47 protein-coding genes, 1 rRNA gene, 1 pseudogene and 1 riboswitch (1 of these 50 running past the window's edge) are annotated in these 56,432 nt (G+C 73.0%); of the genes and pseudogenes, 27 read left to right on the forward strand and 22 right to left on the reverse strand.

Features of this window, described 5'->3' with window-relative positions; translation table 11 throughout:
- The first annotated feature begins 64 nt into the window (after nt 1-64).
- Nucleotides 65-181 (forward strand): 5S ribosomal RNA (gene rrf, locus HS045_RS11025).
- Nucleotides 182-369: 188 nt separating this feature from the next.
- On the opposite strand, the gene HS045_RS11030 is transcribed toward rrf, so the two are convergent.
- On the reverse strand, nt 370-1,158 hold the full coding sequence (locus tag HS045_RS11030) for a PhzF family phenazine biosynthesis protein (protein ID WP_196451173.1): 789 nt from the start codon (nt 1,156-1,158) through the stop codon (nt 370-372).
- A gap of 210 nt (nt 1,159-1,368) precedes the next feature.
- Here HS045_RS11030 and HS045_RS11035 point away from each other — a divergent pair, with 210 nt between their 5' ends.
- On the forward strand, nt 1,369-1,749 hold the full coding sequence (locus HS045_RS11035) for a cell division protein SepF (RefSeq protein WP_307827466.1): 381 nt from the start codon (nt 1,369-1,371) through the stop codon (nt 1,747-1,749).
- 172 nt (nt 1,750-1,921) lie between these two features.
- On the opposite strand, the gene HS045_RS11040 is transcribed toward HS045_RS11035, so the two are convergent.
- The 3 genes from HS045_RS11040 to plsX all read right to left on the reverse strand — a co-directional run bounded on the left by HS045_RS11040 (nt 1,922) and on the right by plsX (nt 6,461).
- On the reverse strand, nt 1,922-3,247 hold the full coding sequence (locus HS045_RS11040) for a hypothetical protein (protein ID WP_230883992.1): 1,326 nt from the start codon (nt 3,245-3,247) through the stop codon (nt 1,922-1,924).
- A gap of 146 nt (nt 3,248-3,393) precedes the next feature.
- On the reverse strand, nt 3,394-5,130 hold the full coding sequence (argS, locus tag HS045_RS11045; protein ID WP_196451175.1) for an arginine--tRNA ligase: 1,737 nt from the start codon (nt 5,128-5,130) through the stop codon (nt 3,394-3,396).
- Nucleotides 5,131-5,426: 296 nt separating this feature from the next.
- Complete coding sequence (plsX, locus tag HS045_RS11050) at nt 5,427-6,461, reverse strand: phosphate acyltransferase PlsX (RefSeq protein WP_255531800.1); 1,035 nt, start codon at nt 6,459-6,461, stop codon at nt 5,427-5,429.
- A gap of 527 nt (nt 6,462-6,988) precedes the next feature.
- Here plsX and HS045_RS11055 point away from each other — a divergent pair.
- Together HS045_RS11055 and HS045_RS11060 are read left to right on the forward strand one after the other, a co-directional pair.
- Entirely contained in the window at nt 6,989-8,311 is a 1,323-nt protein-coding gene (locus HS045_RS11055; protein ID WP_196451176.1) for a KamA family radical SAM protein, read from the forward strand.
- A gap of 442 nt (nt 8,312-8,753) precedes the next feature.
- Entirely contained in the window at nt 8,754-9,533 is a 780-nt protein-coding gene (locus tag HS045_RS11060) for a hypothetical protein (protein ID WP_196451177.1), read from the forward strand.
- Between the two features lie 104 nt (nt 9,534-9,637).
- On the opposite strand, the gene HS045_RS11065 is transcribed toward HS045_RS11060, so the two are convergent.
- The 4 genes from HS045_RS11065 to HS045_RS11080 form a co-directional block, all read right to left on the reverse strand.
- Nucleotides 9,638-9,799, reverse strand: coding sequence for a hypothetical protein (locus HS045_RS11065; RefSeq protein WP_230883993.1), 162 nt, complete (start codon nt 9,797-9,799; stop codon nt 9,638-9,640).
- 130 nt (nt 9,800-9,929) lie between these two features.
- Nucleotides 9,930-10,454 (reverse strand): YbhB/YbcL family Raf kinase inhibitor-like protein, encoded by a 525-nt coding sequence (locus HS045_RS11070; protein WP_196451179.1) that lies wholly within the window; start codon nt 10,452-10,454, stop codon nt 9,930-9,932.
- Nucleotides 10,455-10,508: 54 nt separating this feature from the next.
- Nucleotides 10,509-11,357 (reverse strand): ABC transporter ATP-binding protein, encoded by an 849-nt coding sequence (locus HS045_RS11075; protein ID WP_307827467.1) that lies wholly within the window; start codon nt 11,355-11,357, stop codon nt 10,509-10,511.
- On the reverse strand, nt 11,350-12,285 hold the full coding sequence (locus tag HS045_RS11080; RefSeq protein ID WP_196451180.1) for an ABC transporter permease: 936 nt from the start codon (nt 12,283-12,285) through the stop codon (nt 11,350-11,352). The genes HS045_RS11075 and HS045_RS11080 overlap by 8 nt, the downstream gene beginning before the upstream one ends.
- A gap of 519 nt (nt 12,286-12,804) precedes the next feature.
- Between HS045_RS11080 and HS045_RS11085 the strand changes: the two genes are divergently transcribed.
- The 5 genes from HS045_RS11085 to HS045_RS11105 all read left to right on the forward strand — a co-directional run bounded on the left by HS045_RS11085 (nt 12,805) and on the right by HS045_RS11105 (nt 18,542).
- Nucleotides 12,805-14,430 carry an ABC transporter substrate-binding protein gene (locus tag HS045_RS11085; protein ID WP_196451181.1) on the forward strand — a complete coding sequence of 542 codons (1,626 nt, stop codon included), beginning with the start codon at nt 12,805-12,807 and terminating at the stop codon, nt 14,428-14,430.
- 159 nt (nt 14,431-14,589) lie between these two features.
- A complete protein-coding gene (locus tag HS045_RS11090) occupies nt 14,590-15,531 on the forward strand; it encodes an ABC transporter permease (RefSeq protein WP_196451182.1) in 942 nt (313 codons plus the stop codon).
- Complete coding sequence (locus HS045_RS11095) at nt 15,524-16,477, forward strand: ABC transporter permease (protein WP_196451183.1); 954 nt, start codon at nt 15,524-15,526, stop codon at nt 16,475-16,477. Before HS045_RS11090 ends, HS045_RS11095 begins: the two co-directional genes overlap by 8 nt.
- A 9-nt stretch (nt 16,478-16,486) precedes the next feature.
- Nucleotides 16,487-17,542: an ABC transporter ATP-binding protein gene (locus HS045_RS11100; protein WP_196451184.1), complete on the forward strand. Its 1,056-nt coding sequence runs from the start codon at nt 16,487-16,489 to the stop codon at nt 17,540-17,542.
- Nucleotides 17,526-18,542 (forward strand): ABC transporter ATP-binding protein, encoded by a 1,017-nt coding sequence (locus HS045_RS11105; RefSeq protein WP_196451185.1) that lies wholly within the window; start codon nt 17,526-17,528, stop codon nt 18,540-18,542. Before HS045_RS11100 ends, HS045_RS11105 begins: the two co-directional genes overlap by 17 nt.
- Nucleotides 18,543-18,656: 114 nt before the next feature.
- Here HS045_RS11105 and HS045_RS11110 read toward each other — a convergent pair whose 3' ends face one another.
- Complete coding sequence (locus tag HS045_RS11110; protein ID WP_196451186.1) at nt 18,657-19,820, reverse strand: S8 family serine peptidase; 1,164 nt, start codon at nt 19,818-19,820, stop codon at nt 18,657-18,659.
- Nucleotides 19,821-20,129: 309 nt separating this feature from the next.
- On the reverse strand, nt 20,130-20,936 hold the full coding sequence (locus tag HS045_RS11115) for an S-adenosyl-l-methionine hydroxide adenosyltransferase family protein (RefSeq protein WP_196451187.1): 807 nt from the start codon (nt 20,934-20,936) through the stop codon (nt 20,130-20,132).
- 350 nt (nt 20,937-21,286) lie between these two features.
- Here HS045_RS11115 and HS045_RS11120 point away from each other — a divergent pair.
- From HS045_RS11120 to HS045_RS11130, 3 genes and pseudogenes are all read left to right on the forward strand, one after another.
- A pseudogene (locus HS045_RS11120) lies at nt 21,287-21,535 on the forward strand (DUF3263 domain-containing protein); the annotation flags it as partial.
- 107 nt (nt 21,536-21,642) lie between these two features.
- Nucleotides 21,643-22,413 carry a trehalose-phosphatase gene (otsB, locus tag HS045_RS11125; protein WP_196451188.1) on the forward strand — a complete coding sequence of 257 codons (771 nt, stop codon included), beginning with the start codon at nt 21,643-21,645 and terminating at the stop codon, nt 22,411-22,413.
- A gap of 61 nt (nt 22,414-22,474) precedes the next feature.
- A complete protein-coding gene (locus tag HS045_RS11130) occupies nt 22,475-23,131 on the forward strand; it encodes a hypothetical protein (protein WP_196451189.1) in 657 nt (218 codons plus the stop codon).
- 57 nt (nt 23,132-23,188) lie between these two features.
- On the opposite strand, the gene HS045_RS11135 is transcribed toward HS045_RS11130, so the two are convergent.
- Nucleotides 23,189-24,346, reverse strand: a complete 1,158-nt coding sequence (locus HS045_RS11135; protein ID WP_196451190.1) for a sugar MFS transporter — start codon at nt 24,344-24,346, stop codon at nt 23,189-23,191.
- A gap of 42 nt (nt 24,347-24,388) precedes the next feature.
- Nucleotides 24,389-25,834, reverse strand: coding sequence for a trehalose-6-phosphate synthase (locus HS045_RS11140; protein ID WP_196451191.1), 1,446 nt, complete (start codon nt 25,832-25,834; stop codon nt 24,389-24,391).
- Nucleotides 25,835-25,991: 157 nt separating this feature from the next.
- On the opposite strand from HS045_RS11140, the gene HS045_RS11145 reads away from it, so the two are divergent.
- From HS045_RS11145 to groL, 5 genes are all read left to right on the forward strand, one after another.
- Nucleotides 25,992-26,549 carry an RNA polymerase sigma factor gene (locus HS045_RS11145; protein WP_196451192.1) on the forward strand — a complete coding sequence of 186 codons (558 nt, stop codon included), beginning with the start codon at nt 25,992-25,994 and terminating at the stop codon, nt 26,547-26,549.
- A 247-nt stretch (nt 26,550-26,796) separates the two neighbouring features.
- Nucleotides 26,797-26,937, forward strand: a riboswitch (SAM riboswitch).
- A gap of 14 nt (nt 26,938-26,951) precedes the next feature.
- A complete protein-coding gene (gene thrC, locus HS045_RS11150; RefSeq protein WP_196451193.1) occupies nt 26,952-28,241 on the forward strand; it encodes a threonine synthase in 1,290 nt (429 codons plus the stop codon).
- Nucleotides 28,242-28,264: 23 nt separating this feature from the next.
- The gene (locus tag HS045_RS11155) at nt 28,265-28,540 is read left to right on the forward strand and encodes a MoaD/ThiS family protein (protein WP_196451194.1); all 276 of its coding nucleotides are present in this window, start codon (nt 28,265-28,267) and stop codon (nt 28,538-28,540) included.
- Between the two features lie 436 nt (nt 28,541-28,976).
- Complete coding sequence (locus HS045_RS11160; protein ID WP_012895270.1) at nt 28,977-29,177, forward strand: cold-shock protein; 201 nt, start codon at nt 28,977-28,979, stop codon at nt 29,175-29,177.
- Between the two features lie 526 nt (nt 29,178-29,703).
- A complete protein-coding gene (gene groL, locus HS045_RS11165; protein WP_196451195.1) occupies nt 29,704-31,332 on the forward strand; it encodes a chaperonin GroEL in 1,629 nt (542 codons plus the stop codon).
- 122 nt (nt 31,333-31,454) lie between these two features.
- Here groL and HS045_RS11170 read toward each other — a convergent pair whose 3' ends face one another.
- The 6 genes from HS045_RS11170 to HS045_RS11195 form a co-directional block, all read right to left on the reverse strand.
- Complete coding sequence (locus HS045_RS11170) at nt 31,455-31,889, reverse strand: GNAT family N-acetyltransferase (protein WP_196451196.1); 435 nt, start codon at nt 31,887-31,889, stop codon at nt 31,455-31,457.
- Between the two features lie 35 nt (nt 31,890-31,924).
- The gene (locus HS045_RS11175) at nt 31,925-34,225 is read right to left on the reverse strand and encodes an AAA family ATPase (protein ID WP_230883994.1); all 2,301 of its coding nucleotides are present in this window, start codon (nt 34,223-34,225) and stop codon (nt 31,925-31,927) included.
- Nucleotides 34,226-34,697: 472 nt separating this feature from the next.
- The gene (locus HS045_RS11180; protein ID WP_196451197.1) at nt 34,698-36,353 is read right to left on the reverse strand and encodes a DNA repair helicase XPB; all 1,656 of its coding nucleotides are present in this window, start codon (nt 36,351-36,353) and stop codon (nt 34,698-34,700) included.
- Between the two features lie 95 nt (nt 36,354-36,448).
- Nucleotides 36,449-37,108, reverse strand: a complete 660-nt coding sequence (locus tag HS045_RS35830; protein WP_196451198.1) for a hypothetical protein — start codon at nt 37,106-37,108, stop codon at nt 36,449-36,451.
- A gap of 144 nt (nt 37,109-37,252) precedes the next feature.
- Entirely contained in the window at nt 37,253-39,700 is a 2,448-nt protein-coding gene (locus HS045_RS11190) for a helicase-associated domain-containing protein (protein ID WP_196451199.1), read from the reverse strand.
- An 84-nt stretch (nt 39,701-39,784) separates the two neighbouring features.
- Nucleotides 39,785-40,408, reverse strand: coding sequence for a TetR/AcrR family transcriptional regulator (locus tag HS045_RS11195; RefSeq protein WP_196451200.1), 624 nt, complete (start codon nt 40,406-40,408; stop codon nt 39,785-39,787).
- Between the two features lie 425 nt (nt 40,409-40,833).
- On the opposite strand from HS045_RS11195, the gene HS045_RS11200 reads away from it, so the two are divergent.
- On the forward strand, nt 40,834-41,232 hold the full coding sequence (locus tag HS045_RS11200) for a cold-shock protein (protein WP_196451201.1): 399 nt from the start codon (nt 40,834-40,836) through the stop codon (nt 41,230-41,232).
- A 49-nt stretch (nt 41,233-41,281) separates the two neighbouring features.
- Here HS045_RS11200 and HS045_RS11205 read toward each other — a convergent pair whose 3' ends face one another.
- Entirely contained in the window at nt 41,282-42,979 is a 1,698-nt protein-coding gene (locus HS045_RS11205) for an MFS transporter (RefSeq protein ID WP_307827468.1), read from the reverse strand.
- 185 nt (nt 42,980-43,164) lie between these two features.
- On the opposite strand from HS045_RS11205, the gene HS045_RS11210 reads away from it, so the two are divergent.
- Together HS045_RS11210 and HS045_RS11215 are read left to right on the forward strand one after the other, a co-directional pair.
- Nucleotides 43,165-43,995: a DUF3027 domain-containing protein gene (locus HS045_RS11210; protein ID WP_307827469.1), complete on the forward strand. Its 831-nt coding sequence runs from the start codon at nt 43,165-43,167 to the stop codon at nt 43,993-43,995.
- Between the two features lie 228 nt (nt 43,996-44,223).
- Nucleotides 44,224-47,439, forward strand: a complete 3,216-nt coding sequence (locus HS045_RS11215; protein WP_196451204.1) for a sacsin N-terminal ATP-binding-like domain-containing protein — start codon at nt 44,224-44,226, stop codon at nt 47,437-47,439.
- A 25-nt stretch (nt 47,440-47,464) separates the two neighbouring features.
- Here HS045_RS11215 and HS045_RS11220 read toward each other — a convergent pair whose 3' ends face one another.
- Complete coding sequence (locus HS045_RS11220; protein WP_307827470.1) at nt 47,465-47,902, reverse strand: DUF2530 domain-containing protein; 438 nt, start codon at nt 47,900-47,902, stop codon at nt 47,465-47,467.
- A 157-nt stretch (nt 47,903-48,059) separates the two neighbouring features.
- Here HS045_RS11220 and HS045_RS11225 point away from each other — a divergent pair, with 157 nt between their 5' ends.
- The 6 genes from HS045_RS11225 to thpR all read left to right on the forward strand — a co-directional run bounded on the left by HS045_RS11225 (nt 48,060) and on the right by thpR (nt 53,586).
- The gene (locus HS045_RS11225; RefSeq protein ID WP_196451205.1) at nt 48,060-49,493 is read left to right on the forward strand and encodes an NCS2 family permease; all 1,434 of its coding nucleotides are present in this window, start codon (nt 48,060-48,062) and stop codon (nt 49,491-49,493) included.
- Nucleotides 49,494-49,950: 457 nt separating this feature from the next.
- Nucleotides 49,951-50,388, forward strand: coding sequence for an SSI family serine proteinase inhibitor (locus HS045_RS11230; protein WP_196451206.1), 438 nt, complete (start codon nt 49,951-49,953; stop codon nt 50,386-50,388).
- A gap of 323 nt (nt 50,389-50,711) precedes the next feature.
- A complete protein-coding gene (locus tag HS045_RS11235) occupies nt 50,712-50,909 on the forward strand; it encodes a hypothetical protein (protein ID WP_196451207.1) in 198 nt (65 codons plus the stop codon).
- A 136-nt stretch (nt 50,910-51,045) separates the two neighbouring features.
- A complete protein-coding gene (locus HS045_RS11240; RefSeq protein WP_196451208.1) occupies nt 51,046-51,504 on the forward strand; it encodes a MarR family winged helix-turn-helix transcriptional regulator in 459 nt (152 codons plus the stop codon).
- Nucleotides 51,505-51,629: 125 nt separating this feature from the next.
- Entirely contained in the window at nt 51,630-52,874 is a 1,245-nt protein-coding gene (locus tag HS045_RS11245) for an MFS transporter (protein WP_196451209.1), read from the forward strand.
- Entirely contained in the window at nt 52,828-53,586 is a 759-nt protein-coding gene (gene thpR / locus HS045_RS11250; protein ID WP_230883996.1) for an RNA 2',3'-cyclic phosphodiesterase, read from the forward strand. Before HS045_RS11245 ends, thpR begins: the two co-directional genes overlap by 47 nt.
- A gap of 197 nt (nt 53,587-53,783) precedes the next feature.
- Here the strand turns inward: thpR and HS045_RS11255 are convergent, their stop codons facing one another.
- Nucleotides 53,784-54,752, reverse strand: a complete 969-nt coding sequence (locus HS045_RS11255; RefSeq protein WP_196451210.1) for an aldo/keto reductase — start codon at nt 54,750-54,752, stop codon at nt 53,784-53,786.
- Between the two features lie 122 nt (nt 54,753-54,874).
- Between HS045_RS11255 and HS045_RS11260 the strand changes: the two genes are divergently transcribed.
- The gene (locus HS045_RS11260) at nt 54,875-56,110 is read left to right on the forward strand and encodes a hypothetical protein (RefSeq protein WP_196451211.1); all 1,236 of its coding nucleotides are present in this window, start codon (nt 54,875-54,877) and stop codon (nt 56,108-56,110) included.
- A gap of 38 nt (nt 56,111-56,148) precedes the next feature.
- Here HS045_RS11260 and HS045_RS11265 read toward each other — a convergent pair whose 3' ends face one another.
- Nucleotides 56,149-56,432 carry the 3' portion of a DUF2812 domain-containing protein gene (locus HS045_RS11265; protein ID WP_196451212.1) on the reverse strand. Its footprint extends 460 nt past the window's final position, so only the last 284 of its 744 coding nucleotides appear in the window; the start codon falls outside the window, past its right edge; the stop codon is at nt 56,149-56,151.

The raw sequence follows: 56,432 nt of genomic DNA on the forward strand, positions 1-56,432 counted from the left end.
TTCTTGCTCGCGTCCACTAGGCAATTCTGAGACAACAGGCATCTGCTTGTGTGTTTCATGGGGTTACGGCGGTTATGGCGAAGGGGAAACACCCGGTTACATTCCGAACCCGGAAGTTAAGCTCTTCAGCGCCGATGGTACTGCACTCGGGAGGGTGTGGGAGAGTAGGTCGCCGCCGGACATTTTTTGTGGAGAGGGCCGTCCCTGTGGGGCGGCCCTTTCTGTGTTTTCGGGGGGTTTCCCGGGGGTTCGGGGTGTCATCCGTTTTCCCGGGGTGTGCGGGGTCTGCTGGTCCGGGGTGCCGTGCCGGCCTCCGGACTGCTCTCGGACACCGGCCGGGGGCGGGACCGTTCCGCTGTTCCAGGCGTCTCAGGCGTGGAGCTCGCCGGAGAGCACGGTCACCGCGCGTCCTGTCAGGTCGACCCGGTCGCCGCGCACGGTCGTGTGGATCTCGCCGCCACGCTCGGAGAGCTGTCGGCCGACGAGAGCGTCTCTGCCGAGTCTGGCCGACCAGTAGGGAGCGAGCGCGCAGTGTGCCGAGCCGGTCACCGGGTCCTCGGGAACGCCGACCCTGGGCGCGAAGAAGCGGGACACGTAGTCCGCCTCGTCTCCCGCGGATTCGGCGGTCACGATGACGCCACGGGCGTCCACGGCCGCCAGGGCGGTGAAGTCCGGTGAGGCGGACCGCACGGCTCCCTCGTCCTCGAGCTCGATGAGGTAGTCCCACTCGTTCCTGTGGATTCGGACCGACTCGGCGCCGAGCGCCTCGATCAGACCTTCCGGAGGGGTCGCCTCCGTCACGGTCTTCGCCGGGAAGTCCATGGTGAGCAGACCGTCCGCGTCACGCGTCACGGAGAGGATTCCGCTCTTCGTCGAGAATTCGAGCGTCTGCGGGGCGGTTCCGGTGGAGTAGAGCACGTGTGCGGTGGCGAGCGTGGCATGCCCGCAGAGGGCGACCTCGGTCGCCGGGGTGAACCAGCGCAGGGAATAGGGGCCGTTGCGCTCTCCTGCCCGAACGAAGGCCGTCTCGGAGTGTCTCATCTCGGCGGCGACGGACTGCATCCACGCATCGGGCATCGAACCATCGAGGAGGCAGACGCCCGCCGGGTTGCCACGAAAAACCCGATCGGTAAAGGAGTCGACAGTGTAGATGCGCATGACGAGATACTAGGGGGGTCATCGACGGGGGATTGAAGGCAGGCCTGGGGGGCAGGCAGGCCTTGACGTTGACCGTACGAATTGGAATTACATGCTGGGCGTGTCGCGTGGCGAACTTCTGGGCGTCGGCTAGCGTCAAAGATGTAGGGACACACGCCGGACGAGGCGGAGTCCTGCGGAAAGGAAGTGCCGATGGGGGCAGTGCGCAAGGTGGCGACATACCTTGGCCTGGGCGGGGCAGAGCATTATGACGACTCCTACGACTACGAGTACGAGGAAGAGATCGAGGCCGAGGACGAGAACTGGCGGCCGGCTTCCGAGCGCGCGGCCAAGCGCTGGCGCGCGGTGAGCGAGCCCTCGCGGATCGTGATGCTGACGCCGCGCAAGTACAACGATGCCCCCATCATCGGACGGCACTTCCGCGAGCGGCAGGCCGTGATCATGGATGTCAACGAGATGACCGCTGCAGAGGCGACGCGGATGGTCGACTTCGCGGCGGGACTGGCCTACGGCTGCGAGGGCCGCATCGAGCGGATCGCGGAGAAGGTCTTCCTGCTGGCCCCGGCCGACATGGAGATCACCACTGGTTGAGACGGTGATCCACCGGTCGAGACCCTGATGTGAGACCGTCGCCGTCCCCCGGGGACGGCGGACCCCCCGCTCCGCTCCCGCCGCGGTCTCACGTCTGCGGTCCTTCCGGCCTCCCACGGCGTTCTCAGACCGCCGGTCCTTGTCCGCGCCGGTCGTGTTCTCCCGGCTCCGGTCAGCCGGCCCGGGGACCGCGACGCAGCAGACGGGTCAGTTCGGCCAGGTCCGAGGCGGCGGTCTGCGCGCGTTTCTCGGCCTCCCTGGCGTACTCGTGCAGGGCCCACACGGCTCCGTCGGCGAGTTCGTGCAATTCCCCGAGCCGGGCCGCGACGTGGTCGGCGTCCTCCTGCTCGCGGGCGCGCCGCTGCCAGAGCAGGTAGGCGCCCCCCGCCGACAGCAGGAGCGCGAGTGCCGCCGCCGGGAGCGGCGTCGGGATGAGGAAGGCCGCGGCCAGGAGCACCGCGCCGAGGGCGAACAATGCGTAGGCGGGCCAGGGGAGCCCTCGGGCGGGGACGCTCTCGGCCACCAGGTGCTTCTCGGCTGCGGCGAGCGAGGCGGGATCGGGGCCTTCCGGCCGGAGGGCCACGTCGTGGCCGAGCAGGGAGACGGTGACCGCCGACGGGGGGACGGCCCGGGTGGCCTCGACGAGCTCCTCTGCCGCGCTCCGCACGATCGGTGCGGCCACGTGCAGGGCGATGGCCGCGAGCCGGGAATCGGATCCGGGGCGCAGATCCGCCAAGAGGTAGTCGGTCAGGGAGCGTGCCCGGTCTTCGGTCTCTCCGGAGACGATCAGACGGCGCAGCACCGCCGACGGTTCGTCCTCGGAGACGGAAGAGGGCGGGCGGCGGGTCGTACCGCCGGGGCCGCCGCGGTCTTCGCGGACCGAGGTGATCTCGACGCAGCGGCCGCGGAGCCGGGCCAGCTGGATGGCGGCGTGCACGGGCCGGGCCAGTTCGGGGAGTTGGGCGATCTCCGGGAAGTCGGCCAGGGACGGGGGGACCACGATCGAGGGTTCGTCGGGGGCCAGCGCGCGGAGCCAGCGGGCGGGGTCGGAGTCGGCGGAGAGGGAGACCGCGTCGAGCTTGCGCAGCACGAAGATCTTCCCTGCGGGACCGTACGCGCCCTGGGCGGCGGCGAGCCAGAGGGCCCGCTGACCAGGGGTGACGGGCCGGTCCATGGAGAGGTCGCCGAAGGCGGTGCCGAACCAGGAGGCGTGGATCCGGTCGCCCTGGCCGGCGGCGGCGAGGGCGAGGCAGAGGAAGAGAGCGGTCCTGCGCTCGTCGCACTGGGCGGCGCGGCCGAGCGGGCCCAGCGCGTCGTCGCCTTGGACGAGGGCGGCCAGGGCCTCGACGGCCGGAGGCAGCCAGTGGTCGGGCGCGTCCGTGAGTTCCCGCGGCGGTGGCGCCGGGGGAGCGTCGGTGGAGAGACTCGCCAGGAGTGCGTCGGCGTAGCGGTGCAACTCCGCCCCGGCGTGGGGGGTCGCGGTCAGGTCCGTGCTCAAGGGCGGGGAACTCTTTCGAAGTCGTGACCGTTGACCGCGCCAGCGTAGTCCGCTGCGGAGATCACCGTTGGGAGGCGCGCCGTACCGGTCTTTGCCGGACGATCACCCGGATTTGACGAATCCGGGTGATCGCCCGGCGGGCGGGGTCACATGCGCTCGGGCACCGGGACGCCGAGGAGGTCCAGCCCGGTCTCCAGCACACGCAGGGTCAGAGCGCACAGCGCGAGGCGTGAGGCGCGGGTGGCCTCGTCGACGCCCTCCTTCAGGACCGGGCAGTTCTCGTAGAACGCGGTGAACGCACTGGCGGTGTCGAAGAGATAGGCGCACAGGCGGTGCGGTTCGGCCAGGGCCCCGGCCTGCTCGACCACCGCGCCGAAGCCCAGCAGCTGCAGGGCCAGCCCGCGCTCGGCCGCATGGCCCAGCGTGATCGGACCGGTCGCCGCGGCGGGGTCGGCGCCGCCCCGGCGGAAGATGGAGCGGATGCGGGCCGTGGCGTACTGCATGTAGGGGCCGGTGTTGCCGGTGAACCCGAGCATGCGGTCGAAGTCGAAGATGTACTCGCTGTCGTGGCTGACCGACAGGTCGGCGTACTTGACCGCGCCCATGCCGACGGAGTGGGCGATCTCGTTCTGGGTCGCCTCGTCGTAGCCGCGTTCGGCGATGGCCGCCCTGGCCCGGTCGACGGCCTCGGTGAGCAGCTCCGTCAACTTGACGGTCTCGCCGCTGCGGGTCCGGAACCGGCGGCCGTCGGCGCCCAGCATCATGCCGATCTGGATGTGCTCGGCGGAGACCGCGTCGGGCAGCCAGCCGGCCATCCGGGCCGCGGCGAAGATCATCCGGAAGTGCAGTGCCTGGTCGGCGCCGACGACGTACAGGATCCGGTCGACCTTGAGGTCGTTGACCCGGTAGCGGATGGCGGCCATGTCGGTGGTGGCGTAGCCGTACCCGCCGTCGCTCTTGCGGATCATGAGCGGGAGCGGCCTGTCGTCGCTGCCGGTGAAGCCGGGCGGGAAGACGCAGAGGGCGCCTTCGCTCATCGTCGCCACGCCCGAGGCCTCCAGGTCGGCGCAGGTCGTGGCGAGCATGGGGTTGTACATGCTCTCGCCGGCGATGTCCTCGTCGGTGAGCGTGACGCCGAGCATGGAGTAGATCTTGTCGAAGTAGCGGATGGTGGCGTCCATGAACAGGTGCCAGAGCCGCATGGTCTCCGGATCTCCGGCCTGCAGGGTCGACACGCGCTCCCGCGACCGCTGCTTGAACGCGGCGTCGGAGTCGAACTTGGCGCGGGCCTCCTGGTAGTACTCGCTGCCCTCGCCGGCTTCCAGCCGGGCGATGGCGGCGTCCTCGCCGATGTCCAGCAGGTGCTCGATGAGCATGCCGAACGGGGTGCCCCAGTCGCCGAGGTGGTTCTGCCGCACGACGCGGTTGCCGAGGTGTTCGAGCGTGCGGGCCAGGGAGTCGCCGACGATGGTCGTGCGCAGGTGGCCGACGTGCATCTCCTTGGCCGCGTTCGGCGCGGAGTAGTCGATCACGATGGTCTGCGGCGGAGTGGTGGTCCCGACACCGGTGCGCGGGTCGGCGAGGATCTCGGAGGCCCGGTCGGCGATCCAGGAGTCGTCGAGCGCGATGTTGAGGAAGCCGGGGCCGCTGACCTCGGCGGTTCCGGGGAAGGCGGGGTCCGCGGTGAGCCGGTCGGCGATCTCCTGGGCGACCTCCCGCGGGGCACGTCGCAGGCGCTTGCTCAGGCTCATCGCGACGTTCGCCTGGTAGTCGGCGAACTGCGAGGGGCGGATCAGCGGGTCTGCGTCGGAGTACTCGGCACCGAAGGCGGCGGCCAGCGCCTGCTGGACGCGCTCGGTGAGGACGAGCTGCGGGTCGGTCATGTGTCAAGGATATCGGTAGTGCCGACCCGGCTCCGGGACATCACGCTCATATGTGATCATGGCCCGTCGCGATCGCCCGTGCGTCGCGGTTCCGGGGCCGGATCGAGGCCGGATCGAGGCCGGATCGGGGCCGTCCGGCGCGCTCCGTGTCGCCGTCGCCCCCGGTGCCCGCGGGTACGGTCGACCCGTTCGGGTTCACCTGGCCGGTGGCCGTCGTCGTGGTGCCCGCGGGTACGGTTCGCGCGGTGGTGCGGCCGGTGCGGTGGTCACCAGAGGTGGTGCGGCCGGTGCGGTGGTCACCAGAGGCGGTGCGGCCGGTGGGTGGGGCCGAGGCGCTCGCCGATGCGGGCCACCACGCCCCGGTGGGCCAGCGTGGCGGCCAGGGCGCAGGCGGCGCTCACGCCCGGCGCCCGGGTGGCCCCGTGCGCGATGACCACGGTGCCGTTCAGCCCGAGCAGTACGGCGCCGCCGTACGCCTCCGGGTCCAGCCGGCGGCGGAGTTCCAGGATGCGTTTGCGCTGCAGCAGCCCGCCCAGCCGGGCGGTGCGGCTCTCCTGGATCGTCTCGCGCAGCTCGGCGAAGGCGTAGCGGACGCTGCCCTCCATGGTCTTGAGCGCCACGTTGCCGGTGAAGCCGTCGGCGACGACGACGTCCACGGACCCGGTGAGCAGGTCGTGGCCCTCGACGTTGCCGGCGAAGTCGAGGCCGGGGGCGGCCGAGAGCAGTTCGTGCGCCCGCCTGACGAGCTTGTTGCCCTTCCCTGGTTCGCTGCCGATGGTCAGCAGGCCGATGCGGGGGCCGGTGACGCCGAGCGCGGTCTCGGCGTAGGCGGCGCCGAGGTGGGCGAACTGGACCAGCGTCTCCGGCTTGACCTCGGCGTTCGCTCCGGCGTCCAGGAGGATGCGGGGGCGGGGGCGGGTGGGCAGGGCCACCGCGATCGCGGGCCGGAGCACGCCGGGCTGCCCTTTGAGTCGGAGCTTGCCGGTGGCCACGACGCCGGCGGTGGAGCCGGCCGAGACGACGGCGCACGCGTCGCCCCGCCGGACGAGGTGGCAGGCGACGGCGATGCTGGAGCGCGGGCGGCGCAGGCTGGCGAGGGCGCCCTCGTCCATGGCCAGTGCCTCCTCGGCGCGGACGATCGGGATCTCGGCGGTGGCGTCGTGCCGGGCCAGCGCCTCGTGGATCGGGCGGGGGGCGCCGACGAGGACGACGGGGATCCCGTGCTCCCGGACGGCCTGCACGGCTCCGGCGACGATCTCGCCGGGGGCGTGGTCGCCGCCCATCGCGTCCAGCGCGACGGGGGCGCCGGAGACGTCGGCGGTGTCAGGCAAGCGGTCACCTCGTACGGGATGGGGCCCCGCGTCGTAGGCGCCTCGGTGGCGGGCGGCGGTCACCTCGCGCGGAGTGGGATCCCCGCATCGTAGGCGCCGCGACCGGGCGCCACACAGGCGGGGGCGATCAGGGAGCGCTCGGGATGTTCCCGTCGGTTCTCTCCCGGGAGACGACGACCTTGCCCGAGGTCACCCGGCCGGTGACCCGGATGACCGGGCCGTCGCGGTCGCCCGCGCCGCCGGAGACGCGCCGTTCGGCGAACGGCGAACGGCGAACCGAGCCGGCCGAGGACGGCGACCGCGCGATCGCGATCCGTGTCGGAGGCGCGGAGCGCGGGAGCGGGGATGGGGGCGGTCATGGCCCGAGTCTAGGCGAATTCGCGATATGTCGTGAGATGTGCGCCGGTGGAGTTCGGTATCGGATGGAACCGATCCTCCGGCGGGGGCGTCCGGTAGGTAAGCGCGATGGACGCGCGAATGGTCGAAGAGGTTTACGCATAAAAGGTAAAAGCGAGAGGAATCACTTAGTGATCTTTAAAGAGGCGTCCACCCGGGGGTTCCGCGCCTACACGGCGAAACACCTCGACGACCTGCTGCGACGGGCCGGTCTCGACGAGGAGGAGCGGCTCCGGGTCCGGGCGGTGGCGACCGTACTGCCCTTCCGCACCAACGCCTACGTGGTCGAGGAGCTGATCGACTGGTCGGCGGTGCCCGAGGACCCGATCTACCGGCTGGTCTTCCCCCAGCCCGACATGCTGCCCGCCGCGGACGTCACCCGGCTGGCGGACCTGCTGCGCGACGGCGCCCCGAGCGCGCGGCTCCAGGCGGCGGCGAACGAGGTGCGGATGCGGCTCAACCCGCACCCGGCCGGGCAGCTCGACCTCAACGTCCCGCGCGTCGGGACCGAGCCCGTGCCCGGAATGCAGCACAAGTACCCGGAGACGGTGCTGTTCTTCCCCAAGCAGGGGCAGACCTGCCACGCCTACTGCACCTACTGCTTCCGGTGGGCGCAGTTCATCGGGGAGCCCGACCTGAAGTTCGCCTCCGACGACGTGGCCGCGCTGGTGTCCTACCTGCGGTCCCACCCCGAGGTGACCAGCGTGCTGCTGACCGGCGGCGATCCCATGATCATGGGGGAGGCGGTGCTCCGCCGCTACCTGGAGCCGCTGCTCGCGGTGGAGCAGCTGGAGTCCATCCGGATCGGCACCAAGTCCCTGGGGTACTGGCCGCAGCGGTTCGTCTCGGACCCGGACGCCGACGAGACCCTCAAGCTGCTCGCCTCCGTGGTGGACGCGGGCAAGAACCTCGCCTTCATGGCGCACTTCTCCCATCCCCGGGAGATGGACTCCCCGCTGGTGGAGGCGGCGGTGGCCGGGATCCTCGGCACGGGCGCGGTGATCCGCACCCAGGCGCCGCTGATCAGGTCGGTCAACGACGATCCGGCCGTCTGGTCGTCGATGTGGCGCCGGCAGCACGTGATGGGCATGGTGCCGTACTACATGTTCGTCGAGCGGGACACCGGGCCGCAGGACTACTTCGCGGTGCCGCTGGCCCGGGCCCACGAGATCTTCCGGGACGCCTATGCGGGCGTCTCGGGGCTCTGCCGCACCGTGCGCGGCCCTTCGATGTCGGCCACCCCCGGCAAGGTCTGCGTCGACGGTGTCGCGGAGGTCGCCGGGCGGAAGGTCTTCGTGCTCCACCTCATCCAGGCCCGCGACCCCGATCTGGTCGGGCGGCCGTTCTTCGCCGCGTACGACCCCGAGGCGGTGTGGCTCACCGACCTGCGGCCGGCCTTCGCCGACCGCTTCCCCTTCGAGCCGGTCACGGCCGACGCGCGGCTGTCGGCCTGACCCCGTCCGGTCAAGCCGGTCCCCGCGGACGGGAAAGTCCGGGGCGGTGGTCCGTGAGGGTCGTTTTCCCCCTTCTTTCCCCGCGGTCCGTCCCGTGCGCGGAAAGGCCCTTCCCGATTTCCGGGATGTTCCCGGCGTACGGGGGTCACATCGTTCTCGTTCGTTGGGACATTTCCGTTTTCACGGTCTCGCGGGACGGGCCTCCAGGCCCTCCCGTGCAGGCGGAAAGCCCTCCCTGGCCTTGCTTCAACAGGTGCTCTGGTCATCGTAAACAGGCCGGAACGCCCGACGCGGCGGTGATAGAAATTCGCAGGACAGCTTCCGGTCGGTGCGCCCCCCGTAATCCTCGCAAACCGCGCCACCGGCGAAAAACGGAGTCTTGGGGCCCGCATTCTCTGAAACGGCAGGGGGAGCGGGCCGATCACGAGCTGGGAAGGCAATCATGAAGCGAGTCATCAAGGCGGCCGTGGCCGTTGCGACACTGGGGCTGGCGGCGGCGATCTGCACGCCCGCCCAGGCGCAGGCGATCCCGTCCCTCGGCGGTCAGGACGCGGCCGAGACGGTCTCCATGGCGATCCGGGGGCTCGCCGGCGGCCTTACCGGTGGCCGGCTGGACGGTCTGGCGGGCGGTCGGGGACTGGAGGGCCTGACGGGCGGGCAGGGCGCACCGCCGCTCACCGAGGGCGTGTTCGGGAGGGCCTCGGCCGCCGTGGAGCGGCTGCTGGGCGTCCCCGTCGAGCATCTGACGCAGGGCGGCGCCCCGCTGCGGGGCCTCACCGGGGAGACCCCGCTGCGGGGCGTCACCGGTGAGGCCGGACCGCTGGCCGGGACCACCGACAGCGCCGGGCACCTCGTCGGCACGGCGAACGGGCTGACCCACACCGGGGCGCGCTCGCTGGAGAACGTCCAGGGGGCCGTGGAGGGCGCCGAGGGGTTCACCCACCAGCGGCCCCGGGTCGAGGGTCTGGTGGACGGCCTGAACCAGGCGATCCCGCAGGGGGCCGAGCGGGCGGGCACCGTCGCCCCGCTCGTGAGCGGCCTGGCCCCGGCCGAGGCCCGTCCGCTCGTGGGCGCGGTCGAGCCGGTCACCCGCTCGGCCTCCATCGACGAGCTCTCGCCGCTGCTGGGCAACCGCAGCGCGCAGAGCGGCGAGGCCGCGGCCGGGATGCTCGACTCGGTGACCGGCGCGGTCCGGGGCGTCACGGAGAACCTCTCCCGGTAGCCGCCCACCGGACGCTCCGCGCGGAGGTCCGGGCATACGGGCGAAGAGACCGGCCGGTGCGCACCGGCCGGTCTCTTCGTGTGATCGTCCAGGACGGGGGCCGCTCAGCCGCCGGGAGTCCGGACGGAGGTGCGGCGGGCGATCTGGGCCTGGAGCCTGGCCATCTGCCAGTGCAGCTCGATGAGCTGCTGGGTGAGCTGGAGATGGGGGATCTCGGACGGATCTTCTGCGGCCAGGTGGTCGATCGCGGTCGACAGCTCTCGCATCGCGCGCCCCCACTCCATGACGGGCTTCCCGGTAAGAAGGCTGATCGAAACAACGTTCGAATCATAACCGAACGCCGGTCCCGATGTCAGTCGATCGCCCCAGGACACGCCGGTGCGCCGTCCGCGGCGGTCAGCCCGCCTCGTAGACGGGCGCGAGGTGGCCGCGGGCGAGGGTGGCGGCGGTGATGTTGAAACCGACCACGGCCGGCGGGGCGTCGGCGTCCACGCCCAGCTTCTCCACACTCAGGGCGTGTACGGCGAACAGGTAGCGGTGCGGGTGGCCGGGCGGTGGGGCGGCGCCGCCGTACTCCTTGGTGCTGTAGTCGTTGCGGCCGTGCAGGCCGAGGCGGGTGTCGGCGGTGCCCGCGCCCCGGGGCAGCTCGGTGACGTCGGCGGGGATGTCGTACAGCAGCCAGTGCCAGAACCCGCTGCCGGTGGGGGCGTCGGGGTCGAAGCAGGTGACCGCGTAGCTCCGGGTGCCCTCGGGGGCGCCCGACCAGCGCAGGTGCGGGGAGACGTTCCCGCCGGACATGCCCCAGCCGTCGAAGACGTGGGCCTCCGGCAGGGTCTCGCCGTCGCGGACGTCGTCGCTCTCGACGGCGAGCGCGGGGACGGGCGGCAGGAAGTCGTACGGGACGGGTGGCCGTGGGGACACCGTTCACCTCCGGTGAGGAACGTCGTTTCGGACGCTCCTCATCCTGCCCCCTCGTCAGCCCTTGTTGTAGGCGGCGAGCACCGTCTTCGGGTCGCCGTCCATCTTGATCTTGCCCTTGTGCAGCCAGATGACCCGGTTGCAGGTCTCCTCGATCACGTCGAGGTTGTGCGCGACCAGGAAGACCGTGCCGGCCTCCTCGCGCATCTTCTTGATGCGCTCCTGGCTCTTGCGCTTGAAGTCGCGGTCGCCGGTGGCCAGGGCCTCGTCGATGAGCAGCACGTCGTGGGCCTTGGCGGAGGCGATGGCGAAGCGGAGCCGGGCGCCCATGCCGGAGGAGTAGGTGGACATGGGGAACTGGACGAACTCCCCGATGCCGGAGAAGTCGACGATGTCGTCGTACTTCTCCCTGACCTGCTGGGGGTTGAGTCCCATCGCGTAGCAGCCGAGCACGATGTTGCGCTCGCCGGTGAGCTCGCGCATCAGGGCGGCGTTGACGCCCAGCAGGGACGGCTGGCCGTCGGTGTAGACCGCGCCGGAGTGCGGGGGGAGCAGGCCGGCGATGGCGCGCAGCAGGGTGGACTTGCCGGAGCCGTTGCGGCCGACGATGCCGATGGCGTCGCCGTGGTAGGCGACGAAGGAGACGCCGCGGACGGCGTGCACCTCCTTCATCTGGGGGCGGCCCTGGCGCTTGAGCAGGCGCATCAGGGCGTTGGCCGCGTTGCCCTTCTCCGCCTCGGTGGCGGCGCCGTACACCCGGTAGATGATGTGCAGGTCGTCGACGACGACCGTGGGGGTGCGGGGCGCCTGCGGGGGCTCGGGGGCGGGGTGCACCCGGACGTCCGTGCGGGGGGCGCCGGGTTCCTCGGCCTTCACTCGGGACAGCTCCTCGGTCGACTCAGCCACGGCCGTACTTCTCCTCGGCTCGCCAGAAGTACCAGAAGCCGCCGATCAGGGCGAACACCGCCCAGAATACGCAGACGGACCAGATGTACGGCCGCGGTTCGTGGGTCTGCATGAGCAGGTCGCGCATGAGTTCGATGTAGGCGGCCGCCGGGTTGGCGTACATGGCGTCCGCGACCCACTGCGGCAGTCCGGCGGAGTCCACGACCTTGTCGCCGATGGAGAAGAAGACGCCGGAGGCGTACAGCCAGGTGCGCATGATGAAGGGCAGGAGCTGGTTCAGGTCGCGGGCGGTGGCGCCGACGCGGGCCAGGACCAGGCTGGCGCCGACGTTGAACATGGTCTGCAGCAGCAGGGCCACCGGGATGAGCAGCCAGTACCAGGTGACCGCCTCCTGGGTGGCGAGCACCAGGGCGAAGAGCACGCCCATGGAGATCAGGAGCTGCTGGAACTCCTGGATCGTGTAGGCCAGCGGGAGCGCCGCGCGGGGGAAGTGCAGGGCGCGGATCAGCGACAGGTTGCCGGAGATCGACTTGGCGCCGCCGCTCACCGAGCGCTGGGTGTAGGTGAAGACGAACATCCCGGTGATGAGGAAGGCCGGGTAGTTCTCGATGTCCTTGCTCGCGCCGAGGATCAGGCCGAACATCAGCCAGTAGATCGCGGCGTTGAGCAGCGGGGTGAGGACCTGCCAGAGCTGGCCCAGGGCGGAGTTGCTGTACTTCGAGACGTTGCGCGAGGTCGCGTACGTCATGACGAAGTGCCGACGCTCCCACAGCTGTCGCAGGTAGGCGGGCAGGCTCGGGCGTGCGATGGCACGCCGAAGACCGTGACGCGCGGCGAGCTCGGCCAGCGGCTCCTGCCCCTTGGCGGGGGTGCCGTCACTAGGGCCGCCCGCCTGGGCGTCCGCGATGGCGGATTCCGGCTGGCTCATGGCAAGGACTCTATTGGATGGTGGTGGATGACATGCCTGCGGCGGTGGGCCCGCCGCACATTGGACGGGATCACCGGCCTGAAGGTTCCATGTGGATTGTGTGGATTCTTCCCGGACTCCGGCTCCCACCTCCCGGTCGACGGTAGCCCGGGTGCCGGCCGGGTGCCGGTCGAGTGCGGGCCGGGGGCGGGCCCCAGTATGAGCACCTCGGTCGCGACGGTATCTTGACGAGGCCATTCCTGTGCCACATATGCATTAATGTCTCTTTTGTATGCATGTGGGAGCCTGCGTCACGCGGAGCGGTCACCATGTGACACTCGGCAGCGCGCGCGTGACCGAACTGCAACGCCACGGAGACGACCCGGTGGGGAGCGGTGCGGAATAGTCGCGTTCGACCGGTGTGGCGTCAGTGCGATGGCCGGGTCGATCGGAGCCGGGGTGCGCGCATCCTCCGTCCGGCTGCCCCGGGCATCGGAGCTCAGTGTCGACGCCCACCTGTAAAAGGAGGATTTACCACCAATGCGTGTCACCAAGGGCGCGAAGTTCATCGCCGGTACCGTGCTGCTCGCGCTGGGGCTCGCCGCGTGTGGCAGCGGGACCTCCGAGGGCGGGGCCACCGGTGCCGACCAGCCCGTGCGCATGAAGATCGGCGAGCCGCGGAACCTGTTCTCCCCCGCCGACACCACCGAGGCCGAAGGTGGTGAGGTCATGGCGGCGATCTTCGCCCCGCTCGTGAAGTACGACGAGAACAAGCAGGTCATCGACTTCGTCGCCGACTCGATCTCGTCGACCGACAACAAGGTCTGGACGATCAAGATCGAGCCCGGGTTCACCTGGCACAACGGCGACAAGCTGACCGCGCAGAACTACGTGGACGCGTGGAACTACGCGGCCAACCAGGAGAACGCGCAGAGCGGCAACTACTTCTTCGCCCGCATCCTGGGCTACGCCGACCTGAACCCGGGTGAGGGCAAGACCCCCTCCACCACGGAGATGAAGGGCCTGCGGGTCATCGACGACGAGACCTTCCGGGTGACCCTCAGCCAGCCGTTCTCGCAGTTCCGGACGATGCTCGGGTACACCGTGTTCTACCCGCTGCCCAAGGTCGCCTTCGGCGACGACGGGAAGATCACCGAGGCGTACGCCAAGCAGCCGATCGGCCAGGGCTACTTCAAGATGGACAAGCCCTATGACAAGGGCACCGACCAGACGATCAACCTGACGCGCTACGAGTACTTCCCCGAGGTCAAGCCGAAGTTCCAGAAGCTGCAGTTCAGGATCTACACCAGCGCCGAGACGGCCTGGAACGACCTGCAGGGCGGCACGATCGACATCCTGGAGCAGCTGCCGCCGTCGGCGATCTCGACCGCCAAGGAGCTCGGCGAGCGCTACATCGACCAGGCCGACGCCGGCGTGGGCTACGTGGGCTTCCCGCTCATGGCCAACAAGGCGTACGAGAACCCGCAGATCCGCCGGGCCATCTCGATGGCCATCGACCGCAAGACCATCACCCAGACGGTCTTCTCCGGCACGCGCGCCCCGGCCGACGACTTCATCAACCCGCTGCTGGACGGCTACCGCCCCGGCGCCTGCACGGCCTGCTCCTACGACCCGGCCCAGGCCAAGCGGCTCTACGACGAGGCCGGCGGGCCGAAGCGGCTGGAGCTCGCCTCCAACATGGACGGCGGCCACAAGGAGTGGATCGAGGCGGTCGCCAACAACCTCCGCTCGAACCTGGGCATCGAGGTCACGGTCAGGCCGTTCGAGAAGCTCCAGCAGATCCTGGAGGAGCTGTACAGCAAGAAGTACGGCGGCATGTACCGGATGGGCTGGAGCATCGACTACCCGTCCCCGGAGAACTACCTGACCCCGATGTTCTCCACCGGCGCCATCAAGACCGGCTCGAACTTCTCGGGCTACTCCAACACCGAGTTCGACGATCTCGTGGCCAAGGGCGACACCGCCGGCAGCCAGGAGGACAGCCTGAGGTACTACCAGAAGGCCGACGACCTGCTCCTGCGCGACCTGCCGATGATCCCGATCTTCTTCTACCGGTTGAACGCCGCGTTCTCGGAGCACGTCCGGGGAGTCAAGATCAATCTGATCAACCAGGTCGAGTGGACCACGGTCGAGAAGGCCGTCTAGGTCCCACCGGGCCCCGAGGGGCTCCCGGACGGCGCGGCCCGGCCCGGCGCCCTCCCACGAGGAGGCGCCGGGCGGTCCCGCCCGTCCCCCGTTGACGAAAGGCCACCCGTGAAGCGCCTCCCCCGCCGGTCGATCCCGGCACGCCCCTAGCCGGACCCGATGGGCCGCTACGTCATCCGGCGCCTGCTGCAGGTGATCCCTGTGCTGCTGGGCGCCACACTGCTCATCTTCTTCGTCGTCTTCGCCCTGCCGGGCGACCCGATCGCGTCGCTGTCCGGCGACAAGCGGACGCCGCCCCACATCGCCGCCGAACTCACCGCGCGGTACCACCTGGACGACCCCTTCCTCGTCCAGTACGGGCACTACCTGGCGGGACTCCTCCGGGGAGACTTCGGCGAGACGTTCTCGGGGGTCCGCGTCTCGGAGATCGTCGCCGGCAGGTTCCAGATCTCGCTGAACCTCGCGCTCACCGCGCTGGTCATGGAGGCCGTCATCGGCGTCGGCCTCGGCTTCTACGCCGCGCTGCGCCGGGGCCGGGCCCAGGACACGCTGGTGCTGGCCGCCACCCTCCTGCTGATCTCCGTCCCGACGCTGGTCACCGGCTTCGTGCTGCAGCTCCTGCTCGGCGTCGAGCTGAGGCGGAGCACCGGGATCGACTTCTTCCCCATCTCCGGGGCCTTCGACGGATGGCGCAGCTACCTGCTGCCGGGCTTCGTGCTCGCCGGGACGTCGATCGCCTACCTGACCCGGCTCACCCGGACCACGCTGGCGGAGGTCCTGCGCGCCGACTACGTCCGCACGGCGGTGGCCAAGGGGCTGCCCCGGCGCCGGATCGTCGGGCGGCACGCGCTGCGCAACGCGCTCGTCCCCGTGGTCACCTACCTCGGCGCCGACCTCGGCACCCTGATGGGGAGCGCGGTGATCACCGAGACCATCTTCAACCTGCCCGGTCTGGGACAGGAGCTGTTCCGCTCGATCTACGAGCGCCAGCAACCCGTCGTCGTGGGCATCGTGACGCTCCTGGTCCTGGTCTACGTGCTGGCCAACCTGGTCGTCGACCTGCTCTACGCCGTGCTCGACCCGAGGATCCGCTATGAGTAGCGCCGCACCCGCCAAGGGCGCGCCCCCGAACACCCGGCGCGCCCGGCACGCCAGGTCCTCCCGGCCTCCGGGCCGCGGCGCCCGGACGGCCAGGCCCGCCGGGCTCTGGCGCGACGCCTGGCACGACCTGCGCCGCCGTCCGCTCTTCGCCGTCTCGGCCGTCCTGATCGCGGTGATCCTGGTGATGGCCGCGGCGCCCGGGCTGTTCACCTCCGTGGACCCGTACGACGCGGCGGGCTGCGTGCTCGGCGAGGCCCGCGGGGGACCGAGCGCCGCGCACTGGTTCGGCACCGACAACCAGGGCTGCGACACCTACGCCCGGACCGTGTACGGCGCCCGCAACTCGGTGCTGGTGGGGCTGAGCACCACCGTGCTCACCGCGCTCGCCGGCGGGCTGCTCGGCCTGGTGGCCGGGTTCCGGGGCGGGTGGCTCGACGCGGTGCTGTCCCGGGTGACGGAGGTGTTCTTCGCGATCCCGTCGGTCCTCGGCGCGCTGCTGATCCTGTCGGTCTTCCGGACCGGCACGGTGTGGACGGTCACGCTGGCGCTGGCCGTACTGGCGTGGCCGATGACGTTCCGCATCATGCGGGCGTCGGTGATCACGGCCAGGGGCCAGGACTACGTGGTCGCGGCCCGGGGGCTCGGCGCGTCCGCGGGGCGGCTCATGTTCCGGCACATCCTGCCGAACGCGATCGCCCCGCTGATCGTGGTCTCCACCATCAACCTCGGCGTGTTCATCGCCGCCGAGGCGGGCCTGTCGTTCCTCGGGCTCGGCGTCCAGTCGCCGGACATCACCTGGGGGCTGATGATCGCCGACGCCCGGGCGCGCTTCCACGAGGCCGCCGGGCCGCTGCTGTTCCCCGCGGGACTGCTGAGCGTCACGGTGCTGGCCTTCATCATGCTGGGCGATGCGGTGCGCGACGCCCTCGATCCGAAGCTGCGGTAGGGGGAGAGCATGACCGGCATCACGGGCGGAACGCCATCGGTGCTGCCCGCCTGGGAAGGCGGCGCCGCGCCGCGCCGCGAGCCGCTGCTGGCCGTCGAGGACCTGCACGTGGAGTTCGCCACCCGGCAGGGCGTCGTGCAGGCGGTCAACGGGGTGGACTACGCGCTGGAGGCGGGCCAGACGCTGGCCGTGCTCGGCGAGTCGGGATCGGGCAAGTCCGTGACCGCCCAGGCGATCATGGGCATCCTCGACACGCCCCCGGCGCGCGTCACCCGGGGGCGGATCCTCTTCCGGGGCACGGACCTGCTCGGGCTGAGCGAGGAGAACCGGGCGCGGGTCCGGGGCCGCCGGATCGCGATGATCTTCCAGGACGCGCTCTCCGCGCTGAACCCGGTCTTCACCGTGGGGTGGCAGATCGGCGAGATGTTCCGGGTGCACCAGGGCGCCTCCCGGCGCGAGGCCGAGCGCCGGGCCGTCGAGCTGATGGACCGGGTCCGCATCCCCGGCGCCGCCCGCCGGCTGCACGACTACCCGCACCAGTTCTCCGGCGGCATGCGCCAGCGCATCATGATCGCGATGGCGGTCGCGCTGGAGCCGGAGCTGCTGATCGCCGACGAGCCCACCACGGCGCTCGACGTGACGGTGCAGGCGCAGATCATGGAGCTGCTCGCCGAGATCCAGCGCGAGAGCGGCATGGGGATGATCCTGATCACCCACGACCTCGGCGTGGTGGCCGACGCGGCCGACCGGATCGCCGTCATGTACGGCGGGCGGATCGTCGAGCACGCCCTCGTGCACGACGCCTACCGGGCCCCGGCCCACCCCTACACCCGGGGTCTGCTGGACTCGATCCCGCGCGTCGACCGCAAGGGACGCGAACTGCACGCGATCACGGGCCAGCCGCCGAACCTGCTGGACCTGCCGCCGGGCTGCTCCTTCGCCCCGCGCTGCCCCTACCGGCAGGGGGACTGCGCCGTCGAGGCGCCGCCGCTGCACCGGATCGGCCCGACCCGCGGCAGCGCCTGCCACTACTGGAGGGAGGTCCTCGATGGCAGCCACGGGTGACCCGGTTCTCGAGGTCCGCGACCTGGTCAAGCACTTCCCGGTGACCCAGGGGGTCCTGGCCAGGAGGCAGGTCGGCGCGATCAGGGCGGTGGACGGCGTCTCCTTCGACCTGCGCCGGGGCGAGACGCTCGGCATCGTGGGCGAGTCCGGCTGCGGGAAGTCCACCCTGGCCAGGCTGCTGACGGCGCTGGAGCGGCCGACCTCGGGATCGGTGCGGGTCGGCGGCCGGGAGATCACCCGGATGAAGGGCGCCGAGCTCAAGCGGGTCCGCCGCAACATCCAGCTGGTGATGCAGGACCCGTACACCTCGCTGAACCCGCGGATGACCGTCGGGGACATCGTCGGCGAGCCGTACGAGATCCACCCGGACGTGGTGCCCGCGGGCCGGCGCCGGCGCAGGGTGCAGGAGCTCCTGGAGATCGTGGGCCTGGACCCCGACCACGCCGACCGCTACCCGCACCAGTTCTCCGGCGGGCAGCGCCAGCGCATCGGCATCGCGCGCGGGCTGGCGCTCCGGCCGGAGGTCATCATCTGCGACGAGCCGGTCTCGGCGCTCGACGTGTCGATCCAGGCGCAGGTCGTCAACCTGCTGGGGCGGCTGCAGCGCGAGTTCGGCCTGTCCTACGTCTTCATCGCCCACGACCTGTCGGTGGTCCGGCACATCTCCGACCGCGTCGGCGTGATGTACCTCGGCACGATGGTCGAGCTCGGCCGGGACGCCGACATCTACGGCCGGCCGGAGCACCCCTACACCCTGGCGCTGCTGTCGGCGGCCCCGGTCCCCGACCCGGACGGGCGCGAACGGCGTGAGCGGATCGTCCTGCGGGGGGACCCGCCCTCGCCGGCCGACCCGCCGTCGGGCTGCCGGTTCCGCACGCGGTGCTGGAAGGCGCGGGACGTCTGCGCCCAGCAGGAACCGCCGCTGCAGGTACGGCCCGGCGCCTCGCACGAGAGCGCCTGCCACTTCCCCGAGCTGTACGCGGGGCCCCGTCCCCGCTGACCTCCGCTCCCCGCGCCGTGCCCGGCGCCCCGCACGGGAGCGCCTGCGGCCTCCTTCAGCCGTCTCCTTCAGCCGTCTCCGCCGGTCCCCGTCTCCGCCGGACTCCTGCGCGGGTCACCGGCCGCGGTGGGCGGGGGAGCGGCGCCGCCGGGTCAGCCGGTGGACCGTCAGGGCGAGGGCGAGCAGGACCGGCAGGACGCAGACGGCCCGGCGGGAGAGCGCCGCCTCGGCGAGCAGGCCGGGCGGGCTCCACTGCGGGGCGGAGGCCCGGAGCGGCCGGCGGCGGATCCCGGCCGCCTCCTCCAGAGCCCGGGCGGCGTTGACCACGCCGTGGCCGTAGACCGGGTCGTGCCCGTCCGCCGGGGCGTGCACGGTGCCGCGCTCGACGGCCCGGCGGACCTCGGCGGGCTTCAGATCGGGGAAGGCCGCCCTGACCAGCGCCGCCACCCCGGCGACCAGGGCGGCGGCGGAGCTCGTGCCGTCCCCCACCATGTAGGAGTCCGGCCCGTCGGCGGTGAGGATCCCGCTGCCCGGCGCGACCACCGACAGGTAGCCCTGCCGGTTGGAGAAGGACGTCACCCGCATCCGCTCGTCCACCGCGCCCACCGCGATCACCCCCGGATAGGCCGCGGGGAAGTTCCGCCGGTTCGGGCCCGCGCCGTCGTTGCCGGAGGAGGCCACCAGCACCGCGCCCCTGCCGAGGGCGTACCGCACCGCCCGCTCCTCGGCCGCGGAGCCCTTCCACGATCCGCCGCCGCCGCCCAGGGACATGCTGATCACCTGGGCGCCGTGGTCGGCGGCGTAGCGGATGCCCCGGGCCAGCGCGTCCTCGCCCCGCGCGCGGTCCCGGCCGCGCCGGGGGTCGTCGTTCTCCAGCGCGACCCGGACGGACAGGACCGTCACGGCGGGGGCGACCCCGGTGACGCCCGGCGAGCGGCCGTCGCCGTGCCCGCGGCCGGCGATGACGCTGGCCATGGCGGTGCCGTGGCGCCCCCACAGCGCTCTCCTGCGCGCCGTGCCCGTCAGGTCGGGGCCCTCGACCACCGCGCCCGCCAGGTCGGGGTGGGAGGCGTCGACCCCCGTGTCCAGCACCGCGACGGTCACCCCCTCGCCGCGGGTGGTCCGCCAGGCGTCCCGGGCCTCCAGCGCGGTCAGCGCCCACTGCGGCTCCGTCCGGCTCCGGGGCGCGGGGGACCCGTCGGCGGGGGCGGCGGGCCAGGTGAACGCGGTCAGGACGGTCACGGCCAGAGCGGCGCCGAACGCGCGTGCAGAGGACACGGCGACCTCGTCAAAGGGGGAGGGGAGATGTCACGGGGGATTCTGACACGTGATCACCGGGTCGGTCCGGTGCTTTCAGTAAACGAGACAATACGGATGGTTATGACCTTTAGTCACACCGGCATCATCGGTGAGGCGGCGTGTGCCGTATGCGGTGTATGGGCCGGTAGGAGGGCCGGCACCGGGCGTCGGGTCCGGTGCGGGGACCGGTGCGGGCCGCACGCGGGCTCCGGACGGCGGGCCGGACGGCGGGCCGGACGGTGGACCGGACGGTGGACCGGTACCGGGCACCAGGGGCCGGCGCCGGGCTCAGGGGGCCGGCGCGAGCCGCACGTGGGCTCCGGGCGGGAGGCCGAGGCGCTGCGAGGCGTCGCCGGAGTGCACCGCCAGCGCGATCAGCCCGGCCGAGTCGGTGAAGGCGACCAGGTCGCCCGGGGGGACCGCGGCGAACGTCTCGCGGAACGGCACCGCGATCTGCCGCCTGCCCAGCCGGACCGCCAGCACGCTGCCCGCCCGCACGCCCAGGGAGCCCAGGTCGCCCGAGCTGATGGAGAGCTGGACGTTGCCGTAGCGGTCCACCGACAGCACCTCGCCCTCCACGGCGCCCTCCCGGAGCAGGGAGGCCGGGGCGGGGAAGGCGAACAGCCGGTCCGGCGGGATCGCCGGGCCGAGCTCGGCCGGAGCGCGGCCGGTCGCCAGGTGGGCGGCCACGGGGGCGAAGACGTCGCGTCCCTGGAACGTCGGCGAGACCCGGTCCAGGAAGAACTCCGGGCGGACGAGCTCGTGGGCCGCCCGCGCGCCGCCGGCGGCGTGGACCGCCCAGGACAGCACCCCGTTGTCCGGACCGAGGAAGACGTGGTCGCCCGCCTCCACCGCCACGGCCCGCCGGGAGCCGCCGGGGCCGGGGTCGATGACGGCGACGTGTACGCCCGCGGGGAGATAGGGAACCGTCTGTGCCAGGATCGCCGCGCCGCGCCGTACGTCGCCGGAGGGCACGAGGTGGCACACGTCGATGATGCGGATCCCCGGTGCGATCCCGGCGATGACGCCGTGGCACATGGCGACGTAGCCGTCTTCCAGCCCGTAGTCGGTGAGGAGGGTGATGACAGAGGTCACATCAGGTGACTGTACGTCCGACCATCTGCCATGAACAGCCGGAAATTCCCGACTATCCTGGCATCGGGCCGCGTGCGCGCGGTGGATCACCGTGCGCCCGACCGAGGAGGACACCCATGGACACTGCGCCGATCCCCGGTGACGGTGCTGCTCCGGACGCCGTCCGGCACGCCGCTCAGGACGGCGCCCGGGAGGCCGCTCAGGACGGCGCCCGGGACGGCGCCCGGGAGGCCGCTCAGGACGGCGCCCGGGACGGCGCCCGGGAGGCCGCTCAGGACGGTGCCCGGGACGGTGCCCGGGAGGCCGCTCAGGACGGTGCCCGGGACGGTGCCCGGGAGGCCGCCGCGCGGGCCCTCACCGAGCGGGAGCGGGAGCTGCTCGCCTTCGAGCGCCAGTGGTGGCGCTACGCGGGCGCCAAGGAGCAGGCCATCCGCGAGGCGTTCGGCCTGTCCGCCACCCGTTACTACCAGTTGCTCAGCGAGCTCGTCGAGCGGCCCGAGGCCCTCGCCCACGACCCGATGCTGGTCAAGCGCCTGCGCCGGCTCCGCGAGAGCCGCAGGCGCGACCGCGCCGCCCGGCGGCTGGGCTTGCGCCCCTGATCCGCGGGTACGGCACCGGCGGCCCCGTCCCGGCGGGCACCCCGGGGGTACGGGATCCGGCAGGACGGGCAGCGAACCATGATCTTCAACAGGACGGGTGGCGAAGCATGATCGAAGCACTGGAGGCGATCGTGGCCGACCCCGCCGGAGCGGTGGTCGGCCTCGACTTCGACGGCACGCTCGCGCCGATCGTGCCCGATCCGGAGGCGGCCAGGATCCACCCGGCCGGGCCCGGGGCGCTGGCCCGGCTCGGCGGACTGGTCGGCTCCCTGGTCGTGGTCACGGGCCGCCCGGCGGCCACGGCCGTCGAGTACGGCTCGCTGGCCGCGGTGCCCGGCCTGGTCGTGCTCGGCCACTACGGCCTCGAACGCTGGGAGGGCGGCGAGCTGTCCAGTCCGCCGCCGCACCCCGGCCTGACCGCGGTCAGGGCCGAGCTGCCCGCGCTGGTCGCCGGGATCGCCGGGGTGCGGATCGAGGACAAGGGGCGGGCGGTGGCCGTGCACACCCGGCGGACCGCGGCGCCGCAGGCCGCGCTCGACGCACTGGCCGGACCGGTCGCCGCGCTGGCCGCCGAGACGGGCCTGGCGGTCGAGCCGGGCAAGTTCGTGCTGGAGCTCCGGCCGCCGGGCACGGACAAGGGGCTGGCGCTGAGCGGCTTCCTGCGGGAGCGCTCGGCGCGCTCGGTGCTGTTCGCCGGGGACGACCTGGGCGACCTGGCGGCCTTCGAGGCCGTACGGACCTGCGGGCTGCCCGGCGTGACGGTGTTCAGCGGGTCGGCCGAACTCAGCGTGGCGGCCGACGTCGTGGTGGACGGGCCCGCCGGCGTCGTCGAGCTGCTCGACGCGATCAGCGACGCGATCATCGCGCGCCGGTCGTGATCCGGGGCGGCACAACCGGCCGTCAAGTCGGCGGCAAGTGGCGGCCGGTAGCTTGCCCGGCATGAGAAAGCGATCTTTCGTCCTCGCCGCGCTGGCCGGCGTCACCGTGCTCGCCGCCCCGGTCACTGCCTCGGCCGCCGCTGGAGCCGCTCCCGGGGCCGCTTCCGGGGCCGCTTCCGGGGCCGCTTCCGGGGCCGCGGAGACCTCGGGGCCGACGGCCGCGCAGGCCGCGGGGACCCGGACCGTCTCCTTCCGGGGGATGAGGCTGCGGGTGCCCTCCGGCTGGCAGGTGCACCGCCAGGGCGACTGGATGCTGGTGCAGACGGGCCGGTGCGACCGGCCCGCCTACTTCGCCCCCGGGTGCAAGGGCTTCTGGGTGCTCGGCCCGAAGGCGATCAAGTACGGCCGCGAGGGCTTCGGCCCCTACAGCGGCGAGCAGCCCTTCTACCCGGCCAGTGACGTGCAGTCCTGCCCCTTCAGCGCCAAGACCGGCCAGGTCCTCGGCAAGCCCACCGCGGTAGGCCTGCGCCGGGTCGGGCCCGGGCACACGGCGAAGTACGTCTCCTGGTTCGGCCGGTGCGTGACGCACCAGGGCGGGCGGCAGACGGCGACCTTCGCCCAGCGGGAGTGGTTCCTGCCCACCTCGAAGATCCTGGTGGTGGACGTGTGGAACACCCCGGGGCTGTCGAAGGTGCTGAAGAACGCCACCTGGAGCTGACCGGCGGGGAGGCGGGACCGGGCCGGCGGGGCGCTGCCCCGCCCGCCGCGGGGCCGGCTACCGGCCGCCGGCCAGGATCCCGCCGACGGCCAGGCCGATCAGCACGGGGACCATGAGGAAGGCCCGCTGGGCGCCGAACCCGTCGGCCAGCGCGCCCAGCACGAACGGTCCGGCACCGATGGCCAGGCCGGAGAAGACGGAGGCCACGGCCGAGGCCCGGTCCGGGCGGCCGCCGGAGGCGGCGAGCAGCCGTGAGAGCGCCAGCGGGAAGTGCAGCGCGACACCGGTCCCGGACAGCACCAGGCCCAGGTAGGACACGACGGGGTTCCCGCTCGCCCAGAAGACCGCCCAGCCCGCGCCGGTGAGCGCGAGCGCGCCGACGAACAGCGCGGCCGGCGCGACCCGCAGGGCCAGCCGGGCGCCGCCCCACCGGCCGACGGCCATGCCGGCGGTGAACGCGGTCAGGGCGGTCGCCGCCACCGCCGGGGACAGCCCCGTCTGGTCGGCGACCAGTTTCGCCGCCCACAGGTTGAAGCAGAACTCCATCGCCACGCAGCAGAACAGCACCGTGCCGGCCAGGTAGAACCGCCCGCCGAACCGCCGCCCGGCCACCGGGGCCGCGCCGTCCGCCGCGGGACCGGCTCCGGGGAACCGGACGCGGCCCATGGCCAGGACGAGCAGGACGCTCGCGACCGGGGTGGCCAGCAGCGCGGCCCGCCAGCCGAGCGCGCTCTGCGCGGCCAGGCTGACCAGGAACGGCACCGCCACGCCGACGGTCACGCACACCGCGTTGGCCTCGCTGATCGCCGCGGGACCCGCCGGGCCGTGGTGGTCGCTGAGCACGGCCATGCCCGAGTAGAGCATGATCGAGGCCATTCCGCCGGCGACGGCGTACCCGAGGAGGGTGACCGGCAGGACGCCGCCGGACAGCACTAGCAGCACGCCGGCGTTCATCCCGGCCAGGCCGGTCCAGGTGACGGCCCGGCGGCCGATCGCGCGGGTCAGCCGGGGCAGCGCGAGTCCGGTCAGGACGGCGCCGGCCGCCATGGCGGTGCCGTGCAGTCCGGCGACCGCCTGGGTGAGCCCCAGGTCGAGGCGGAGCAGCGGCAGGACCGCGCTGAGACCGTACAGGTAGGTGGCGAAGACGCCGAGCTGGAGGTAGACGAGCCAGGTGGCGCGGTCACGGACCAGCCGGACGGACGTGATCGCGGTCACCGGTGTTCCCCCAGCGGACGGAAGGCGAGATGTCCACCGAAACTACCGCAGCCCGTCGGGCGCCCAGCCGAGGGCCGCCAGCTGCTCGGCGAACCACAGGCGCGGCGGGAGGGCGGCGGCCGCGGCGGCCAGCCGGGCGCCCCGGCGCCGGCGCTCCTGCTCGGGCATCACCAGCCCCCGGTGCAGGGCCTCGGCCGTGGCCGAGACGTCGTAGGGGTTGATCGTCAGGGCGTCCGGGCCCAGCTCGACCGCGGCGCCCGCCTCCCGGGACAGGACCAGGGCACCGGCGGGGGAGAGGATGGGGCCCTCCTTGGCCACCAGGTTCATGCCGTCGCGGATGGGGTTGACCAGCAGCACGTCGGCCATCCGGTAGGCGGCCAGGGAGCGCGGGTAGTCGTCGTTGACGTTGAGGATGAGCGGATCCCAGTCCTCGGTGGCGTAGGTGTCCTCGATCTCCTTGGCGCAGCGCTGCACCGCGGCGGTGTACTCCCGGTACTCGGGCAGGTCGTGCCGGGACGGGTAGGCGAAGGCCAGGTGCACCACGCGGCCGTGCCACTCCGGATGGGCGGCGAGGAACTCGCGGTAGGCGGCCAGTCCCCGGACGATGTTCTTGGACAGCTCGGTCCGGTCGATCCTGACGATCAGCTTCCGGTCGCCGATCTGGTCGCGCAGGGCCGTCATGTGCGACTCGACGTCGGGCTCGCGCGCCCTGGCCCACAGCGCCTCGGCGTCCACGCCCAGCGGGTGCACGCCGATCCGGGTGGTACGGCCGGCGTGGGAGACGGTGTGGTCGGCGTGGTCGACCTCGGCGCCCAGGACGGCCGCGCAGCAGTCCATGAACGCGCCGGCCCAGCGCGCGGTCAGGAACCCCGCGTGGTCGGCGCCCAGCACGCCCTCCAGCAGTTCGACGGCGACGTCGTCGGGGAGCAGGGCGAAGTACTCGGGAGGGGCCCAGGGGGTGTGCGAGAAGTGCGCGATGCGCAGGTCGGGCCGCTCCACCCGGAGCATCGCCGGGGTCAGGCTGAGGTGGTAGTCCTGGACCAGCACCTGGGCGCCGTGGGCGGCCTCCTCGGCCAGCGCCAGCGAGAACGCGGCGTTGTAGGACTGGTAGGACTCCCACTCCCGGCGGAAGCGCGCGTCGAAGTGCGGGGTGTTGGCGGTGTCGTAGAGCAGGTGGTGGACGAACCAGAGGGTGGAGTTGGCCACCGCGTTGTAGGCCCGGTGGAACGTCGCCGGGGGGATGTCCAGCATGCGCAGCGCGCCGGTGTCGTAGCCGGCCTGGTCGATGCGGCCGCCGGGCGCCAGCCGTACGGCGCCGCGGTCGCCGTCGGAGAGCGCGGCGCAGACCCAGAGCAGGTCGAGCTCCCCGGTCACCTCCGACAGACCGGACACCAGCCCGCCGCCGCCCCTGCGCATGCAGAGGGAACCGTCCTCCGACACGGTGAACGAGACGGGACCGCGGTTGGACGCCACCAGGATCGGGTTCATCTGATTTTTCCTCGTCTAGGACATGCCCCTTGTCCCCTGCCTACTGCGGACGGCGGCCGGTCGGTCCGTCCCGGGGCACGCTTGCCCCAGAGGTTAACCAAACATTGCCGCCGCCCATAGGATGTCCACCGACTGTGATCGCTGATGGGGGCTCGGGATGGCGCTGGACGAGACGACCGAGGCACTCGCCCGCGCGGCCGCCCAGGGCGACCACCGCGCGCTGGGCGAGCTGCTCAAGCGGATCGAGCCCGAGGTGCTGCGGCACTGCGGCCGGATCCTGCCCTACCGGCAGGACGCCGAGGAGGCGTGCCAGGACACCCTGCTGGCGGTGGCCCGCAACATCGGCCGCTTCGAGGGCCGGGCCCGGTTCACCACCTGGCTGCACATCGTCACGGCGAACTGCGCCCGGACGACCTACCGCTCGCTGAAGCGCCGGGCGGCCGAGCAGAGCTCCGACGAGCTGCCGCTGCAGAAGCCCGACGTGGCCCGGGTGAGCGTGATCGCCGGGTCCCGGCTGGACCTGCTCGACGTGATGGAGGCGCTGGAGGCGGAGAAGCCCGAGCTGGCCCAGGCGCTGGTGCTGCGCGACATCTGCCAGCTCGACTACAACGAGGTGGCCGAGCAGCTCGGCATCCCGCTGGGCACCGCCAAGTCCCGCATCCACCAGGCGCGCAAGTACGTCCAGAACGCGCTGGGCGACGCCTACGGCTTCTGAACGCCGGTCCGGCGGCCCCGGTCCGGCGGCCCCGGTCCGGCGGCCCCGGTCCGGCGGCCCCGGTCCGGCGGCCCCGGTCCGGCGGCCCCGGTCCGGCGGCCCCGGTCCGGCGGGTGCGGTCCGGCGGGTGCGCGGGGCGTCCGCCGACCGGCATGTCCCGTCTCGGGAGATGAGACGGATGGCCGAAGCGGTGAACGGCCGGGGTAGAGTGCTTGCAACCTGCTCAGCAGGTTCGACAACTGAATATTGCTCATCCAGAGGGGTGGAGGGACCGGCCCTGCGAAGCCCCGGCAACCCTCCCGGCGCACGACCCGTGATCTGACGGGGTCGGCCGGGACAGGTGCCAATTCCGGTCTGCGACCACGGTGGCCGCAGACGAAGATGAGGGAAAGGCCTCGCTTCATGGCGCTTGCAAGCACCGAAACCACCACCTCGCCCCTCCGTGCCGGAGACGCCCGTGACGGGGACTTCGGTCCGGCCGTCGCGCTCTCCTGTCGCGAGTGCGGCGCACGATCACCGCTCGGCCCGGACTTCGCCTGTACCGAGTGTTTCGGCCCCCTGGAGATCGCCTACGAGTTCCCGAAGGTCACCCGCGAGGAGATCGCCGCGGGACCGGCGAACATCTGGCGCTACCGCGCGCTGCTCCCCGTCCCCGCGGACGTGGCCGCCAAGCGCAACATGGCCCCCGGCTGGACCCGGCTGGTCAAGGCCGACAACCTCGCCCGCGAGCTGGGCCTGCGCTCCCTGCACGTGAAGGACGACTCCGGCAACCCCACGCACTCCTTCAAGGACCGCGTGGTGGCCATCGCGGTCGAGGCGGCCCGCAACTTCGGCTTCCACACCCTGTCCTGCTCCTCCACCGGCAACCTCGCGGGCGCGGTCACCGCCGCCGCCGCGCGGGCCGGACTGGACGCCTGCGTGTTCATCCCCTCGGACCTGGAGCAGGCCAAGATCGTCATGGCCTCGGTGTACGGCGGGCGCCTGGTGGCCATCGACGGCAGCTACGACGACGTCAACCGCTTCTGCTCGGAGCTCATCGGCGACGAGCTGGGCGACCGGTGGGGCTTCGTCAACGTCAACCTCCGCCCGTACTACGCGGAGGGCTCCAAGACATTGGCCTTCGAGATCGCCGAGCAGCTCGGCTGGCGGCTCCCCGACCAGATCATCGTCCCGGTGGCCTCCGGCTCCCAGCTGACGAAGATCGACAAGGGGTTCAAGGAACTGGTCGCCCTCGGCCTCGTCGAGGACCGGCCGTACAAGATCTTCGCCGCGCAGGCCGAGGGGTGCTCGCCGGTCTCGGCGGCCTACAAGGCCGGCCACGACGTGATCCGCCCGGTCAAGCCGGACACCATCGCCAAGTCGCTGGCGATCGGCAACCCGGCCGACGGCCCGTACGTCCTGGACATCGCCCGGCGCACCGGCGGCGCGGTGGAGGACGTGACGGACGCCGAGATCGTCGACGCGATCCGGCTGCTGGCCCGGACCGAGGGCGTCTTCGCCGAGACCGCGGGCGGCGTCACCGTCGGCGTGCTCCGCAAGCTGGTCGCCGAGGGCAGGCTCGACCCCGACGCCGAGACGGTCGTCCTCAACACCGGGGAGGGGCTCAAGACCCTCGACGCGGTCGCCGACCAGGCGCGGCCCACCGCGGTCATCCGGCCGTCCCTTGACGCATTCCGCGCCGCCCTCGCCTGAGAACTCCTGAAAGGTACTGGACTATGAGCGTTTCTGTGCGGATTCCGACGATTCTTCGCACGTACACCAATGGCGCGGCCGAGGTGAGCGGTGAGGGGGCGACGCTGCGGGAGGTTCTGGAGAAGCTCGACGCGGACTTCCCCGGCATCGGCGCCCGGATCCTCGATGAAACGGGCAAGATCCGGCGTTTTGTCAACGTTTATGTGGGAGAAGAGGACGTCCGTTTCGCCGACAACCTCGACACCGCCACGCCCTCCGGCGCGCAGATCTCCATCATCCCGGCGGTCGCCGGAGGCTGATCCTCCGGGCCGTCCCCGGCCGCTCGTCGTCCCCGTATGAGGCCCGCGCGAGGCCCGCGCGAGGCCCGCTTGAGGCCCGCTTGAGGTCCACGGGACGCCCGCACGACACCTGCGTGACACCGCGCGACACCTGCGTGATGCCGCCGACACCCGCACGCCGCTCCGGCCGCGTGCGGGTGTCGTGCTTTGTGGCGCCCGCTCATATCTGGGGCGTGAGGAAACAATGCAATATTGAACCAAACGGTACGAGGTTAAAACGTTGTTCTCCCGACAAAGGCGGGAGTGGAGGGACGATTAGCGGATTGACTCTGTTGCCCTACGGCGTCCCACAGGTATGGTCGAGAACGATCGATGCGGACAAGGTCTTCACCGCGGAGATCGAAGGCTTCGCGAGTGGAATGGGCGTGGTCTTCAAGGCCGGTAAGAGGAGTCAGAAGTGGCGCAGGGCACCGTCAAATGGTTCAACGCGGACAAGGGCTACGGCTTCATCGCGGTAGACGGTGGTAAGGATGTCTTCGTCCATTACTCCGCGATCATGATGGACGGCTATCGCGCGCTCGAGCAGGGCCAGCGGGTCGAGTTCGAGATCACCCAGGGGCAGAAGGGCCCGCAGGCGGAGTCCGTCCGGGCCGTCTGAAAGCGACCGGGCGGCCGTCCGCGCTTTTCCCGAAGCGACCGGGCGGCCGTCCGCGCTTTTCCCGAAGCGGTCGGGCGGCCGTCCGGGTCTTCCGGGCGGTCGGGTCCTCCGGGAGCGGTCGGGCGGCCGTCGGAGCCGTCCGGAGCCGTCCGGAGCCGTCCGGAGCCGTCCGGAGCCGCCGGGGGTCCGGGCCTCCCGGGGGCGGTCGGGCGGCGGGCGGGCCGGAGACGGCCGGAGACGGCTGGAGACGGCCGGAGGCGGCTGGAGATCCGGTCGCGAGGAGATCCGTTCACCGGGTCTTCGCCGCGCGTTGACGCCTTCGCCCTGAGCGAATCCCAGCTCAGGGCGGCGTGGCTTGCACTCGTCAGGGTAGAGTGCTAAACAGTTCGTTGGCACTCTCTGTTTGAGAGTGCCAACCCTGGATCGAGACGATGGGACCCGCCGAACGGAGTCGCGGGTCCACATGCCGTCGCGGGCGTCGGCTCGATCCGGTGCACGCCACCCTGTGTTTGGGAGGTCTAGCCGTATGGCAGCCAAGATGATCGCGTTTGACGAGGACGCCCGGCGCGGTCTCGAGCGTGGTATGAACCAGCTCGCGGACGCCGTGAAGGTGACCCTCGGCCCCAAGGGCCGTAACGTCGTTCTGGAGAAGAAGTGGGGCGCCCCCACGATCACCAACGACGGTGTCTCCATCGCCAAGGAGATCGAGCTCGAGGACCCGTGGGAGAAGATCGGGGCCGAGCTCGTCAAGGAAGTCGCCAAGAAGACCGACGACGTCGCGGGTGACGGCACCACCACCGCCACCGTGCTCGCCCAGGCGCTGGTCCGCGAGGGCCTGCGCAACGTCGCCGCCGGCGCCAACCCGATGGCCCTGAAGAAGGGCATCGAGGCCGCCGTCGAGCGCGTCAGCGAGGAGCTCTCCAAGCTGGCCAAGGACGTGGAGACGAAGGCGCAGATCGCCTCCACGGCCTCCATCTCCGCGGGCGACCCGCAGATCGGCGAGATGATCGCCGAGGCGATGGACAAGGTCGGCAAGGAAGGCGTCATCACCGTCGAGGAGAGCAACACCTTCGGCCTGGAGCTCGAGCTCACCGAGGGCATGCGCTTCGACAAGGGTTACATCTCGCCCTACTTCGTGACCGACCCGGAGCGTATGGAGGCCGTCCTCGACGACCCGTACATCCTCGTCGTCAACTCCAAGGTCTCCGCCAACAAGGACCTGCTCCCGGTCCTCGACAAGGTCGTGCAGGCCGGCAAGCCGCTGCTGATCATCGCCGAGGACGTCGAGGGCGAGGCCCTGGCCACCCTGGTCGTCAACAAGATCCGCGGCCTGTTCCGCTCGGTCGCCGTCAAGGCCCCGGGCTTCGGTGACCGCCGCAAGGCGATGCTGGGCGACATCGGCATCCTGACCGGCGCCCAGGTCATCAGCGAGGACCTCGGCCTCAAGCTCGAGTCCACCGCGCTGGACCAGCTCGGCCGCGCCCGCCAGGTCATCATCACCAAGGACGAGACCACCATCGTCGACGGTGCCGGTGACGCCGAGCAGATCGCCGGCCGGGTCAACCAGATCCGCGCCGAGATCGAGAACACCGACTCCGACTACGACCGCGAGAAGCTCCAGGAGCGTCTGGCCAAGCTGGCCGGCGGCGTCGCCGTCATCAAGGCCGGCGCGGCGACCGAGGTCGAGCTCAAGGAGCGCAAGCACCGCATCGAGGACGCCGTGCGCAACGCCAAGGCGGCCGTCGAGGAGGGCATCGTCCCCGGCGGTGGCGTGGCCCTGCTGCAGGCCGGCGCCAAGGCGTTCGACAAGCTCGAGCTGCTCGGTGACGAGGCCACCGGCGCCGCGATCGTCCGCAAGGCGCTCGAGGAGCCGCTGAAGCAGATCGCCGTCAACGCCGGCCTCGAGGGCGGCGTCGTGGTGGAGAAGGTGCGCAACCTCACCCCGGGTGAGGGCCTGAACGCCGCCACCGGCGACTACGTCAACATGTTCGAGTCGGGCATCATCGACCCGGCCAAGGTGACCCGTTCCGCGCTGCAGAACGCGGCGTCCATCGCGGCGCTGTTCCTCACCACCGAGGCCGTCATCGCCGAGAAGCCCGAGAAGAACCCCGCTCCGGCCGGCGGCATGCCGGGCGGCGGCGACATGGACTTCTAGTCCGGCGCCTGCTCAGAAGAAGAGGCCGGTCCCGCACGGGACCGGCCCTTTCCTCTTTCCGGCCGGTCTTTCCGGCCGGTCTTCCCCGCCGGTCTTTCCCGCCGGTCTTCTGGGCCGGTCCTCTACGGTCGGTCTTCTCCGCTCAAGGGCTTGACCCAGCGGGCCCACTGCGGCTGGGGGGCGTAACCGACGGCGCCCCAGGCGCGGTGGGCGGGCTCGTTGTCGTGCAGGACCATCGCGTCGGCCCGGAAGGCTCCGAACGCCGCGAAGCGCTCCTCGGCCGCCCGGATCAGCGCGCTCCCGATGCCCTGCCGCCGCCGGGCGGGGTCCACGGCCAGCCGGTAGAGGTGCGCCCGCCAGCCGTCCCACCCCGCGATCAGCGTGCCGGCGGTCTCTCCGCCCACCTCGGCGATGAGGACGGCCTCGGGGTCGCGCTCGATGAGCGCCGTGACCTTGGCCGGGTCGTCGTGCCGGTCGGTCCCCTCCGCGGCAACGAGCCAGAAGGCCAGCAGCGCCTCGACGTCATCGATCCGCCCGTATCGGATGGCCACGTCCATGACCGAGAAGGTACCAGCTCCGCCCGGCCGGGCGGTCAGCCGGTCAGCTCGGGCGGGAGGTCCCCGGCGTGCAGCACCGTCAGGGAGGTGACCGCGCGGGTCAGCACCACGTACAGCCTGGCCAGGCCCCGGGGCTCGGCCGCCACGATGTCGGCCGGTTCGACGACGACGACGTGGTCGTACTCCAGCCCCTTGGCCAGGCTCGCGGGGACGACCAGGAGGCGGTGCTCCTCGACGGAGTCGGGCGCCAGCACGCGGTGGTCGAACCCGGACAGCGCCTCGGAGGCGGCGGCGACCCCGGCGTCGGCGACGATGACGCCGATCGAGCCCTCCCGGGAGAGCGCCTGCGCGACCGCCTCGGCCAGGGAGGCGGCCGGGTCGGGCGCGTGCCGTACTGACAGGGAGCCCGCTCCGGGGCGGAGCGACCGGGGCGCGGCCAGATCCGGGGCGATCGAGGGCAGCAGGCGGGCGGCGTAGTCCAGGACCTCGCGGGGGACGCGGAAGCCGAGGGTCAGCTCGGTCACCGCGCCTCCGCCGCCTCCGCCGCCCCGGCCGTCTGCGCCGTCCTCCCCGCCGCCCGGCGGGAAGCCGAGGTGGTGCAGGACCTCGGTCCAGGAGCGCGCCGACCAGGGGGTGGTGCCCTGGGCGAGGTCGCCCAGGACGGTGGCCGACCCCGTACGGCACCGCCGTCCCAGGGCGCGCAGCTGCATCGCCGACAGGTCCTGGGCCTCGTCCACGACCAGGTGGCCGAGGGACGGCGTGCGCTCCATCATGTCCCCGAGCTCGTCCAGCAGCGCGGCGTCGGCCGCCGACCACTTCGCCGAGCGGAACGACTTGGACGGCCTGGCCCACAGCAGCGCGGCCTGCTCGTCCGGGGTGAGGTCGTCCTTGGCCGAGGCGGCCAGGAACGCGGGGTCGCTCAGCAGCCGGTGCAGGACCTGCCGGGGGGTGAGCCTGGGCCAGACCTGCTCCACCAGCTGCTTGACCGGCTTGGAGCGGGCGACGGCGTCCTGCACCCGGTCGTCGGGGGACTCGCCGCGCTGCTCCATCCGGACCAGCACCAGGTGGGCCAGGCGCTGGGCGAGGGTCGCGCGGCCGGGGTCGTAGCGGGTGGTGCCGCGCAGGGCGGCGACGATCTCGCGGACCTCGTGGTCGGCCACCCGGTAGCGGTTGATCCCCCGGGTGTACAGCAGGCCCTCGGCCGGCTTGACGACGTGCGCCCACAGCGCCCGCCGCAGCACCGGCACCATCCGGGCGTCGCCCTTGACCGCGGCCACCGCGGGGTCCTCCGGGGCGGCGTGGTCGCCCAGCATCCCGGCGACCGTGGTCTGGTCGACCTTGACCTCGCCCAGCGCGGGGAGCACCGAGGAGATGTAGGACAGGAAGGCCCGGTTGGGCCCGACGATCATCACCCCGGACCGGGCGAGCCTCTCCCGGTGGGTGAAGAGCAGGTAGGCGGCGCGGTGCAGGCCGACGGCGGTCTTGCCGGTGCCGGGGGCGCCCTGGACGCACACCGTCCGGGTCAGGTCGTCGCGGACGATCTCGTCCTGGTCGGGCTGGATGGTGGCGACGATGTCGCGCATCGGGCCGGAGCGGGGGCGCTCGATCTCCTCGGTGAGGATCTTCGACTGCCGGAGCGCCTCCCCCCGGTCGAGCCGCTCGTCCTCGAAGGCGGTGAGCTCGCCGCCGTGGTAGCCGAACCGGCGGCGGCGGGAGACGCCCATCGGGTCGGCCGGGCTGGCCTGGTAGAACGCCCGGGAGACCGGGGCCCGCCAGTCGACGACCAGAGGGCGGCTGCGGTCGTCGTGGACGTGCCGGCGCCCGACGTGGACGGTGCCCGGCAGGTCGTCGGTGACGGAGCGGTCCAGGCGGCCGAAGAAGAGCGGGGTGCCGGAGTGGTCGGCGAGCGCGGCCACCCGCTGGTCCAGCAGCGCCTGCAGGATCTGCTGGGAGACCCAGTCTCCGGCGGCGTCCGAGGACAGGGACTGCGCGTGCTCGCGCATCGCGCGCAGGGCGGCGCGGGAGGCGGCCAGGTGCGCGCGTTCGGCGGCGAGGATCCGGGCCGCGGACGCCTCGTCGGAGGTCGCGTCGGCCTCGTCGGAGGCCCTCTCGGAGACCCCCGGGGAGGCCTCCGGGGAGGCCTCCGGGGAGGCCCCCTCGGACGCTCCGCCGGGGGAGCGGGAGACGGGCGGACCGTCCGCGGAGGGACCGGAGGAGGACGGACCGGAGGAGGACGGACCGGGGGAGGACGGACCGGGGGAGGACGGACCGGAAGAGGGGGGATCGTCCGCGGAGGGGTCGGCGTCGGTGCCGGAGAGCAGTCGTTCGGCGGGCATGCGGAAAGCGCCTCACATTCGATAAACGGAGGTGGTGGTCATCAGGCAGCGAATCGACTAGCTTACCGAGGGGCCGGGCGGCGCTCAAAAGGATTGTTCCCGTGCCCGCGAGACCGGACGGCACGCCGTCGCGTGCGGCGGTACGGGCTCCCCGCCCACCGGGCGGAGGCCCGGTGCGGTGCGGGAACCCGGCCGATCAGGCGGAGGCGGCCGCAGCCGAACGGGATTCGTGAAAAGGCGCACGCTTCACCGGGGAAATGCGCGGCAGGTGACTATTCGGTGACCGTCCGTCATTTCTCTGCGGGGGCGCCAAAAAGGTAGGCAAATCTGGTGAAGCGTGCAGAATACGGGGTATGCCGCCACTGTTTGTCGCGGTCCAAAGGAGGGGGTGGTTCCTTTGTCCAAGACCCGCGGGCTTTCGTGGATCTGACAGTGGATCTGACACGGCCATGCGGCGCTCGCCGGCGCGATCTCAGTCGCCGGCGAGCACGTCGTCCGCGTCGATGATCTGGTAGGCGTACCCCTGCTCGGCGAGGAACCGCTGCCGGTGCGCGGCGAACTCCTGGTCGACGGTGTCCCGGCTGACCACCGAGTAGAACCTGGCCCCGCCCCCGCCCGCCTTGGGCCGCAGCACCCGGCCGAGCCGCTGCGCCTCCTCCTGGCGCGAGCCGAACGTCCCCGACACCTGGACGGCCACCGACGCCTCCGGCAGGTCGATGGAGAAGTTGGCGACCTTGGAGACCACCAGGACCCGGATCTCCCGGTCGCGGAAGGCCTGGAAGAGCCGCTCCCGCTCCTTGACCTTGGTGTCCCCCTTGATCACCGGAGCGCCCAGGTGCTCGCCGAGCTCGTCGAGCTGGTCGATGTACTGCCCGATGACCAGCACCTGCTCGTCGGGGTGCCGGTTCACCAGCGCCTCGGTGACCCGGGTCTTGGACGGCGTGGTGGCGCAGAACCGGTAGCGCTCCTCGGCCTCGGCCATCGCGTAGGCGAGCCGCTCGTCGTCGGTGAGCGTGACCCGGACCTCGACGCAGTCGGCCGGGGCGATCCAGCCCTGGTTCTCCATGTCCTTCCACGGCGCGTCGTAGCGCTTGGGACCGATCAGGGAGAACACGTCGCCCTCCCGGCCGTCCTCGCGCACCAGCGTCGCGGTCAGCCCGACCCGCCGCCTGGCCTGCAGGTCGGCGGTCATCCGGAAGATCGGCGCGGGCAGCAGGTGCACCTCGTCGTAGATGACCAGCCCCCAGTCGCGGGCGTCGAACAGCTCCAGGTGGCGGTAGGCGCCCTGCCGCCGGGTCGTCATCACCTGGTAGGTGGCGATGGTGACCGGGCGGATCTCCTTCCTGGTCCCGGTGTACTCGCCGATCTCGTCCTCGGTCAGCGACGTCCGCTTGATCAGCTCCTGCTTCCACTGGTGGGCCGAGACCGTGTTCGTCACCAGGATCAGCGTGGTGGCCCTGGCGTGCGCCATCGCCGCCGCGCCCACGATCGTCTTGCCCGCGCCGCAGGGCAGCACGACCACGCCCGAACCGCCGTGCCAGAACGCCTCGGCCGCCTCCCGCTGGTACGGGCGCAGCTCCCAGCCGTCCTCGGCCAGGGTGATCGGGTGGTGCTCGCCGTCGACGTAGCCGGCGAGGTCCTCGGCCGGCCAGCCCAGCTTGAGCAGGAGCTGCTTGATGTTGCCGCGCTCGCTCGGGTGGACCGCCACCGCGCCGCCGTCGTCGCCGTCCAGCCGTTCGCCCAGCAGCGGCTGGATCTTCTTGGAGCGCAGCACCTCCTCCAGCACGGCCCGGTCGGTGCCGGTCAGGACGAGCCCGTGCGCGGGATGCTTCTCCAGCCGGAGCCGGCCGTAGCGCGCCATGGTCTCGGCGATGTCCACCAGCAGCGCGTGCGGCACCGGGTAGCGGCTGTAGGTGATCAGCGCGTCGATCACCTGCTCGGCGTCGTGGCCCGCGGCGCGCGCGTTCCACAGCGCCAGCGGGGTGACCCGGTAGGTGTGCACGTGCTCGGGCGCGCGCTCCAGTTCGGAGAACGGCGCGATCGCCTTCCGGCAGGCGTCGGCCTGCTCATGGTCGACTTCCAGCAGCAGTGTCTTGTCGGACTGGACGATCAGCGGGCCGTCGGCCACAGACTTCTCCCTCGTGTACGGCTACCGCCTGTCCAACGCCGGATGACGCCTCCGCAGTCCCGGAACGGGCGGACTCCGGTCGGGCCCCGGCCGGGTCAGGCGCCGGCCGCCGTGGCGAACACGGCGACCAGGCCCAGCACGAGCAGCCCGATGTTGGCGCCGATGCCGATCCAGGTCCACGTGAGCAGTTTCCTGGCGTAGGAGGTGTCGGTCTCGACCTTACCGAGCGCGATCCCCGACAGGATCGCGCCGAGGAGACCGCCGAGGCTGACGAAGCAGCTCATCGCCAGCGTGATGCTGACGACCAGCGCGACGATCGCGTGCGTCCTGACGCCGTCGACGTTCCGGTGCGGCCGGGCGCCGTACGGGTCGCCGTAGCCCGGGGTCCCGTAGCCGGGATCGTACGCCGGCGTTCCGTAGCCCTGGGCTCCGTGACCCAGGTCGTACGTGGAGGCCCCGTAGCCCGGGTCGTGGCCGGGGCCGTACGCGGGGGCCCCGTAGCCCGGGTCGTGGCCGGGGGACCCGTACGTCGGGGCGCCGTGGTCCCGCCCGTGTCCGGTCCGGCCGTAGGGGTCGCCGGGCGCACCGTAGGGGTCGCCGGTCCGGCCGTAGGCATCGCCGGGCGCGCCGTGCCCCTGCGGGTCGCGGTCGTGGGGCTGCGCGCCGTACCCCGGGACCCCGCCGGGGCCTGTGCGGTAGGGGCTCCTCCAGTCGTCCGGGTTCGGGCTGGGGCCTTCGGGGGTGCCACTGCTCACGGGGAACTCGCCTCACCTCTACGAACGGTCTGCCTCAACAGATACCACGACCGGGACGGAACGGTCGCAAGGATGCCGGGACGGACACCTCGCCCGGGGGCCGCCGGAGGCCGTGACCGGTCCGCGGCCGGACGCGGACCCGGTCTACGGCTGGACATCGGCCACCCCGGTGATGCGGTGCAGGGCGAAGCGGTGGACCGCCGCCCGCGTCTCGTCGTAGGCGGTGAGGTAGCCGCCCTCCATGCGGGCGGGCTCCAGGATGCGGCTGGTGGCGTTGCCCTGCGAGTCGAGGTAGCCGATCCAGACCTGCGAGCCCTGCCGGATGGCCTCGCGCAGGGCGCCGATCGTGGCGGTCGCCGGGGAGCGGGGCACCTGCCCGTCGGGGGCGGCGGCGGGCTTGCGCCGGGCCCGGTGGGCGGCGTCCCCGGCCCGCACCGCGCGGACCGCGGCCGTGATCACCTCGGCGTCCAGGCCGCCGGACACGGCCGGGGCGCGGAGCTGCGGCGGGCCCTCGGTCCTGCGCACGTCGAGCCTGGTGATGATCACGTCGCCCTCCAGCGACTCGGCCACCGGGGCGTAGCCCATCGCGCGCAGCGAGTCGACGAGGGCCGACCGGGCGGTCTTGGACGCGATCACGGTGGGCGCCAGGCGGCGCAGCCGCAGCGGGGCGGCCCGCCGGTCGGCCATCACCTCGTCGAGCGCGGAGGGGTCGTCGCAGCGCACGTAGGAGCCGGCCGTGCCGACCCGCATGCGGCCGTGGCGGCGGGCCACGTCGGCGACCAGGTAGCCGAGCGGCTGCGGGACCGGAGTGGTCGAGTGCCGTTCCAGCATGGCCAGCATCTCGTCGGCGCCCTGCCCGGCGTCCAGCGCCCGCCGGATCGAGTGCTCACCGAACCGGTAGACCGTCGCGCCGCCGGTGGACTCCACGTCGGCGGCGAGCGCCAGCCAGCGGCTCAGCTCGCCGGTGAGCGGGCCCGGCGCCACCGCGGTCAGGTCGGCCTGGAGCAGCACGTGGTCGAGCGGCACGGGCAGCAGCGGGGCCAGCAGCCCGGCGGCCGTTCCCGCGCCGGTCCCCGCGCCACTCCCCGGGCCCGCTCCCGTCCCGGACTCCGTACGGCCCGCGGCGTCGTCGCCGGCCCGCGCGGGCAGCAGGGCGCGGCCGTGGCGGGCGAGGGCGCCGAGACCGGTGACCCCGATCTGCTCGGCCTCGCGCAGGGTGAACTCCACCAGCCGGTCGCGATGGGGACCGCGGCGGCGCGGCTGCTCCCAGGCCAGGCGCTCCCGGACCGAGTCGAGGGTCGGCGCCAGCGGCGCGGTCGCGGCGTCCCCGGCCGTCGCCAGGACGCCGAGCACGGCCGCGCGGACCTCCGGCGCGGCGGCGCGGCGCAGATCGGGATGGAGCGCGTTGAGCAGCCGGTCGCGCTCGTCACGGTCGCCGATCACCCCGGGCACGCGGTCCGTGGCGAGCCAGGTCGACGCCAGCACGACCCAGCGCTCCTCGGTGGCGCGCACCCGCCAGCCGTCGTAGACGGGGGTGGGCATCCAGTCGCCGTCGACCGCGCCGCTCGCCGCCACCAGGCCGGCGGCGTGCGCCACCTCGATGACCAGCCCGGCCGCCCACTCGGGCAGGTCGAGCAGGGCCGCGGCGCGCTTCAGGTCGCGTACGGCCAGGCCGCCGCCGCGGAGCACACCGGGAGGTTCGGCGCCCCACCGTTCGCAGAGCTCCTCCACCGCGCGGGTGAAGGCGAACGCCTGCCCGGCGGCCGTCCGGTCGGTGAGGTCGCGGGTGCGCTCGGTGCCGGCGAGCGGCGGGGGGACGGGAGACAGCTCGCGGTGGATCCGGCCGCCGCGCAGGAACAGCCCGACCTCGCGCGGCAGCACGACGGACTCCTCCCCGGTCGCGCAGAGCAGCGCCCGGGCGAGCAGCTGCTCGATCGGCGACCGGGCGGTGGCGGCCCGCACCTCGCGGCGGGCGTTGGCCACCCGGCCGCTGGCCGGACCCCAGGCCAGCTCGTCGAGGGCGGACCGGGCCTGCGGGGAGACCTCTCCGACCAGCCGGGCGACGACCTCGGGGTCGGCCAGCAGCGCGCCGAGGGCCTCCGCGGTGTCGCCGCCACCGCCGAGGTCCCCGACCAGCTCGGCCAGGCGCTCGCGGTGGTAGTGCCGGAACGCCTCCCGCGCCGGAGGGCCCAGGCCCGCGGGGCCGTCCAGGACCTCCCGCACGCCGGGCGCCGGGGTCAGGGCGCGGTCGGGGCCGTAGACCAGGGCCAGCGTCCGCAGCCGGTCGACGGTCTGCCGGAACCGGGCCTCGAAGGCGGAGTCCGCCGGCCCGGACAGCGCGCGGGCGACTCCGGCGCGGAGCGGCCGGTAGGAGACCGGGGAGGGGAGCACCGCGAGCGTCTCCACGACCGCGAAGGTGAAGCGGTCGAGCCGGTCGAGCACCCGGCCGACCGCCGACGGGCTGCTCGCCCGCCCGGCCAGCCCCTCGACGTGGGCGGGGACGGGGGTGATGAGCTCGGGGCGCAGGGTGACGAGCTCACGCAGCTGCTCGTCGCTCCGGCCGCGCAACCACTTGGTGAACTCCGTGCTCATTTCCACAATGGTAGGAGTCCCGGCCGACAGCGCGCGGACCGGTACGGTCCCGGGAGACGGGCCGGGGCGGGACCGGCGGCCGGATCAGCCGATCGCCTGCACGGCGGGACGGGGCATGAGGCCGAGCGCGAGCCGTACCCAGGAGTCGACGAAGCGGTCCCTGTCGGCGCGGCCGGGGGGCTCGCCGACGGTCTCCTGGAACAGCCGGTAGTGGATGACCGCGCCGCCCAGCACCGCGCCGATCGCGGGCCAGTCGAGGTCGGCGCCGGCGTACTCGGGCTGAGCCCGGAACCACGTGGTGATCGCGTCGAACATGGGCTGCAGCAGCCCCTCGCGCACCACCGCGACCAGCTCGGGGAACTGGCTGAGGTCACGGAAGAAGACGCGCGTCAGCTCGCTCTCCTCGCGCACCTTGGCCAGCCCCGACCGGCACAGGTGGGCCAGGCGCTCCTCGATGGCCAGGTCCGCCTCGACGGTGCTCATCTCGGCCAGCGTCTCGGCGATCTGCGTGCTGGTCCGGGCGGCGTGCTCGTTCATCGCCGCGGCGAGCACCTCGTACTTCGACTTGAAGTGCCGGTAGAGCCCTCCGGCGCCGGGGGACAGCCCGGAGGCGGCCTCGATCTCGGCGACCGAGGTCGCCGAGTAGCCCCGTTCGGCGAACAGGCGCAGGGCCTCGTCGATGATCCGCTCGCGCGTCGATCTGGTCATTTGTCTGCCGATACCTCCGTCATGACCCTATCCAGTCGCAACCCGTCAGGATGCGGTTCACCGGATGCAACCGGTGGACCCGGGTGCGGCGGCGCACCGGTGGTCCACCGGTCGGGGGAGTAAGCGACCCCTTTTGCAAAGGGTTGCACAGCCGTCGCGGCGGCGTACAGGGAGGGGGGCTCCGGGGACGCGGGACGGGCGGACGCCGGGTCGGGGCGTCCAGCGGCGGCGCGGTGGCGGTGGCGGTGGCGCGGTGGTGGTGGCGCGGTGGCGGTGGCGCGGTGGCGGTGGCGGTGGGAGTCGGCCGAGATACCCGGAGCCGCCGCGGCCGGTTGATTCGTCCCTTTTTACACGGTCGCTCTGGGCGGCCTATGGGCATAACCTACTTCCATCCCCTACACCACAGTCTGAACGAGGTCACCCCTGTGCCGAGTGGCAAGGTCAAGTGGTACGACGCCGACAAGGGTTTCGGCTTCCTCACCCGCGACGACGGCGGTGAGGTCTTCGTGCATTCCTCCGCGCTGCCCGGCGGCGTGGACTCCCTCAAGCCGGGTCAGAAGGTCGAGTTCGGCGTGGCCGAAGGGCGCCGCGGCCAGCAGGCGCTCTCGGTCCGGGTGATCGACCAGCCCCCGGTCCTCGACAGGACCGCCAAACCGAAGGGCAAGCGCAAGAAGCCCGACGAGATGGTGGTCATCGTCGAGGACCTGATCAAGCTCCTCGACACGGTCTCCATGTCCTACCAGAAGGGCAAGCACCCGGACGCCGCGCACGCCAAGAAGATCGCGACCGTGCTCCGCGCGGTCGCCGACGACCTGGACGGCTGACCCGGACCCTGGACGGCCGGCCCGGACTCTGGCTGACCCGGCCCCCGGCTCAGCCGTGGGGGTTGGTCAGGGGCTTGGTCCGCTGCTCGGCGGGCGGTTCGCCGCGCCGTACGACGGCGGTCGTGGTGCCCGCGGGCCGCTTGCCCGGGCGCGCCTTCCCCCGCCCGCGCCCGGCGGCCTCCGGGCCGGGCGGCGCGGGCGCGGGTCCGGACTCGGGCGCCTCCTGCGGGTCGCGGCGCCCGGGGTCATCCGATCCCTCCGGGCCCTCCGGTCCCCGGGAGGAGTCCGCGGCGGCGGCGCGGGCGGCCCGCGCCCGCGCGTCCCTGGCCCGGACGCGCGCGCGCCGCCGTACGACCAGCCAGCCGAGTGAACCGGCCAGCAGCGCGGCCATCGCGGCCAGCCCGCCGGGCCCGGCGGCGAACAGCGAGAGCAGCAGCCCGATCAGCCCGCCGACCACCCAGGCGATCTGCAGGAACGCCTCGACCACGCCGAAGGTGGACGAGCGGATCTCCTCGCCGATCTCGCGCTGCACGATCGCGTCCAGCGCGAGCTTGCCCAGTCCCTGGGAGAAGGCGGCCGCCAGCGCGACGGCCACCGCGGTCCACAGGCCGAACACCGCGGCCGCCACGACCGTGACCGCGCCCGACAGCGCGAGCGTGGCCAGCACGATGACCTGCGGGGAGTGGCTCCGCGCCCACGAGGCCACCCCGGCCCCGGCCAGACCGCCCGCCCCGGCGGCCAGGGCCAGCACGCCGATCGCCACCGCCGGGGGCATGCCGGGCAGCTTCTTCTCCTGCACCAGGAAGAGCAGGTAGAACAGCAGGAAGCCGGAGTGGAACCGGATCGCCACGTTGGCCAGCATCGACTCGGCGACCACCGGGCCGACGTTGATCATGGTCCGCCAGCGCGGCGGGCGCTCCTCGCCCTCCTGCAGCTCGTCGAGGTCGGGGGAGTCCACGTGGCGCGGGAGCCGTACGGCCAGCACGCCCTGGACCAGGAAGAGCACCGTCGCCGCGCGCAGCACCCACTCGGCGCCGAGCCAGGCGCTGACGCCCGCGCCGAGGGGCACCGCGACCCCCGCCGAGACCAGGGCGAACAGGGCGACCCGGGCGTTGGCGGTGACCAGGGCGATGTCGGCGGGCAGCACGCTCGGCATGATCGCGGCCCGGGAGACGTTGTAGGCCTTGGAGAGCACCAGCACGGCCAGCGCCGCGGGGAAGATGGTGAAGACGTCGCCGGGGGCGACCGCCGCGGCCATGGCGAAGCAGAGCAGCCCCCGGCCGAACAGCGTGCCCGCCATGACGAAGCGGCGGCCGGAGCGGAACCGGTCGAGGACCGGGCCGACGAACGGCGCGACCACCACGAACGGGATCATCGTGATCAGCAGGTAGAGCGCCACCTGGCCCCGGGCCTCGTTGACCGGGAGCTTGAACAGCGTGCCGGCCAGGGCCGCGGTGACCAGCGCGTCGCCCGCGCTGTGCGCGGCGGTCAGCTCGATCAGCTGGCCCAGCCCGGTGCGGCCCGCTCCTTGGGCGTGGGTCAGCCGGCGCGCCGCCCTGCCGACCCCCAGGGTCGCGTCCGCCGCGCCGCGCCCGGCCCGCCCGGCCGCCCGGCCGGTGCCCCGGGCCGCCCGCGCGGCCGCCCGGCCCGCCTGGGCGCCCGCCCGGCCCGCCCGCGCGGCGGCGCGGCCGACGCGGCGGGAGGCCTCCCCCGCACTCCGCCGTGCCCGTTCCCAGTCCGCTGCCACGCCTCCAGTCATACCCGACCGGTGGCCGCCCTGTCCGATGCGGCGTGCCGGCCGGGGACGGGCGGTCGGCGGGGAGGGGCGGCGGACCTCCGATGATCATTTGATATCGGGACGAGCCGGTGCACAGCGGGACGTCGTCCGGTACGCGGTGCCGTTCGCTCCGGGCATAGGCGAGAATGAATTACGTGACCCGTACTCGATCTCGCGCTGTAGCTCTCGACCAGGCCTGCGTCGCCGCCGTCGATCTGGCCCGCTCCGCGATCGAGGAGAACGTCAGACCGGATCAGATCGGCGAGCACCTGGGGGTCGAGGGCGAGGGCGACCGGGTGGTCACCCACCACTTCGCCTGCCTGGACCGCGCCTACCGGGGCTGGCGCTGGGCCGTCACCGTCGCGCGGGCCTCGCGGGCCCGCAACGTCACGGTCAGCGAGGTCGTGCTGCTGCCCGGTCCCGGCGCTCTCCTGGCGCCCCAGTGGGTGCCGTGGAGCGAGCGGCTGCGCCCCGGCGACCTCGGCGTGGGCGACCTGCTGCCCACCGGCGAGGACGACGACCGGCTCGCCCCCGGCTTCACCGACACCGGCGACGAGACCGGCGGCGAGATCGACCACCAGATGATCTTCGAGTACGGCCTCGGCCGGGCCCGGGTGCTCTCCCCGATCGGCCGCGACCTCGCGGTGCGGCGCTGGCACTCCGGCGAGGCCGGTCCGCACACCCCGATCGCCCACGCCGCTCCCGCCCAGTGCTCCACCTGCGGGTTCTACTGGCCGCTGGCCGGTGCGCTGCGCACCGGGTTCGGTGTCTGCGCCAACGAGTACGCCCCCGACGACGGCCGCGTGGTGGCCGCCGACCACGGCTGCGGCGCGCACTCCGAGGCCACCGTGGTGCCGCACCAGGTGGTGCCCACCTCGCCGATCCTCGACGACCACCTCTACGACGTCGAGGAGGAGGCGGGGGAGGCCGACCTGGCCGGTTCCGTGGACGACGGCTCCTCCGACGAGCCCCTGGGCCACTCCTGACCCGACCGGTCCGGCACCGCCCCGCGCCCCGCCGGGGCCGCCGGTTCGCCTCCGCTCCGGTCCGGTTCGCCTCCGCTCTGGTCCGCCTCCGCTCCGGTCCGCCTTCGCTCCGCTCCGGTCCGGTCCGCCGGGCCGTCTCCCGGTCCGGTCCGCCGGGTCGCCGGGCCGCCTTCCGCACCGGTCCGCGCCACCGTGGTGACCGGGGCCCTGACCTTTGGGAACATCGCTGTGACTGACTTCTTCGGCACCGACCGCCTCCGCTCCGCCGTGCTCGCGGCGTGGACCGCCTCGCCCGCGCGCTTCCGCGAGGACGCCAACGCGGAGGAGGACTTCGCCCTCGGCGGTTACCGCGACCGGCTGATCGTCGAGCTGGCCCAGAACGCCGCGGACGCCGCGCTCCGCGCCGGGGTGCCGGGACGGCTCCGGCTGTCGCTGCGCGAGGGCGTGCTCTCCGCGGCCAACACCGGCGCGCCGATCGACGCCGCCGGGATCGAAGGGCTGTCGACGCTGCGCGTCTCCGCCAAGCGCGGCGAGTCCGGCACGGCGGGCCGGTTCGGCGTCGGCTTCGCGGCCGTGGTCTCGGTCTGCGACGAGCCGGTGATCGGCTCCCTGGGGACCGGGGTGGTCCGCTGGTCCCGCGAGCAGACCGCCGCGCTGGTGGCCGCCGAGCCCGCGCTGGCCGCCGAGCTCGCCGAACGCGGCGGGCACGTGCCGCTGCTGCGCCTGCCGTTCCCCGCCGGTCCCGTGGAGATCCCCGCCGGGTTCGACACGCTGGTGCGGCTCCCGCTGCGCGACGGCGCGGCGGTGGAGGCCGTGCGGCGGATGCTCCACCAGGCCGGTCCCGCGCTGCTGCTGGGGCTGCCCGCGCTGGAGACGATCGAGATCGATGTGGACGGCGAGACCCGGGTGATCGTCCCCGGCGGCTGGCGGGTCGTCGCGGCCTCCGGGCAGTTCACCCCCGAGCAGGTGGCCGAGCTGTTCGCCGACCGGCCGACCGAGGAGCGGGCCCGGCCGTACTGGACGGTCCGCTGGGCCGTACCGGTCTCCCCGGAGGACGGCCCGGCGGGGGCCGAGCCCCGGCCGCTGCCGGAGCGGGTGCCGCCCGTGGTGCACGCGCCGACGCCGAGCGACGAGCCGCTGGACCTGCCCGCGCTGCTGATCGCGTCCTTCCCGATGGCCACCGACCGGCGGCACGTGGCCGCGGGGCCCCTGGCGGAGTTCCTGGTCGAGCGCGCCGCGGAGCTCTACGTCGAGCTGCTGTCGGGCCTGCCCCGGACGCCGAAGCTGCTCGACCTCGTCCCCGGACTGATGGGCAAGGGCGAGCTCGACGCCCGGATCCGCCGGGCGATCCTGCGCCTGCTCCCGGATGCGCCGCTGCTGCCCGCGCTCTCCCCGCCCGCCGAGGCCCGGGAGGCGGCCGGAGCCGCCGCTTCCGGCGGCCCGGGTGGGTCCGGTGGGTCCGCCGGCTCCGGTGGCTCTGTCGGCTCCGGTGACGCGGTCGACGGCCGTCCCGGCGGCGGGTTCGTCGTGTCCGGCCGGCGGGCGAGCGTGGTGGCGGCCCCCGGCGAGCTGCTGGAGCGGATCGCCGGGACGGTCCCCGGCCTGCTGCCCGCCGGCTGGCCGGCCCGGCACCCCGCGATCACCACGCTCGGCGTCCGGCGGGTCGAGCTCGCCGACGTCGTGGACCTGCTCGCCGGGGACCTGTCGGGCGAGACGGCCGCCGGCCGGGACCCGGTCTGGTGGCGCTCGCTGTACGAGGTGCTGCCCGCCGACGACCTGGAGGCGCTGGGCGCGCTGCCGGTCCCGCTCTCCGACGGCCGCCTGGTCCGCGGCCCGCGCGGCACGCTGGTGCTGACCGAGCGCGGCGCCCTGGACCCGGACGTGCTCGCCCCGCTCGGACTCCGCGTGGTCCACCCGGACGCCGCCCACCCGCTGCTGCTCCGCCTCGGCGCCGCCGAGGCGACGCCGCGCACGGTCCTGGAGGACCCGCTCACCCGCAGGGCCGTCGCCGAGTCCCTGGAGAGCGCCGACCCCGAGCCGGTGGCCCAGGCCGTGCTCGCCCTGGTCGACGCCGCCGGGCTGACCGCGGGCGAGGCTCCGTGGCTGGCCGAGCTGGCGCTGCGCGGCGCCGACGGCGAGCTCTACCCGGCGGGCGAGCTGCTGCTGGCCGACGGCGCGCTGGCCGGGCTGCTGGACACCGCGACCCACTTCGGCACGGCCGCGCCGGAGCTGGTCGAGCGGTACGGCCCGCGGGTGCTGGCCGCGACCGGGGTGCTCGACGGCTTCGCGGTCGTCAACGACAGCGACGTGATGATCGACCCGGACGACTGCGACCACGACCTCGACCGCGAGGACGAGTGGCTGGAGGCCGTGCTCGACCTGCTGCCGGAGCTGGACGTGCCCCCGGTCGCCAGGGAGTTCTCCGCCGTCCGCGACCTGGAGTACGTCGCCGACTGGCCCTCCGCGCTGGCGCTGCTCTCGCGCCCGCCGCTGCGGGCGGTCCTGCACCCGCTGCGCGTCGTGGCGGCGGGCGAGGTCGTGGAGGTGCCGTCCTACACCTCGTGGTGGCTGTCCACCCACCCGGTGCTCGGCGGGAAGCGCCCCACCCAGCTGCGCCTGCCGGGCGGCGACCCGCTCCTGTTCGGCCTGTACGGCGACGCCCCGCCCGCGGCCGACGCGGCGGCGCTGGCGATGATCGGCGTGCGGACCACGCTGGCCGACCTGCTCGCCTCGCACGGCGGGCCGGACGAGCTCCTCGACCTGCTCGCCGACCCCTCCGTCGAGGTGGACCGGGCGCAGCTCCGGGCGCTGTGGGTGGCCCTGGCCGCCGTCGACCCGGCCCGCGTCGCGCCTCCGCGGGCGGTCCGCGCGGTCCTCGGCGGTGAGATCGTCGTCGCCGACGCCGAGGACGGCCGCCTGCTGTCCGGCGGTTCCGGGTCGGGTTCCCCGGTCGGTTCCGGCTCGGGTGCCGGGGCCGTTTCCGGGGCGGGCCCGGCGGAGGCGGGCGAGCCGGTCGTGGTCGAGGCCCCCGACCTGCTCCCGCTGGTCGCGGACCGGCCGCTGGTCCTGGCCCCGTTCGACCTGGCCGAGGCGCTGTCGGAGCTGCTCGACCTGCCGCTGGCGGGTGAGGAGGCGGCCGGCGAGGTGACGTCGGCGGGCGAGGTCCGGCAGGTCCCGCCCGCGGTGCGGTCGCTGCTGCCCACCGCTCCCGCGACCTACGTGGAGCACGAGAAGCTGCTCGTGGACGGCGTCCCCGCCGCCTGGCGGTTCTTCGAGGGCACGGTGCACGCCTCCGGCGTGGAGGGCCTGGCGCGCGGTCTCGCGTGGGCGTCGGGCCAGTGGGGCGACCGGCTCGCGGTCGCCGCGCTGCTGCGCGACCCCGCCGCGGTGCCGCTGCTGCTCGCCGAGGCCGACCTGGACAGCTGGACCGCCTCGACCACGTGACGGGCGGTGGAGGGCGGGCGCCGCCTCAGCCGGTGAGGGGACGGCCCGAGTCCTCGGAGGCGCCGGTGGACTCCGGCTCCGCGCCCGGGACGCCCGCAGTGGGCTCGGCGGGCCCGACGGGCTCGGCGCCCGGGATGCCCGCAGTGGGCTCGGCGGGCCCGACGGGCTCGGCGCCCGGGACGGACGGCATGTGGGAGGCGGGCGGGACGGCCGTGGCGGGTTCCAGGGGCTCCTCGGCGGCGGGCAGCGGGGCGGGATGGTGACGGGGCCGGACGTACCAGAGGCCGAACACGCCGAGGACCAGACCCGACACGCAGGTCCAGATCCACCAGCGGTCCTGCGGGTCCGGTCCGAGCAGCAGGAGCACGACCAGGGCGATCGCCCACAGGACCATGCCCATGAGGATCGTGGCCGTGTCGTTGGTCTTCAACGGCTGGAGATCCTGACGGCGAGGCTGGTTCACGTGCTCCAGCGTAGGCGACGACTTCTCACTATCCGCAAAACGGGCGCGGTGAAGGCGCGGATCGGTTGCGATCCCATCACCATCAGGGCGGGGACCTTCCTCGGGACGAGGTGCGATGTCACGCTGAACGCCCGTGAGTGATACCAAAACAAGCTCAATGAGCGCTCTTGACCGTTTCTTCCATATCTCTGCTCGCGGTTCCACGGTGGGGCGGGAGGTCCGCGGCGGTCTCGCGACCTTCTTCACGATGGCCTACATCGTGGTGCTCAACCCGCTGATCATCGCCACCGCCAAGGACGCCGAGGGCCAGTACATCGCCGACGCGACCTCCGCGCCGATCCCCCTGGTCGCCGCGGGCACCGCCTTCGTCGCCGGCGTGCTGAGCATCCTGATGGGCGTGGTCGGCCGGGTGCCGTTCGCGATGGCGGCGGGCCTCGGCCTGAACGCCTTCGTCACGTTCGGCATCGCCACGCAGATGTCGTGGGAGGCGGCGATGGGCCTGGTCTTCCTGGAGGGCGTGATCATCGCTCTGCTGGTGCTGACCGGCTTCCGCACCGCGGTGTTCAACGCCATCCCGGCCCAGCTCAAGACCGCGATCAGCGTCGGCATCGGCCTGTTCATCGCGCTGATCGGCTTCGTGGACGCCGGTTTCGTCCGCAGCGGGTCCGGCGTGCCGGTGGACCTCGGCATCGGCGGCAAGCTGACCAGCTGGCCGATGGTCGTGTTCGTGGTCGGCCTGCTGCTGATCGCCGTCCTGGTGGCCCGGAAGGTGAAGGGCGCCATCCTGATCGGCATCGTCGCCACCACGATCCTCGCGATCGCCGTCGAGGCGCTGGTCAAGGCCGGCGGCTCCGGCACGCCGGACGCGCCGAACCCCCAGGGCTGGCGGCTCAACGTCCCCGCGCTGCCCGAGCGGGTCCTCGGCTTCGAGAACCCGCTCCGGCTCTTCACCGAGTTCGACCCCCTCGGCGCGTTCGGTTCGGTCTCGGTGACCCTGGCGGTGCTGCTCGTCTTCACTCTCCTGATCACCGACTTCTTCGACACCATGGGCACGATCGTCGGCGTGGGCACCCAGGCGGGGCTGGTCGAGGAGGACGGCTCGCTGCCCCGCACCCGCGAGATCCTGCTCGTCGACTCGATCGGCGCGGCGGTCGGCGGCGCGGGCTCCGTCTCCTCCAACACGACCTACGTCGAGTCGGCCGCGGGCGTCGGCGAGGGCGCGCGCACCGGCCTGGCCAGCGTGGTCACCGGCGTGCTCTTCCTGCTGGCGGTCTTCCTCTCGCCGCTGGTCGGGATCGTCCCGCACGAGGCCGCCGCCCCCGCGCTGGTCATCGTCGGCTTCCTGATGATGACGGCGATCCGCGAGATCGACTGGACCGACTACGAGATCGCCATCCCGGCCTTCCTGATGATCGTGCTCATGCCGTTCACCTACTCCATCGCCAACGGCATCGGCGCCGGCTTCCTCGCCTTCGTGCTGATCAAGGCCGTCAAGGGCAAGGCGCGCGAGGTCCACTCGCTGATGTGGCTCGTCGCGGCGCTCTTCGTGCTCTACTTCGCCCGCGGCGCGATCGAGGCGCTGCTCGCCTGAGCGGCACCCCGCCGGAGGGGCCGCCCGGCCGCGGGCTCCGGGCCGTACGGCCTGCGCCCGCGGCCAGGGTGGCGTCCGGTGCCACGTCAGGTGGTCCGGCGCCACGTCAGGCGGTGGTGGCGTCCGGTGCCACGCCAGGCGGTGCGGGTGCGGCAGGCCCGCCAGGGCGGGCGCGGATCCCCGCACGGGGGAATTCTTTGTCCGCGGGATGGATAAGCGGATTCGCCGGCCGGGTACGTACGCGGTCGGGCACCTATGTGGCCGATTGAGGACGTCGGCCGAGGTTGCCCGGAAGATATTCTCGCCCTAATATCGCAGGGCGAAAGAATTTGTGGCCGATCGCCGGCGAATTCTGGAGCGTCGATATCCGTTTCCGGCGGGGCGCCGATCCGACCGGTCCGCCGCTTCGCCGTGTCGAACGCCGCAGAACGCGGTGGACATTCCCAGGGAGACGTTCATGCGAATCCAGTCGTTCGTCCACGTCCGCGTCAGGTGGTTCACCGCGCTCTGCACGGCCTCCGCGGCGGGTCTGGCGGTGTCGCTCGGCGCCGTGCCCGCCGTGGCCGGAACGTTCGCGCCGGACGGACCGACCGGCTCCTACCTGCTGCAGGTGGCCCGGGAGGACGGCTCGGGGCCGACCAGGACGGCGACGCTGACCTGCGGTCCCGACGGCGGCACGCATCCCCGGCCGGTCCTGGCCTGCGGTCAGCTCCGCCGGGCCGGGGGCCGGGTGGAGGCCGTTCCCGAGAGGCCGGGGGCGTGCACGCTGGAGTACGTGCCGGTCCGCCTCACCGCCACCGGGACGTGGCAGGGACGGCGGTACCGCTACGCCGAGACCCATCCGAACCGGTGCGCGGCGATACGCGCCACGGGGGGCGTCCTCTTCGCTTTCTGATTCGTTGCCCAGTGGAATGTTTCCGGTGGAATGATTTACGGCCGGTCGTCCGGTGAAAGCCTTTTCCGGCTGACCGTCCGAAGGAATTCCCGCACGGGGCCGTCCTCCGGGATCTGTTAATTCATCCGGAGGTCGCCGTCGGTTCACCGGTGGATTCGCGTCCGCGGATTCCCGGTGCCGTGACGCCCGGAGTCCGGGCTGAAACCGGATGCCCGGAGTCCGCGCCGCCCTCGTGGAAGCCGGGTGCGCCGGTGAACGCGCGCTCCGGTGTCTCGATCGTCCCGCGACACGTCCGCTCTTCCCCCACCGTTTGGAGACGACGCATGCAGCCCATCTACCACGAGCGGCCCGTCCAGGACGCGGCCGGCCTGCTGCACGACGCCGTGGACCGGGCCGTTCACGGCAGGCCGGGGGCCGACGCCCTGGCACTGGCGGGGATCGGCCTGGCCCTGGTGGATCTCACGACGGAGCTGAGGGCGGCGCGGGAGGGCTCCGGGAGGGGCTCCGGTCGCACGGCCTGAGGGCGGCGCGGATCCGGCCGCGGGTTGGGGATCTCCGTCGTGTCTGACACGCTGTACGGCTCACGGGAATGAGACCCGGGCCGGAGGGAATACGGATGCGATCAGACATCGTTAGCAAGGGTAATGAGACCTGCTAATGAGCTACCCCAACAAGAAGGATCCCGCCGCGAACCTGCGCAGCGACGCCGGTCTGGCCTCGGCGCTGCGCGTGTCACTGGCGCGGCTGACCCGGCGCCTGCGCAGGCAGGCCGCAAGTCACTCGCTGACCCCCACCCAGGTCGCGACGCTCGTCGCCGTGGAACGGCATTCCGGGATAACCCCCGGCGAATTGGCCGAGCACGAGAAGGTGCAGCCGCCCTCGATGACCCGCGTGATCGCCGCGCTGGAAGAGCGGGGGCTGGTGTCGCGTACCCCGCACCCGACCGACCGGCGGCAGGTGACCGTGACCGTGACCGAGGCGGGTTCGGCCCTGCTGAAGGAGGAGCGCCGCCGCAGGGACGCCTGGCTGACCCAGCGGCTGAAGGAGCTCACCCCCGAGGAGAGGGCGGTGCTCCGGCAGGCGGCGCCGATTCTGGAGAAGCTCAGCCGGATCTAGCCGAACCCGAGGAACCCTGCGCCTCGGCCGTCTCCGCGGCGGCCGAGGCACCGGCGGCGGCCGGGCGGGAGCCGCAGGCGGCCGGGACCGGGGGCGCCCCGACCGCAGCGGAGACCCGGGGCTCGATGTTCCGGTCGCTGGGCAACCGCAACTACCGGCTCTTCGCGATCGGCGGCGTGGTCTCCAACGTCGGCGGATGGATGCAGCGCACCGCGCAGGACCTGCTGGTGTTCGACCTCAGCGGGGGCAGCGCCGCCGCGCTGGGCGTGACCACCGCGCTGCAGTTCCTGCCGACGCTGCTGCTCGGCCTCTGGGGCGGCGTGATCGCCGACCGCTACCCCAAGCGGCGGCTGCTGTTCGTCGCCCAGTCCCTGCTGGGCGTGCTCGCGCTCACCATGGGCGTGCTCACCGTGACCGGCGCCGTGCAGGTCTGGCACATCTACGTGATGGCGCTCGTGCTCGGCCTCATCGCCTGCGTCGAGGTGCCGACCCGGCAGTCGTTCGTGGTCGAGATGGTCGGGCGGGAGGACCTGCCCAACGCGATCGCGCTGAACGCCTCCAGCTTCAACCTGGCCCGCGTGGCCGGCCCGGCCGCCGCGGGTGTGCTGATCCACCTGTACGGCGGCGCCGGACCGATCTTCCTCATCAACGCGGTCTCGTTCCTCGCCGTGCTCGGCGGCCTCGCCCTGATGCGCGGCTCCGAGCTGACCGTCCCCGAGCCGGTGCCCCGGGCCAAGGGGCAGATGCGCGAGGGCCTGCGCTACGTCAAGGACCGGCCGGACCTGCTGCTGCCGATCCTGCTGGTCGCCTTCGGTTCGCTGACCGCGCAGTCGTTCGCGATGTCCATCGTGCTGATGGCCCGCGGGGTCTTCGCCGCGGACGCGTCCTCCTTCGGCGTGGCCTCCAGCATGTTCGCCGTCGGCGCGCTGGCCGGCGCCCTCATGGCGGCGCGGCGCACCGAGCCCAGCCGGAAGCTGCTGATCGGCGGAGCGGTCGCGTTCGGCCTGTTCCAGATCGTCGCGGCGCTGGCCCCGTGGTACCCGCTCTATCTGCTCCTGCTCATCCCCGCGGGGCTCGCGCAGATCACCCTCAACACCACCGCCAACGCCAGTGTGCAGCTCGCCGCCGCGCCGGAGATGCGCGGCCGGGTGATGGGCCTGTACGTGCTGGTGTTCACCGGCGGGGCCCCGGTCGGCGCCTCGCTGCTCGGCTGGATCGCCGAGGTCGGCGGCCCCCGGGCGGGCATCATGGTCGGCGGGGCGCTCACCCTGGTCGGCGTCGGCGCGGCGATAATGCTGACGAAGGCGATCGGCAGGAGGACGCATGCGGCTGTTCGTGGCGTTGCTGCCGCCGCGGCCGGTGCGCGATGAGCTCGCCCGCGCGCTCGCGCCGCACCGGGAGCACTGGCCTCGGTTGCGCTGGACCGATCCGGACGACTGGCATCTGACGCTGGCGTTCCTGGGCGAGGTGGCCGAGGAGCTGCTGCCCGCGCTCCGGACGCGCCTCGCCCGTGCCGCGTCGCGGTACGAGCCGATGACGCTGGCGTTCGCCGGGGCCGGGGCGTTCCCCTCGGCCCGGCGGGCCCGGGTCCTTTGGGCCGGACTGCGCGGAGGCGGATCGCGTGGGGGCGACGCGCCGTACGGCGGTGACGCGCCGCACGGAGGCGGATCGCGTGGGGGCGACGCGCCGTACGGAGGTGACGCGCCGCACGGAGGCGGATCACGCGGGGACGACGCGCCGTACGGCGGTGCGGCGGGCGGGGACGCCGGGCCGCGCGGGGGCGGCTCGCACGGCGGCCGGTCCGGGATCGTCCGCCTGGCCGACTCCGTCGGCGCCGCGGCGCGGCGCGAGGGCATCGCGGTGGACGAGCGCCGGTTCCGGCCGCACCTCACCCTGGCCAGGGCCAGGACCAGGGGCGACGTCGATCTGCGCCCGCTGGTCGAGGCCCTGGCGCCGTTCGCGGGCGGCCCGTGGGAGGCGGACGCCGTGCATCTGATGCGGAGCCACCTGGGCGGCCGGGTCCGTTACGAGACGGTCGAGAGATGGCCGCTCAGGGCGCGGGCATCCCGCGGGCAGGGCTAGGCTCCAGGGCGTGGATCGTCCCCGTCGCTGGCTGCTGCCCACGGTGCTCGCACTGCTCGTGCTCCTCGTGGTGGTCGGAGCCCTGGTCTCCTAGCGTCCCGTCCCCCGGTCGGAGCCCTGGTCTCCCGGAGCCTCCGGGGCGCCGCCCTCCCGGGAGGGAGCCCTCCGGGGAGGGCGCGCCCGTCGGCCGGTGCCCGCTACCAGGCGTACTCCTCCGGAGCGGTCTTGAAGCCGGGGAAGATCTCGTCGAGACGGGCCAGGGCCTTCTCGTCGAGCGTGACCTCCAGGGCCTTGACGGTCCCGTCGAGCTGCTCCAGCGTGCGCGGGCCGATGATCGGCGCGGTGACGGCCCGCTGGTGGAGCAGCCAGGCCAGGCCGACGTTGGCCGGGTCCTCGCCGAGCTCGTCGCAGAACGCCTCGTACCGCTCGATCTTGTCGCGGTGCCTGTCCAGCTCCTTGACGATGGTCTCCGAGGCCGAGCGGCCCTTGTCGATCTTCCGGAGGACGCCGCCGAGCAGGCCGCCCGCGAGCGGGCTCCACGGGATCAGGCCGAGGCCGTAGTCCTCGGCTGCCGGGATGACCTCCAGCTCGGCGGCCCGGACGATCAGGTTGTAGTGGGACTGCTCGGAGACCAGGCCCACGGTGCCCCGGCGGCGGGCCTCCTCCTGGGCCTTGGCGATGTGCCAGCCCGCGAAGTTGGACGACCCGACGTACAGGATCTTGCCCTGCTGCTTGAGGATGTCCATGGCCTCCCAGAACTCCTCGAACGGGGTGTCCCGGTCGACGTGGTGCGCCTGGTAGAGGTCGATGTGGTCGGTCTGCATGCGCTTGAGCGAGGCGTCGCAGGCGCGGCGGATGTGGAGCGCCGAGAGCCGGCCCTCGTTGGGCCAGTCGCCCATCGGGCCGTAGAGCTTGGTGGCGATGACCGTCTTCTCCCGGCGGCCGCCGCCCTGGGCGAACCAGCGCCCGATGATGTTCTCGGTGATGCCCTCGCCCTTCTTCCACCCGTAGACGTCGGCGGTGTCGAAGAAGTTGATCCCCAGCTCGTGGGCGTGGTCCATGATCGCGAAGGAGTCGTCCTCCGTGGTCACGGGGCCGAAGTTCATCGTGCCGAGGCACAGGCGGCTGACCTTCAGGCCGGTACGGCCAAGCTGCGTGTATTCCATGTGTTCCACCCTAGGGACCTGGAGTGTGCTCCAGGCGAGTCCCTTCGGACGTACCGGACGCGCGGTGCCCGATCGCCGCGGGGGTCGCCCTGGACGGGCGGTGGGCGGGGCATGATGGCTGAATGCGCAGCAGACCGGGGGAAGTCCTGATTCGGGTGCTCGCCGCGGCCGGGGTGGTCGCGGCGACGGTGTTCGCCGGACCCGGCGTGCAGGCGGTGGGACGTACGGCGGGCCCGCAGACGGCGGACGCGGGCGGCGGGCGGACGGCGGCGGACGGCGGCGGGCGGACGGGCGGCGCCGGGGTGACGGGCGGCGGCGGGCGGACGGCGGACGCGGGCGGCGTGCGGACGGCGGGCGCGGGCGGTGCCGGGGCGGGCGGGCCGACGGAGCCGGCAGGGGACGGCGAGGCGGACCGGGTCCTGTTCCGCTTCGCGGACGAGCGGATCACCGAGTCGAGCGGGCTGGCGGTCTCGCCGACCCACGAGGACGTCTACTACACCCACAACGACAGCGAGGCCGGAGCGGTCTTCTTCGCGGTCGGCGGGGACGGGCGGACCCGGGCGGTGTTCACCCTGCGGGGCGCGGGCGCCCGCGACTGGGAGGGGATGGCGGTCTCCAAGGACCCGAAGACGGGCCGGGGAGTGCTCTGGTTCGCCGACATCGGCGACAACTTCGACGGCGCCTGGCCGGACGTCTCGGTCTACAAGGTGGCCGAGCCCGCCGCGCTGAAGGACGCCGTGCTCCCGGCCGTGCGCTACCGCTTCCGCTACGAGGACGGGGGGCACAACGCCGAGGGCGTCATGGTCGACCCCCGGAGCGGGCGGCTCCACATCGTGACCAAGGAGTTCGCCGGGGCGGTCTACGCGGCGCCCAAGCGCCTGCGCACCGGGCGGGTCAACGTGCTGCGCAGGGTCGGCTCCGCGCCGATCATGGCGACCGACGCCGCCTACGCGCCCGACGGGTCGAGCTTCGTGGTCCGGACCTACATCTCCGCGACGGTCTACCGCGACTTCGACGAGCAGCTCGCCCGGGTCTCGATGCCCCCGCTGGAGCAGGCCGAGTCGATCGCCTACACCGCGGACGGCAGGGCCCTGCTGACCGGCTCCGAGGGCGCCGACAGCCCGGTCCACCTGGTGCCGCTGCCCGATCGGGTCCTGGAGGCGGTCGCCCCCGCGCCCACGCCGACCCCGGAGGGTACGGCGCGCACGGAGCCGGCCGGTCCGGCGGGCGCGGTCGAGGACGCCGGGGAGGACGGTGAGGAGGACGCCGGGGTGCCGGTCTCGGCGGTGCTGCTCTGGCTGCTCGTGGCCGTCGGAGCCACCGGCGTCATCGTCTTCATCGCCCGCCGTACCGGGTAGGCACGTCGTACCCGGCGTGCTGCGCGGGGCGGGGACCGTCAGCGGCGGCGCCTCCGGCGGAGCGTGAGCAGGACGGGGAGGACGACGACGGCGGCGCCGATCAGGAGGCCCCCGACGAAGTCCAGCCCGAACTCGTGGTCGCCGCCGGAGAGCGGGCCGATGCCGGAGACGACGCCGACGGCGAGGGCGGCCATGAAGAGCGTCCAGACGACGATGAAGACGTAGAAGCGCCGGCCGAAGAACACCCGGCGGGCGGGAACGGCGGGGGCGTCGTCGAGCTCGCCGGCGGGCCCTTCGGTGACGGCCTTGGGGCGCTTGAAGT

Source organism: Planomonospora sp. ID82291 (assembly GCF_015711645.1).
GTDB lineage: Bacteria > Actinomycetota > Actinomycetes > Streptosporangiales > Streptosporangiaceae > Planomonospora.

What these genes read in the sequence shown, in the direction of transcription:
- HS045_RS11030 (WP_196451173.1), bottom strand. Translation starts at nt 1,158, where the DNA reads ATGCGCATCTACACTGTCGACTCCTTTACCGATCGGGTTTTTCGTGGC.
- argS (WP_196451175.1), bottom strand. Translation starts at nt 5,130, where the DNA reads ATGACCGACCCGCAGCTCGTCCTCACCGAGCGCGTCCAGCAGGCGCTG.
- HS045_RS11060 (WP_196451177.1), top strand. Translation starts at nt 8,754, where the DNA reads ATGAAGCGAGTCATCAAGGCGGCCGTGGCCGTTGCGACACTGGGGCTG.
- HS045_RS11065 (WP_230883993.1), bottom strand. Translation starts at nt 9,799, where the DNA reads ATGCGAGAGCTGTCGACCGCGATCGACCACCTGGCCGCAGAAGATCCG.
- HS045_RS11080 (WP_196451180.1), bottom strand. Translation starts at nt 12,285, where the DNA reads ATGAGCCAGCCGGAATCCGCCATCGCGGACGCCCAGGCGGGCGGCCCT.
- HS045_RS11085 (WP_196451181.1), top strand. Translation starts at nt 12,805, where the DNA reads ATGCGTGTCACCAAGGGCGCGAAGTTCATCGCCGGTACCGTGCTGCTC.
- HS045_RS11090 (WP_196451182.1), top strand. Translation starts at nt 14,590, where the DNA reads ATGGGCCGCTACGTCATCCGGCGCCTGCTGCAGGTGATCCCTGTGCTG.
- HS045_RS11095 (WP_196451183.1), top strand. Translation starts at nt 15,524, where the DNA reads ATGAGTAGCGCCGCACCCGCCAAGGGCGCGCCCCCGAACACCCGGCGC.
- HS045_RS11100 (WP_196451184.1), top strand. Translation starts at nt 16,487, where the DNA reads ATGACCGGCATCACGGGCGGAACGCCATCGGTGCTGCCCGCCTGGGAA.
- HS045_RS11105 (WP_196451185.1), top strand. Translation starts at nt 17,526, where the DNA reads ATGGCAGCCACGGGTGACCCGGTTCTCGAGGTCCGCGACCTGGTCAAG.
- otsB (WP_196451188.1), top strand. Translation starts at nt 21,643, where the DNA reads ATGATCGAAGCACTGGAGGCGATCGTGGCCGACCCCGCCGGAGCGGTG.
- HS045_RS11130 (WP_196451189.1), top strand. Translation starts at nt 22,475, where the DNA reads ATGAGAAAGCGATCTTTCGTCCTCGCCGCGCTGGCCGGCGTCACCGTG.
- HS045_RS11140 (WP_196451191.1), bottom strand. Translation starts at nt 25,834, where the DNA reads ATGAACCCGATCCTGGTGGCGTCCAACCGCGGTCCCGTCTCGTTCACC.
- HS045_RS11145 (WP_196451192.1), top strand. Translation starts at nt 25,992, where the DNA reads ATGGCGCTGGACGAGACGACCGAGGCACTCGCCCGCGCGGCCGCCCAG.
- thrC (WP_196451193.1), top strand. Translation starts at nt 26,952, where the DNA reads ATGGCGCTTGCAAGCACCGAAACCACCACCTCGCCCCTCCGTGCCGGA.
- HS045_RS11155 (WP_196451194.1), top strand. Translation starts at nt 28,265, where the DNA reads ATGAGCGTTTCTGTGCGGATTCCGACGATTCTTCGCACGTACACCAAT.
- groL (WP_196451195.1), top strand. Translation starts at nt 29,704, where the DNA reads ATGGCAGCCAAGATGATCGCGTTTGACGAGGACGCCCGGCGCGGTCTC.
- HS045_RS11170 (WP_196451196.1), bottom strand. Translation starts at nt 31,889, where the DNA reads ATGGACGTGGCCATCCGATACGGGCGGATCGATGACGTCGAGGCGCTG.
- HS045_RS11175 (WP_230883994.1), bottom strand. Translation starts at nt 34,225, where the DNA reads ATGCCCGCCGAACGACTGCTCTCCGGCACCGACGCCGACCCCTCCGCG.
- HS045_RS11190 (WP_196451199.1), bottom strand. Translation starts at nt 39,700, where the DNA reads ATGAGCACGGAGTTCACCAAGTGGTTGCGCGGCCGGAGCGACGAGCAG.
- HS045_RS11195 (WP_196451200.1), bottom strand. Translation starts at nt 40,408, where the DNA reads ATGACCAGATCGACGCGCGAGCGGATCATCGACGAGGCCCTGCGCCTG.
- HS045_RS11225 (WP_196451205.1), top strand. Translation starts at nt 48,060, where the DNA reads ATGAGCGCTCTTGACCGTTTCTTCCATATCTCTGCTCGCGGTTCCACG.
- HS045_RS11230 (WP_196451206.1), top strand. Translation starts at nt 49,951, where the DNA reads ATGCGAATCCAGTCGTTCGTCCACGTCCGCGTCAGGTGGTTCACCGCG.
- HS045_RS11235 (WP_196451207.1), top strand. Translation starts at nt 50,712, where the DNA reads ATGCAGCCCATCTACCACGAGCGGCCCGTCCAGGACGCGGCCGGCCTG.
- HS045_RS11240 (WP_196451208.1), top strand. Translation starts at nt 51,046, where the DNA reads ATGAGCTACCCCAACAAGAAGGATCCCGCCGCGAACCTGCGCAGCGAC.
- HS045_RS11245 (WP_196451209.1), top strand. Translation starts at nt 51,630, where the DNA reads ATGTTCCGGTCGCTGGGCAACCGCAACTACCGGCTCTTCGCGATCGGC.
- thpR (WP_230883996.1), top strand. Translation starts at nt 52,828, where the DNA reads ATGCGGCTGTTCGTGGCGTTGCTGCCGCCGCGGCCGGTGCGCGATGAG.
- HS045_RS11255 (WP_196451210.1), bottom strand. Translation starts at nt 54,752, where the DNA reads ATGGAATACACGCAGCTTGGCCGTACCGGCCTGAAGGTCAGCCGCCTG.
- HS045_RS11260 (WP_196451211.1), top strand. Translation starts at nt 54,875, where the DNA reads ATGCGCAGCAGACCGGGGGAAGTCCTGATTCGGGTGCTCGCCGCGGCC.